General features: G+C 42.4%; 46 protein-coding genes and 1 riboswitch (1 of these 47 only partly in view). Of the genes, 25 read left to right on the forward strand and 21 right to left on the reverse strand.

Annotation, left to right across the window (positions count from 1 at the left end):
• Window positions 1-943 carry the 5' portion of a DMT family transporter gene (locus tag FLL45_RS18835; RefSeq protein ID WP_142943606.1) on the reverse strand. Its footprint begins 44 nt before the window's first position, so 943 of the gene's 987 nt are visible here — the first part of the coding sequence; its start codon is at window positions 941-943; its stop codon lies beyond the left edge, outside the window.
• A gap of 55 nt (window positions 944-998) precedes the next feature.
• Between FLL45_RS18835 and FLL45_RS18840 the strand changes: the two genes are divergently transcribed.
• A complete protein-coding gene (locus tag FLL45_RS18840) occupies window positions 999-1,565 on the forward strand; it encodes a hypothetical protein (protein ID WP_142943607.1) in 567 nt (188 codons plus the stop codon).
• 258 nt (window positions 1,566-1,823) lie between these two features.
• Here FLL45_RS18840 and FLL45_RS18845 read toward each other — a convergent pair whose 3' ends face one another.
• Complete coding sequence (locus FLL45_RS18845) at window positions 1,824-2,198, reverse strand: DUF3192 domain-containing protein (protein WP_142943608.1); 375 nt, start codon at window positions 2,196-2,198, stop codon at window positions 1,824-1,826.
• Window positions 2,199-2,611: 413 nt separating this feature from the next.
• Window positions 2,612-2,747: riboswitch (adenosylcobalamin (AdoCbl) riboswitch) on the forward strand.
• A gap of 83 nt (window positions 2,748-2,830) precedes the next feature.
• Here FLL45_RS18845 and FLL45_RS18850 point away from each other — a divergent pair.
• From FLL45_RS18850 to aroE, 3 genes are all read left to right on the forward strand, one after another.
• Complete coding sequence (locus FLL45_RS18850; protein WP_142943609.1) at window positions 2,831-5,668, forward strand: ribonucleoside-diphosphate reductase subunit alpha; 2,838 nt, start codon at window positions 2,831-2,833, stop codon at window positions 5,666-5,668.
• Between the two features lie 21 nt (window positions 5,669-5,689).
• Window positions 5,690-6,850, forward strand: coding sequence for a ribonucleotide-diphosphate reductase subunit beta (locus FLL45_RS18855; RefSeq protein WP_142943610.1), 1,161 nt, complete (start codon window positions 5,690-5,692; stop codon window positions 6,848-6,850).
• A gap of 92 nt (window positions 6,851-6,942) precedes the next feature.
• Window positions 6,943-7,746, forward strand: coding sequence for a shikimate dehydrogenase (gene aroE, locus FLL45_RS18860; RefSeq protein ID WP_142943611.1), 804 nt, complete (start codon window positions 6,943-6,945; stop codon window positions 7,744-7,746).
• Between the two features lie 105 nt (window positions 7,747-7,851).
• On the opposite strand, the gene FLL45_RS18870 is transcribed toward aroE, so the two are convergent.
• Complete coding sequence (locus FLL45_RS18870) at window positions 7,852-8,382, reverse strand: gamma carbonic anhydrase family protein (RefSeq protein WP_142943612.1); 531 nt, start codon at window positions 8,380-8,382, stop codon at window positions 7,852-7,854.
• A 184-nt stretch (window positions 8,383-8,566) separates the two neighbouring features.
• The gene (gorA, locus tag FLL45_RS18875; RefSeq protein ID WP_142943613.1) at window positions 8,567-9,916 is read right to left on the reverse strand and encodes a glutathione-disulfide reductase; all 1,350 of its coding nucleotides are present in this window, start codon (window positions 9,914-9,916) and stop codon (window positions 8,567-8,569) included.
• A 159-nt stretch (window positions 9,917-10,075) separates the two neighbouring features.
• On the opposite strand from gorA, the gene FLL45_RS18880 reads away from it, so the two are divergent.
• Window positions 10,076-12,109, forward strand: a complete 2,034-nt coding sequence (locus FLL45_RS18880) for a M3 family metallopeptidase (protein WP_142943614.1) — start codon at window positions 10,076-10,078, stop codon at window positions 12,107-12,109.
• A 20-nt stretch (window positions 12,110-12,129) separates the two neighbouring features.
• Complete coding sequence (locus tag FLL45_RS18885; RefSeq protein ID WP_142943615.1) at window positions 12,130-12,903, forward strand: class I SAM-dependent methyltransferase; 774 nt, start codon at window positions 12,130-12,132, stop codon at window positions 12,901-12,903.
• Window positions 12,904-12,934: 31 nt separating this feature from the next.
• On the opposite strand, the gene rsmD is transcribed toward FLL45_RS18885, so the two are convergent.
• Both rsmD and FLL45_RS18895 read right to left on the reverse strand, forming a co-directional pair.
• The gene (rsmD, locus tag FLL45_RS18890; RefSeq protein WP_142943616.1) at window positions 12,935-13,525 is read right to left on the reverse strand and encodes a 16S rRNA (guanine(966)-N(2))-methyltransferase RsmD; all 591 of its coding nucleotides are present in this window, start codon (window positions 13,523-13,525) and stop codon (window positions 12,935-12,937) included.
• Window positions 13,526-13,633: 108 nt separating this feature from the next.
• Complete coding sequence (locus FLL45_RS18895; protein WP_142943617.1) at window positions 13,634-14,545, reverse strand: hypothetical protein; 912 nt, start codon at window positions 14,543-14,545, stop codon at window positions 13,634-13,636.
• Between the two features lie 173 nt (window positions 14,546-14,718).
• Between FLL45_RS18895 and FLL45_RS18900 the strand changes: the two genes are divergently transcribed.
• Complete coding sequence (locus FLL45_RS18900; RefSeq protein ID WP_142943618.1) at window positions 14,719-15,276, forward strand: DNA-3-methyladenine glycosylase I; 558 nt, start codon at window positions 14,719-14,721, stop codon at window positions 15,274-15,276.
• 54 nt (window positions 15,277-15,330) lie between these two features.
• Here FLL45_RS18900 and FLL45_RS18905 read toward each other — a convergent pair whose 3' ends face one another.
• Both FLL45_RS18905 and FLL45_RS23055 read right to left on the reverse strand, forming a co-directional pair.
• On the reverse strand, window positions 15,331-16,248 hold the full coding sequence (locus FLL45_RS18905; protein ID WP_246075858.1) for an SPFH domain-containing protein: 918 nt from the start codon (window positions 16,246-16,248) through the stop codon (window positions 15,331-15,333).
• A gap of 50 nt (window positions 16,249-16,298) precedes the next feature.
• Window positions 16,299-16,697 carry a hypothetical protein gene (locus FLL45_RS23055; RefSeq protein WP_246075859.1) on the reverse strand — a complete coding sequence of 133 codons (399 nt, stop codon included), beginning with the start codon at window positions 16,695-16,697 and terminating at the stop codon, window positions 16,299-16,301.
• Between the two features lie 182 nt (window positions 16,698-16,879).
• On the opposite strand from FLL45_RS23055, the gene fdhD reads away from it, so the two are divergent.
• From fdhD to fdhF, 3 genes are all read left to right on the forward strand, one after another.
• Window positions 16,880-17,719: a formate dehydrogenase accessory sulfurtransferase FdhD gene (gene fdhD, locus FLL45_RS18910; protein WP_142943619.1), complete on the forward strand. Its 840-nt coding sequence runs from the start codon at window positions 16,880-16,882 to the stop codon at window positions 17,717-17,719.
• A gap of 102 nt (window positions 17,720-17,821) precedes the next feature.
• Window positions 17,822-19,483 carry an NADH-ubiquinone oxidoreductase-F iron-sulfur binding region domain-containing protein gene (locus FLL45_RS18915; RefSeq protein ID WP_142943620.1) on the forward strand — a complete coding sequence of 554 codons (1,662 nt, stop codon included), beginning with the start codon at window positions 17,822-17,824 and terminating at the stop codon, window positions 19,481-19,483.
• Between the two features lie 2 nt (window positions 19,484-19,485).
• Complete coding sequence (gene fdhF / locus FLL45_RS18920; RefSeq protein WP_142943621.1) at window positions 19,486-22,197, forward strand: formate dehydrogenase subunit alpha; 2,712 nt, start codon at window positions 19,486-19,488, stop codon at window positions 22,195-22,197.
• 96 nt (window positions 22,198-22,293) lie between these two features.
• On the opposite strand, the gene FLL45_RS18925 is transcribed toward fdhF, so the two are convergent.
• The gene (locus FLL45_RS18925) at window positions 22,294-23,724 is read right to left on the reverse strand and encodes an alanine/glycine:cation symporter family protein (protein ID WP_142943622.1); all 1,431 of its coding nucleotides are present in this window, start codon (window positions 23,722-23,724) and stop codon (window positions 22,294-22,296) included.
• 172 nt (window positions 23,725-23,896) lie between these two features.
• Here FLL45_RS18925 and FLL45_RS18930 point away from each other — a divergent pair, with 172 nt between their 5' ends.
• Both FLL45_RS18930 and FLL45_RS18935 read left to right on the forward strand, forming a co-directional pair.
• Window positions 23,897-24,652, forward strand: coding sequence for a hypothetical protein (locus FLL45_RS18930; RefSeq protein WP_142943623.1), 756 nt, complete (start codon window positions 23,897-23,899; stop codon window positions 24,650-24,652).
• A gap of 90 nt (window positions 24,653-24,742) precedes the next feature.
• Complete coding sequence (locus FLL45_RS18935; RefSeq protein ID WP_142943624.1) at window positions 24,743-25,237, forward strand: hypothetical protein; 495 nt, start codon at window positions 24,743-24,745, stop codon at window positions 25,235-25,237.
• A gap of 6 nt (window positions 25,238-25,243) precedes the next feature.
• Here the strand turns inward: FLL45_RS18935 and FLL45_RS18940 are convergent, their stop codons facing one another.
• The gene (locus FLL45_RS18940) at window positions 25,244-27,565 is read right to left on the reverse strand and encodes a LemA family protein (protein ID WP_185964550.1); all 2,322 of its coding nucleotides are present in this window, start codon (window positions 27,563-27,565) and stop codon (window positions 25,244-25,246) included.
• A gap of 246 nt (window positions 27,566-27,811) precedes the next feature.
• On the opposite strand from FLL45_RS18940, the gene FLL45_RS18945 reads away from it, so the two are divergent.
• A complete protein-coding gene (locus FLL45_RS18945) occupies window positions 27,812-28,384 on the forward strand; it encodes a heme-binding beta-barrel domain-containing protein (protein ID WP_142943626.1) in 573 nt (190 codons plus the stop codon).
• 11 nt (window positions 28,385-28,395) lie between these two features.
• On the opposite strand, the gene FLL45_RS18950 is transcribed toward FLL45_RS18945, so the two are convergent.
• From FLL45_RS18950 to FLL45_RS18975, 6 genes are read right to left on the reverse strand one after another with little or no spacing between them, the layout of a single operon-like run.
• Entirely contained in the window at window positions 28,396-28,809 is a 414-nt protein-coding gene (locus FLL45_RS18950; protein ID WP_142943627.1) for a BLUF domain-containing protein, read from the reverse strand.
• The gene (locus FLL45_RS18955) at window positions 28,796-29,611 is read right to left on the reverse strand and encodes a CheR family methyltransferase (protein WP_142943628.1); all 816 of its coding nucleotides are present in this window, start codon (window positions 29,609-29,611) and stop codon (window positions 28,796-28,798) included. Before FLL45_RS18955 ends, FLL45_RS18950 begins: the two co-directional genes overlap by 14 nt.
• 3 nt (window positions 29,612-29,614) lie before the next feature.
• Window positions 29,615-30,127, reverse strand: coding sequence for a chemotaxis protein CheW (locus FLL45_RS18960; protein WP_142943629.1), 513 nt, complete (start codon window positions 30,125-30,127; stop codon window positions 29,615-29,617).
• 2 nt (window positions 30,128-30,129) lie between these two features.
• Window positions 30,130-32,142, reverse strand: coding sequence for a methyl-accepting chemotaxis protein (locus tag FLL45_RS18965; RefSeq protein WP_142943630.1), 2,013 nt, complete (start codon window positions 32,140-32,142; stop codon window positions 30,130-30,132).
• Between the two features lie 12 nt (window positions 32,143-32,154).
• Window positions 32,155-34,494, reverse strand: coding sequence for a chemotaxis protein CheA (locus tag FLL45_RS18970; RefSeq protein WP_142943631.1), 2,340 nt, complete (start codon window positions 34,492-34,494; stop codon window positions 32,155-32,157).
• 12 nt (window positions 34,495-34,506) lie between these two features.
• Window positions 34,507-34,746 (reverse strand): STAS domain-containing protein, encoded by a 240-nt coding sequence (locus FLL45_RS18975; RefSeq protein ID WP_142943632.1) that lies wholly within the window; start codon window positions 34,744-34,746, stop codon window positions 34,507-34,509.
• A 280-nt stretch (window positions 34,747-35,026) separates the two neighbouring features.
• Between FLL45_RS18975 and FLL45_RS18980 the strand changes: the two genes are divergently transcribed.
• The gene (locus FLL45_RS18980; RefSeq protein WP_142943633.1) at window positions 35,027-35,275 is read left to right on the forward strand and encodes a TIGR03643 family protein; all 249 of its coding nucleotides are present in this window, start codon (window positions 35,027-35,029) and stop codon (window positions 35,273-35,275) included.
• Window positions 35,276-35,288: 13 nt separating this feature from the next.
• A complete protein-coding gene (locus FLL45_RS18985) occupies window positions 35,289-35,843 on the forward strand; it encodes a demethoxyubiquinone hydroxylase family protein (RefSeq protein ID WP_142943634.1) in 555 nt (184 codons plus the stop codon).
• Between the two features lie 49 nt (window positions 35,844-35,892).
• Here FLL45_RS18985 and FLL45_RS18990 read toward each other — a convergent pair whose 3' ends face one another.
• Together FLL45_RS18990 and FLL45_RS18995 are read right to left on the reverse strand one after the other, a co-directional pair.
• On the reverse strand, window positions 35,893-36,669 hold the full coding sequence (locus FLL45_RS18990) for a ferredoxin--NADP reductase (RefSeq protein WP_142943635.1): 777 nt from the start codon (window positions 36,667-36,669) through the stop codon (window positions 35,893-35,895).
• 149 nt (window positions 36,670-36,818) lie between these two features.
• A complete protein-coding gene (locus FLL45_RS18995; RefSeq protein ID WP_142943636.1) occupies window positions 36,819-37,853 on the reverse strand; it encodes a sensor domain-containing diguanylate cyclase in 1,035 nt (344 codons plus the stop codon).
• A 446-nt stretch (window positions 37,854-38,299) separates the two neighbouring features.
• On the opposite strand from FLL45_RS18995, the gene FLL45_RS19000 reads away from it, so the two are divergent.
• From FLL45_RS19000 to FLL45_RS19025, 6 genes are all read left to right on the forward strand, one after another.
• On the forward strand, window positions 38,300-39,556 hold the full coding sequence (locus tag FLL45_RS19000; RefSeq protein WP_142943637.1) for an efflux RND transporter periplasmic adaptor subunit: 1,257 nt from the start codon (window positions 38,300-38,302) through the stop codon (window positions 39,554-39,556).
• A gap of 23 nt (window positions 39,557-39,579) precedes the next feature.
• Window positions 39,580-40,323: an ABC transporter ATP-binding protein gene (locus tag FLL45_RS19005; protein WP_142943638.1), complete on the forward strand. Its 744-nt coding sequence runs from the start codon at window positions 39,580-39,582 to the stop codon at window positions 40,321-40,323.
• A 10-nt stretch (window positions 40,324-40,333) separates the two neighbouring features.
• Entirely contained in the window at window positions 40,334-42,766 is a 2,433-nt protein-coding gene (locus FLL45_RS19010; RefSeq protein WP_142943639.1) for an ADOP family duplicated permease, read from the forward strand.
• Between the two features lie 151 nt (window positions 42,767-42,917).
• On the forward strand, window positions 42,918-44,282 hold the full coding sequence (locus FLL45_RS19015; RefSeq protein WP_142943640.1) for a sigma-54-dependent transcriptional regulator: 1,365 nt from the start codon (window positions 42,918-42,920) through the stop codon (window positions 44,280-44,282).
• A gap of 28 nt (window positions 44,283-44,310) precedes the next feature.
• The gene (locus FLL45_RS19020; RefSeq protein ID WP_142943641.1) at window positions 44,311-45,684 is read left to right on the forward strand and encodes a sensor histidine kinase; all 1,374 of its coding nucleotides are present in this window, start codon (window positions 44,311-44,313) and stop codon (window positions 45,682-45,684) included.
• A gap of 152 nt (window positions 45,685-45,836) precedes the next feature.
• Complete coding sequence (locus FLL45_RS19025) at window positions 45,837-48,572, forward strand: EAL domain-containing protein (RefSeq protein WP_142943642.1); 2,736 nt, start codon at window positions 45,837-45,839, stop codon at window positions 48,570-48,572.
• 68 nt (window positions 48,573-48,640) lie between these two features.
• Here the strand turns inward: FLL45_RS19025 and FLL45_RS19030 are convergent, their stop codons facing one another.
• Window positions 48,641-49,708, reverse strand: a complete 1,068-nt coding sequence (locus tag FLL45_RS19030) for a saccharopine dehydrogenase family protein (RefSeq protein ID WP_142943643.1) — start codon at window positions 49,706-49,708, stop codon at window positions 48,641-48,643.
• A 254-nt stretch (window positions 49,709-49,962) separates the two neighbouring features.
• The gene (locus FLL45_RS19035) at window positions 49,963-50,697 is read right to left on the reverse strand and encodes a helix-turn-helix domain-containing protein (RefSeq protein WP_142943644.1); all 735 of its coding nucleotides are present in this window, start codon (window positions 50,695-50,697) and stop codon (window positions 49,963-49,965) included.
• Window positions 50,698-50,937: 240 nt separating this feature from the next.
• Here FLL45_RS19035 and FLL45_RS19040 point away from each other — a divergent pair, with 240 nt between their 5' ends.
• The 4 genes from FLL45_RS19040 (at window position 50,938) to FLL45_RS19055 (ending at window position 55,515) form a co-directional block, all read left to right on the forward strand.
• Entirely contained in the window at window positions 50,938-51,843 is a 906-nt protein-coding gene (locus FLL45_RS19040) for a diacylglycerol/lipid kinase family protein (protein WP_142943645.1), read from the forward strand.
• A gap of 343 nt (window positions 51,844-52,186) precedes the next feature.
• Window positions 52,187-53,725 (forward strand): Re/Si-specific NAD(P)(+) transhydrogenase subunit alpha, encoded by a 1,539-nt coding sequence (locus tag FLL45_RS19045; protein ID WP_142943646.1) that lies wholly within the window; start codon window positions 52,187-52,189, stop codon window positions 53,723-53,725.
• 78 nt (window positions 53,726-53,803) lie between these two features.
• A complete protein-coding gene (pntB, locus tag FLL45_RS19050; protein WP_425456690.1) occupies window positions 53,804-55,171 on the forward strand; it encodes a Re/Si-specific NAD(P)(+) transhydrogenase subunit beta in 1,368 nt (455 codons plus the stop codon).
• A gap of 38 nt (window positions 55,172-55,209) precedes the next feature.
• Complete coding sequence (locus FLL45_RS19055) at window positions 55,210-55,515, forward strand: hypothetical protein (protein WP_142943647.1); 306 nt, start codon at window positions 55,210-55,212, stop codon at window positions 55,513-55,515.
• On the opposite strand, the gene FLL45_RS19060 is transcribed toward FLL45_RS19055, so the two are convergent.
• On the reverse strand, window positions 55,512-57,548 hold the full coding sequence (locus tag FLL45_RS19060) for a sensor domain-containing diguanylate cyclase (RefSeq protein ID WP_142943648.1): 2,037 nt from the start codon (window positions 57,546-57,548) through the stop codon (window positions 55,512-55,514). The two genes, FLL45_RS19055 and FLL45_RS19060, sit on opposite strands and share 4 nt — an antisense overlap.
• Window positions 57,549-57,671 lie beyond the last annotated feature (123 nt).

Below are 57,671 nucleotides of genomic sequence, written 5' to 3' on the forward strand. Positions count from 1 at the left end.
TTTGATTTTTCTTGTGCTTAAAGATAACCAAGATATTCGCACCAATGATCATGCTCGCGCCAACGACTTTTTGCCATGTGATTGCCTCGCCAAGGAAGAAGTAACTCATCATCATCGCTAACGGAACATATCCATAATAAATGACTGCAGTAAAGTTAGCCGGTAATTCGGTACTGACTTTAATCCAAATAGTATGCGCAACAAGGGTACAGACCACACCGAGTGCGGCGAGACTTAACCAGTCGGTTCGGCTCAAGTCGAAGTTTGCCTGTGGCAATAAAAGGGCAAAAAATAACAAAGCAAATCCGAATTGACCAAGTCCCCGAGTGTTAGTTGTTAGATGGGAGAGTTGTCGATTAATCAGGGGTAAACAGGCGTATAGAAAGCCACTGACAACCGCAATTGCAAACCCGAGTAGTTTCTCTGAGTCAATCGAGAGTTGTGGTGATGCGACGTAGATCCCGATGAAAGCAATAAGTACCGCCATTAAATCGATTAACGATAACTTTTCTTTGAAGATAGCAGCATTCAAGAGCAATAAATGCACCCCGAAGGTCGCAACGCCAATGGCAGCCAAAGAGGCATCTGCGAGTTTGATACTCTTAAAATAAGCATACCAATGGATAGCAAAGACGAATCCTAAAAAGCCTAGCCAGCGCCACTCTTTTGGGTTCAATACCACCCTGCCTCGAGTGAAAAGAAGTATTATGGCAAGGCCGACTGACGCAATCGCTAAGCGGATTATGCCGATAGTTGCTTCATTTGCTTGCGTGTAGCGTATTAATACTGGAACAAAACTCATCAAGACTACCGCTATTACAGCGAGCGAAAGCAGGGCATTAATTGAGTGTTTTGAGCGCATAGTATCCAGCTGGTTGTTAACAAGAAAACTATTGATTAACTGAGTAACCGAAGAGTAATCAAATGGTAATTGATTTGGCAAGTAACAAGGTGCTGGTTATTATGCTTAAAAGTGATGGGCGAGTAAAAGTCTAACCATGAAGCATCTGACAAGAGTCATACTACTGACAACCGTTAATATTCTGCTGTTTTCCAGTTTACCGAGCCATAGCAAAAGCCTGTCTAGTCAGGCGTCGCAATTGAAGTTTGCACTTGGGGAATTACAGCTCAGACGAAATGATCCAGCGAGACAGAAGGCTTTTCTGGCTGCATTCCCGAAAAATGCTCGCGACTTTAACCGGTTGTTTAACAGTGCGAGTCGAGATGAATTATGGGATGGTAACCCGTATATTTTTGAACTAGAGAGTGTTGTTCAAAATAATCCTCAACAAGGTTTTGAAATTGTTTTGGGACTAGCAAGTCAATTAACGTGGGCTCCTGACGCGCCAAACTATTTGCAATTTGCTTTGATGAAAATCTCCATCGATAATCCGTTCGAATTTGCCAAACAGTACGAGGGACTTTCAGAAAAACAACGAAAGAATGTCGTTAAATTTTTAACAGAGAGTAAAAATGGGCCAGCTGTGGGGTATCGGCAATTGATTGGAATTTTGAAACGAGTCAATAAAAAAGCGGTAGCGCAAGAATTAGAAAAAGCACTTTGAATCTCATTAATCGTTAATTAATTGGCAATTGGTTTTCGAACTGACGTACGAGTTTTAGATCGGAGCGACGAAAACTCGCTAAGACGAGCCAGATCGCTGATTTAGCATTTGGGCAGACAGCCCGGCCTGCGCATCATTTATTACTTGAAGAGTTGAGAGAACTGTTAAGTCAATAAAAGATAGAGCTCGCAGGACGGACTGAATCTGGAATACCAAATCGAAAATTGGTATGTAACCGTTTTACTAACCGCAGAGGACTTAGTTATAGCTTGAGACTTCCGCTAAAACATCATGGCCCCAACCGATTAATGTATCATTCTTAAAAACCAGTGGTGTGGTTTCATCTTTTGTCGTATCGCCATCAGAGTGACGATGATGGGTGCGATAAAATAAAATTCGATATTGGTCCTCGCCTCGACTAAAAGCTTCTGAAAAATTCGGTGCACCTAGTCGGGAGACAACTCGTTGCCGTGATTCATTAAGTTCAAGGCGACTAATAAGAGAGCGGTTTTCGCGTTGCTCAGACTTCCAGTCAGAGTCATTCCAGTCGCGGTACTCGCCATCAACGATGATACAACCGGATAAAGAAACCGCGAGTAAGCTTGCAGCGGCCAGATTGAGTAATTGTTTCATGCTTCCTCCATACTCATTGATTTTATATTTAACGATGAATTCCAAAAACGAATTGTTGCTGATTTAGCAGGTATTGTGCCAATTGCTACAAGTCAGATAATTAGAGGGGTTCCCTAAAGGTTTAAGCAGAAAATTTTAAAATTCGATTTTAAAATTAGTGGTTTAAACCAAAATATTGTGAAATCTTTAATTATTTGAATCATGTTGCTACTGACTTTTTATTTCTGTGGATATCAGAAGTTGGGATTATGTAGACAATTGGTTGAACTCAAGCTGAACGCTAGGATTGAGACAATATTTTTATCCGTCTTCTCTAGTGTTCTCTGTGTTTATTGTCAAACGAAGGGATTGTAAACTTAAACAAAACACATTATATTGTGCTTCGGAAACCATTAGTTTCTATATCTGGTGGTTTTTAATACAATTTGTGGTAGGGGAAGCTGGTGAAAATCCAGCACTGTCGCGCAACGGTGATAAGCTACATTAGCTTTTAGTCCGATTACCTACATCCGTTTAATTATGCCTCGCGTAAAGGTATGGATTGAAAGTCTTCGGGACCCGCTAGGGGTTGGATTCCGTTTGTCGGCTTAACTCCGCTTCACGCGAGCATTATTCTCAGTGAAGAGGAAATTATGCTCGAAACCATTGATGCTCAAGAATCAACCCATTTAGGTGATTCAAGCGAACGCACACCTTCTAACGCAGAGACCTCTGCCAATCAAGAAAATCAATATGCGGTTATTCGTCGTAACGGCACCGTAACACCGTTTGATTTAAACAAGATAAAAGTCGCTATGACTAAAGCTTTTCTCGCCGTAGAAGGTGACTTAGCGCTAGATTCAAACCGTGTTCATCAGTCTGTTGAGACGCTTGCCAATCAAGTCTATCAAGCTCTGATCCGCCGTTTACCTGAAAGTGGCGTGATGCATATTGAAGATATTCAAGATCAGGTTGAACTTGCGTTGATGAGAGCTGGTGAACAAAAAACCGCTCGAGCCTATGTGTTGTATCGCGCTGAGCATGAAAAACAAAGACAGGCTCTGCAAGAAGATTCCCCATATAGTCGCAAAAGCCAATTAACCATTCGTCAGCCAGATGGCGCGATGCTCCCGCTTGAAAAAATCAATATTAATCAGATTATAGAATTGGCTGTTGCGGAGATTGATGATGTTTCAGGTGAGACGCTGATTGAGCTGACATTGAATAATGTTTTCGATGGAATGACTTTGCAAGATTTAAATGACGCGATGGTATTAGCTGCAAGAAGTTTGATCGATCAAGAGCCTAACTACAGTCAAGTTGCCGCAAGATTGTTGTTAGCGAACTTGCGTTTAGAAGCGCTATCATTTTTAAACCAATCGTCGAAGAATCTTACTCAATCTGAATTCGAATCTCACTATGGTGAGTATTTTATCCAGTATGTTCATAAAGCCTCTGAGCTAGAGTTACTTGATGAAGAGCTGACTCGATTTGATTTAAAAAAATTGGCAAAAGCAATTGTGCCGAACCGCGATCTGTCTTTTAACTATCTGGGATTACAAACCCTATACGATCGCTATTTCATTCATAGTGAAGAAATCCGTTTTGAATTGCCACAAGCATTTTTTATGCGGGTTGCGATGGGTTTAGCAATGAATGAAATTGAACGAGAAGAAAAAGCGATAGAGTTCTATAAAGTTTTATCTAACTTTGATTTTATGTGCTCAACCCCTACGCTTTTTAACTCTGGAACACGACGGCCACAGTTGTCATCCTGTTACCTGACCACAGTTCCTGATCATTTGTTTGGTATTTATGACGCATTTAGGGACAACGCCATGTTGTCTAAGTTTGCTGGAGGGCTTGGCAATGATTGGACCCGTGTTCGCGGTATGGGTTCGTACATACAAGGTACCAATGGTAAGTCTCAGGGCGTTGTTCCATTTTTAAAGGTAGCCAATGATACGGCGGTGGCGGTTAATCAAGGGGGTAAACGTAAAGGCGCAGTCTGCGCTTACCTTGAAACTTGGCATATTGATATCGAGGATTTTTTAGAGCTTCGTAAAAACACCGGTGATGAACGGCGTAGAACTCACGATATGAATAGTGCAAATTGGATTCCTGATCTTTTTATGCAGCGCGTGATAGAAGATCAAGACTGGACACTATTCTCACCAGAAGAAGTTGATGATTTACATGAGCTGAGTGGACAGGCATTTGCTGTTGCGTATAGTGCTTATGAAGATAAAGCTGGACGGGGTGAAATTACACTCTACCGAACCGTTAAGGCGAAAGAGCTTTGGCGGAAAATGCTGGCAATGCTTTTTGAAACCGGTCACCCATGGATTACTTTTAAAGATCCCTGCAATATTCGTTACACCAACCAACATCAAGGTGTTGTTCATAGTTCCAATTTATGTACGGAAATTACTCTTCATACGAGCGATGATGAGATTGCTGTGTGCAATTTAGGCTCTGTTAACTTGCCTGCTCATTTTAATAATGGCGAGCTTGATAAAGAAAAGTTAGAACGCACCATAACCACAGCAATGAGAATGCTCGACAATGTTATCGAATATAATTATTACAGCGTACCGCAAGCGAGAAATTCAAACTTAAAACATCGCCCAGTTGGTTTAGGAATTATGGGGTTTCATGATGCGCTTTACATAAAGAATATTCCTTACGCGAGTGAAGAAGCTGTTGGTTTTGCGGATGAATCGATGGAGCTCGTGAGCTATCTGGCCATTAGTGCGTCTAATCGATTGGCTCAAGAACGTGGACGTTACTCGACCTTCGAGGGCTCGCTTTGGAGCAAGGGTATTCTGCCAATTGATTCAGTGAATCAACTGGCACAAGAAAGAGGTAATTATTTTAACCAAGACTCCTCCCAACGACTCAATTGGGACACGTTGAGAGAGAGTATTGTCAAGCATGGTATGAGAAACAGTAATTGTTTGGCCATTGCTCCAACAGCAACAATCTCAAATATTTGTGGCGTTAGCCAATCCATTGAACCGACGTATCAAAATCTCTATGTAAAATCAAACCTATCGGGAGAGTTTAGCGTTGCAAATGCCCACTTAATCGCTCGCCTAAAATCGCTTGGTTTGTGGGATGAAGTAATGGTGAATGATCTCAAGTATTTCGATGGATCGGTTCAGCAAATTGATCGCATTCCAGACGACTTAAAAGCATTATTTGCGACAGCATTCGAAATTGATTCTCGTTGGTTAGTTGAAGCGGCTTCAAGGCGTCAGAAATGGATCGACCAAGCGCAGAGTCTCAACCTTTATATGGCAGAAGCCTCTGGTAAGAAGCTCGACCAATTATACAAGCTGGCCTGGGTCAGAGGTTTGAAAACAACTTATTACTTACGTTCACTCGGGGCAACACAAATGGAGAAAAGTACGTCGCAACAATCAAAATTGGCGACAGAGCCACCTAAGGTCTGTTCAATTCTTGAACCTGACTGTGAAGCTTGTCAATAGAATAAAAAAAGGAGAAAAGTGATGTTAGATTGGAATGATCCTATTGCGGAATTTCAAGCTGAAGAAACTACTAGAAATGAAACTGCGCAGACAAAAAAAGCAAAAGCAAGTTTGCAGAAAAGCACGATAGAAAAATCAAATGGAGAAGATTTAAATAAACCCTCTGGTCAAATGGCTGCTGAACCGGTTCGCGTCGAAGATAAACGGATCATTAATGGAGAAGGCGATATTAATCAATTAGCGCCATTTAAGTATCCATGGGCTTGGAATTTCTTTCTAAATGCGAATAAGAACCACTGGACCCCGCTTGATATTAATATGACGAAAGATGTTCAAGATTATCATCAGCGACTTACCACGGAAGAAAAGCATGTGTATGAAAATGTTTTAGCTTATTTGACGACGTCAGATATTCTAGCTATGCGCAATGTGGGGCTTGCAGTTATGGAAAAAATGACTGCACCTGAGCTACAAATCTATCAGGCAAGACAGGTTTATGAAGAAGCTTTACACACATGGACCTATCAACACTGTATTGAATCAATTGGTATTGATCAAAGTGAAATCTATAATCGTTATCGAGTGGTTCCGCAAATCCACCAAAAGATTGAATTAGCCAATCAGAAACTCAATTCAGTGTTACGCCCGGATATCGATTTAAAGAATCCTGATGAGCTGGATAACTTTATTCATGCTTATTTGTTCTTTGCTGGCGTTTTCGAAGGTTGTTGGTTTTATAACGGTTTTAGCCCAATTTTTGCTTTGCAACGGCGAGGATTAATGACTGGTACCGCTGAGCAACTCCAGTACATTATGAGGGATGAAGTTCTTCATTGTGCTTTTGGTATTCGAGTTGTACGTGAGATAGTTAAGGAAGAGAACTTGACTTTAGATACTCAGCGTTTGCGGGATATGTGGGACCAGTGTGAAGCTGCAGAAATCGGATATGCCAATTACATCTTGAGAGATCCAATTCTCGGCTATAGTGCTGAAGATCATATCGAGCAATTTCGTTTTATAGCCAATCGACGAGCGAAACAACTTAATATCGAAGAGCCGTTTCCCGGGGCTCAAAATCAGTTGTCATGGCTCGATGAGCAAGCCAATATGCGCAAAGAGAAAAACTTTTTTGAAACTAGAGTGACTGAATACCAAACTGGAGCTGCGCTTAGTTGGGATTAATCATTATTGCTATGTAACGAAAGAATCTTTGTAAGATAGAATCTGATTTGGTAGATTGGTTTCCTAATAATCGTAATCCAATCTACTGATTTATGACTGTCGAATTTCGGTTAGGGGTTATCGGAAATCCAATTTCTCATAGCCTTTCGCCACCCATCCATTACCAATTTGCTCAGCAAGTCGACATATCTATTGAGTACCAAAAGCATCTTGTTGAGGAAAACAATTTAAAATCTTTTGTGCGATCATTTTTTGAACAAGGTGGTCAAGGGCTCAATGTTACTTTGCCGTTTAAACAAGCGGTGATCGAATGTGCCGATAAGGTTACACTGGATGCTGAACTAGCCGGATCAGTTAATACCCTGTTTAAAAATGAATCCAATCAAATTGTCGGCACCACCACCGATGGCAACGGACTTTTAATTGACTTGCAACGTCTCGGTTTCGAGTATCAAAACAAGCACATTTTAGTGGTAGGGGCGGGCGGCGCGTGTCAGTCGATAATCCTTTCGTTATTAAGTGCTGGCGCCAGGGTGAGCATGTTAAATCGGACAAAAGCTAAAGTAGATCTGCTGCTTAAACGATTTGATTCACTCGGCCCGATCGATGCTTATCAAGCAACTGAACAACCAGATGCGATTATATCGACTGTCAGTGAGTTTAATCCGGTGCTTTTTGACCCCCTTTCCGATTTAGTTTCACAGACAGACTTTTGTTATGACCTTAATTATGGTCAAAGAGCAGAACAGTTCATTCATTGGTGTAAAGCCAATGGGGCGAGTAACACTGCGGATGGGTTTGGGATGCTACTCGGTCAAGCGGCGGAATCTTTTAATATTTGGACGGGACAACGACCTGATATTCAATCGGAGAGCTTGTTTGCATTGGCTAAATAGCCAGTCTTGGTGTTTGGTGTATACTTTTTATCAATCAATCAATCAATCAATCAATCAATCAATCAATCAATCAATCAATCAATCAATCAATCAATCAAGCAAACGTTAGCCCGCTAAATAACGATCTTTAAGCTTCACGTAGTTTTTAGCCGAGTAATCAAAAAACTTTAGCTCTTCCTCATTGAGGGGGCGTATCTTCCGAGCGGGAGAACCCACCCATAAAAAGCCACCTTCAAGTTCTCTGCCAGGCGGGACTAGGCTGTTTGCACCCAGGATGACATTTGAGTGAATAATTGCGCTGTCCATAACGACAGATCCCATACCGATAAGACAGCTGTCAGCTATAGAACATCCGTGGATCATCGCCTTATGGCCGACAGTGACGTCATTGCCGATAAATAAGTCATGTCCTTCTGGATCGAATGGACCAGCATGTGTCACATGTAGCACGCTACCATCTTGGATGCTGGTTCGTTCGCCAATTCGAATAGAATGCACATCGCCGCGGACTACCGCCATCGGCCAAATCGAGCTATCAGCACCAATTTCGACATCACCAACGACTAAAGCGGTTGGGTCAACAAATACTCGGTTACCGATTTTGGGGTGCGCATTTTCAAATGATCTGACGCTCATACCAAACCTATCTGCAAGATTATTATTCAATTAGCGATATTCTAGCCTAAATTGTAATCTTTCCATAACAAATTGTATTTATAGAGGATATAGCTATTCCCTAGTGCAATTTAGTTAGGGCATGGGTTTGCTTCTCTTGAATAATTAATTGATAAACAGGGGCAAGGATTGCCCCTGTTTGAGGCTAGCGCATAGTGACTAGTTCTTCTGCTGATGTGGGATGAATTGCGACAGTATTATCAAAATCCGCTTTAGTCGCGCCCATCTTGACGGCTACCGCGAAACCTTGCAGCATTTCATCCGCGCCTAGACCGATAATGTGAACGCCGACAACTTTCTCTTCTGGTCCGACGCAAACGAGCTTCATTTTAGTCGGTTGGCGGTGAGAAGTTATTGCTGTGTACATAGCGGTAAAGCTTGAAGTATAAATTTTGACGTTATCGCCATATTCGGCCCGCGCTTCAGCTTCAGTCAAGCCCACTGTCCCCACCGCCGGATGGGAGAAAACTACCGTTGCGATATTGGTATAATCTAGCTTCTCGTTTGGCTTGTTATTAAATAATCGCTCGGACAATCGCCGGCCGGCAGCCACGGCTACAGGTGTTAATTGAGCACGCCCGGTGTTGTCGCCAACCGCGTAGATATTTTCAACGCTCGTATTTTGATACTCATCAGTAACAATATAACCATGTGAATCAAGGTCTATTCCAACATTTTCCAAACCAAGGCCATAGGTGACCGGGCTTCTGCCGACTGCATAAATCACCGCATCGACATCCGGCAAGTCCAAATTATCAGTGTGTAAGGTCAAACTCTCGTCATCATTCTTATCAATTTGAGTAATTTGAGTGCGTGAGTGGAGTTTGATCCCCTCTGCTTGAAGCTGCTCTGTTAAAGTTGAGGAAATCATCTCGTCAAACTCTCGTAATGGATGATCTTTACGAACCACCAGATGAGTTTCACTCCCGAGGGCATTAAATACTCCCGCGATCTCCACAGCGATATAGCCAGCACCGACTATCACAACACGCTTAGGTTGATGCTCGAGGGCGAAGAATCCATCTGAATCGAGAATGTGTTCTTTACCCGGGATCTCAGGGATTACCGGCTGGCCGCCGGTTGCAATAAGTATGTGCTCTGCAGTAATTGCGCGATCACCCACTTTTACGGTGTTTTTATCGACTATCGTTGCCCAGCCTTGGATTACGTCGACGTTATTTTTACCGAGAACATTATCATAGGACTGGTGAATTCGGCCGATATATTCTTCTCGATGTTTGACGAGAGTTTTCCAGTCCAAGCCCTTTAATTCGGCTTGAAAACCATAGTCTGGTGCAAGTTTAAAAGCATCGGCAATTTGTCCAGCAAACCACATCACTTTTTTGGGAACACAGCCTACATTGACACAAGTCCCTCCAAGGGCTTTTGCCTCAACAATAGCGCATTTTTTTCCATACATTGCGGCTCGGTTAGCTGATGCAATACCGCCGCTTCCGCCGCCGATAGCGAGGTAGTCATAATCATACTGTGACATGAGAGATTCCAAATAATTAAAAGTTAACAATTAAAACTGAGCGTGGTGTGAACACAGGCAATTTAGCGAATAAAACCTTAGAGTTTTTACCAGAGGTACTTGAATTTGCGCTAAACTGGCCTTAGTTTGCATTTAATCCAACCCAATTACTATTCCATAATGACTATATCTAACCCATTATTATTACAGAATCCTATTGAAAAAGTTGATCAGATAGTTCCAGACAATGTTGTACCCGCAATAAAAACTATCATTAACGAAAATCTACAAGCTATCGAACAACTGGTGGAACAGCCAGACTTGGATTGGCCTTCGCTGATGTTACCGTTAGAAAAGTTGGAGAATCGTCTATCAAAAGCTTGGTCGCCAGTCTCGCACTTAAACAGCGTGTGTAATTCAGATGAGCTGCGAGCCGCTTATGATGAAGCGCTCGCCGATTTAACGGCTTACGGCACGGCACTTGGTCAACACAAAGGTTTATTCACTGCGACGGATAAGCTTTATCAAAGTAAAGAACAATTAGGGCTGAGTGATACCCAGAAGCATATCCTCAAACATGAGCTGATTGGGTTTAAATTGTCAGGGCTTCATTTAAACGAAGCCGATCAGAAAACATTCGCTTCTATTCAGTCACGTTTGGCGGAACTATCGTCAAAGTTTGAACAGAACTTGATGGACGCCACCATGAGCTGGACCAAACAGGTTTCAGAGTCCGACTTGGCCGGGTTGCCAGAAACTGAAATGGCAATGCTGAAAGCGAATGCTGCGTCTCGCGATATGGACGGTTGTTTGATTACTCTAGAAATCCCTAGCTATCTTGCCATCGTTACTTATGCAGATGATCGCGCATTGCGAGAAGAGGTTTACTCGGCCTACACGACAAGAGCCTCTGAATTAGGCCCAGACAAAGGCAAGTTTGATAACAGTGAAATTATGGCAGAGCTATTAACCTTGAAGAATCAAAAAGCGAAATTATTGGGGTTTAAGAACTACGCCGAATTATCCGTTGAGACCAAAATGGCGGAAACGCCTGAACAAGTATTAAAATTTTTACAGCAGCTCAATCAAGCAAGCCAAGCGCAAGCAAAAGCGGAATTTGCTGAGTTAAAAGCGTTTGCCAGTGAAAATGGAGTCGATGATATACAAGCTTGGGATGTTGCTTACTTTAGTGAAAAACTAAAGCAGAAAAACTATCAAATCTCGCAATCGGAGCTGCGCCCCTATTTCCCGGTTGATAAAGTGATTAGTGGGCTCTTTGATATTACAGAGCATCATTTTGAGGTGACGTTTAAGAAGAAAGCAGGAGTCAACGTTTGGCATAAGGACGTAAAAACATTTCAGATTTTGCGTAACGATCAAGTTATAGCTGAGTTTTATCTCGACCTTTATGCTCGAGGTCACAAACGCGGCGGTGCATGGATGGATGATTACCAAGGCAGAATGAGGCTTTCCGATGACCAGATGCAGATCCCGGTTGCTTATTTAACTTGTAATTTTGCGCCGCCAGTTGATGATGCGCCAGCACTTCTTACTCATGATGAGGTCGTTACTTTATTTCATGAGTTTGGCCATGGGATCCATCACATGCTCACCCAGGTCGATGAACTCTCGGCGTCAGGTATTTCTAATGTACCTTGGGATGCCGTAGAGCTCCCCAGTCAATTTATGGAAAATTTTTGCTACGAACCCGAGGTGATTAGCAAACTAAGTGAACATTACCAGACGGGCGATCCATTACCGCAAGATAAACTCGATAAACTCATTGCTGCTAAAAATTTTCAATCGGCTTTGATGATGGTAAGACAGCTAGAATTCGCTTTGTTTGATATGAAAATTCATTTGAATGAACCTTTGTCTGCAGCTGGTATTCAACAAATATTAGATCAAACTCGTGATGAGGTGGCGGTTATCAAACCGCCCAAGTTTAATCGATTCCAACATGGTTTTTCGCATATATTTGCTGGTGGCTATTCGGCCGGTTACTACAGTTATAAGTGGGCGGAAGTTTTGTCTGCTGATGCTTACTCGCTGTTTGAAGAAGAGGGAGTCATGAACCCAGATGCGGGTAGAAAATTTCGCGAAAATATCTTAGAAAAAGGTGGTTCGGCTGAACCGATGGATTTGTTTGTTGCTTTTCGTGGTAGAAAGCCAGAAGTTGAACCACTGCTTCGGCACTCTGGGATCAAACATTAAATCGTTTTAGAGGACCGCGCTTGATAAAGCAGTTTTTTATTTATAAAGGTGAAAGTTCTAGTGATTTAGATCGCGCTAAAGCGGCTCAATTATCTGAGTCGCTAAATATCGACGCGATTGATAATCTGGAATTATTGACGAGTGAACAAGCTGCGTTTGCTTTTCATGACGAGAAACTGTTACTTCATCTATATCTCGACAAATCGCTGACTGACCTCGCTTTTGATTTTCATGACGGCGAGGTTGGTTTTCGCGCGGCTAGAGTTTCGAAGTCAAATGAAGTTGTCGCGAAAGCGATTGGTTGTAAGCCGAATTATCGACCAGTAGTTTTAGATGCAACTGCTGGTATGGGGAGAGATTCATTGATCATGGCAGCTTTGGGGTGCAACGTGATAATGAATGAGAGAAACTTTGCGATCTATCAATTACTCAAGGACGCATTAAGCCACTATAAGCAATCAAAGGATTATCGAGCGTTACCTGGAAGTCTCGATTTGAACGAAGCTGATAGCATTAAGGCAGTGCTTGAGAATGAGTCATTTGAGGTTATCTATCTTGATCCCATGTTCCCAGAGAGAAAAAAATCAGCATTAGTAAAAAAAGAAATGCGATTATTCAAGCAATTAGCTGGTGAGGATAATGATGCTGACAGACTTTTTAACTGGGCGATGAGTCAACCGGTAAAAAGAGTCGTGGTAAAACGACCAAAAGGTGCGCCTATTCTGGGAAGTAGCAAACCATCCCATGAAATTAAAGCAAAGAAATTTCGTTATGATGTTTACTTAGTTGGATAAGCTTCGTGATTGACTATGGTATTGATGACTCTCACAAAAAACGGTAGAGCGAATAGGAAAAGCTGCCGGTTTTTTTACTTTTGAGTGGTTCAAAACTGTCATCCGGAATATATTCCTGGTCACTTTTTTCTTGTTCGATATAAACCAGCGCATTAGATTTTAAATGAGGTTTGAGGGAATCAATCGTTTGTTGCATTAACCCTTTTCCAAAGGGGGGATCAAGAAACACCAGATCAAACTTCTGAGAATTGTGACGCAAAAACTTATCGGCATCGAGGTTAACGACTTTAGCGGCTTGAATATTCAGCGATTGACAATTGACTTTCAAAGCCTCTGCTACTTTTCGATTCTTCTCAACCATCACCACAGATCCTGCGCCTCTTGATAGCGCTTCAAAACTTAGCGCTCCGCTCCCTGTGAATAGGTCGAGGCAGTCACTTCCCGCGATATCTCGAGCAAGCCAATTGAAGACGGTTTCTCTCACCCGATCGAGCGTTGGCCTTAAACCATCAGCACCCGAAAAACGAATTTTTCGACCACGCATCGATCCACCAATGATCCTGACTGTACCGGCACCACTTTTAGACTGTTTTGATTGTTGCTTAGGCTTGGATTGTTGCATGATAGTAAACTGCTTGGTTGCATGAGCAGGTTGTTTTTCAAACCTCAATTATCGGTTTTAATGAGTTAGCTGACTGGTAAAAGGTAATAATGAATAAGCGCAATATCATTATTGCGCTTTTAGTTCGATAATTAAGGCGTTCACTTTCGTTTGTACTTCTTCTGATAGGCCTGACTCACTGGCTTTTCTTCGCAGAATATCGGCTACTTCGGCGACCGACCAACTATTCATTCGCTCTTCTAGCTGCAAATCTACATAAGCATCCTGCAGTTTGGCTTGTCGTTGATGTTCTGCTTCTTTGGCTTTAACTTCTGCCATTTCAATTTCCTGCTTACCCTCTAATTCCATTTTCTCTTTTTCAGCGAGCAGGCGCTTTTTTTCTTCGATGATGGCAAGTCGCTTTTCTTTTATTTTGACACTTTCCATAGTCGCTTTTTTGGCTTCGGCTTGAGCTTTTTCAGTCTGCAGCCTAGCTGCTTGAATTTTATCCTGTTCTTTCTGTTGTTGAAACTTCTCTCTCTCAATCTTCTTAAATTCATTGAGTGCATCGACTAAGTTCTGGTACACGTTTTTCACCTTGGCTTGAATAGATTGCAGTTGGTAACGTTCATGAAATTCATTGGCTTCACTGATGTATTTCAGCTCATTAATCAGCGAGGTAATCTGTTTTTTATCAAATGTCTTTTTTTCTAGTAGTGACTTCTCAAATTGCTCAAGCTGGATACTTGCAGCGCGATACCAATCAGCTTGTCCCATGTCTTCTTCTGGAATAACAAAGCTGCTAAAGGTTGTTTCAACTTGGGCAAGTTTGAACTCTTCTGATTCACTGGCTTTGAGCAAATCTTCAAGTGCGTCTTTAAGATCGTCGATTTGATGATGTGACTTAAGCCAGTGGCTAGCCCCTTCCATCCCAGAGCGGGATACAGATTCGGAGAGATAATTAAGCTTTTTCTGCCATGTCTTACTGAGCTCGGCAGTTCTTTTTTTTATTTCGTCGAGGTCGAAAGATTTGCTTACCATAAATAATTCTAATGCTTAAGCGGAAGACCTAAGTATATACTAAAAAAGAAGTTTTTCTCTAGCATTTAAAAAGTTATTTACATTAGAATTTGGTCTATTTCTTGTCGATCTTGGGTATTTTTAGGTCGAATAAAATTGATTGAGATGGATCTCACAGCAACAAGGACTGAAAAATGAATCGCTGTGCTTGGGTTGGTAAAGAACAGATTTATATTGATTATCACGATCAAGAATGGGGAGTTCCTGTCTATGATAGCCAAGAGCTTTTCCAACATCTTTTATTAGATGGTGCACAAGCGGGGTTAAGCTGGATTACCGTGCTTAAAAAAAGGGATAATTACCGCAAGGCGTTTTATAACTTTGATCCGATAAAAATGGCTAAAATGACTGATGCTGAGCTAGAAAATCAGTTGCAAAACCCGGGAATTATCCGCAATCGTCTAAAAGTTTTTGGATTCAGAAAGAACGCCGTTGCCTACCTAAAAATCCAAGCACAACAATCGTTTTCCGAGTTTCTGTGGCACTTCGTTGGCGGTAAGCCAAAGGTAAACCATTGGAAAAGCTTGCAAGATGTACCCGTGAACACACCGGAATCTGATGCGATGTCAAAAGCGCTCAAGAAAGCGGGGTTTACTTTTGTCGGAACAACGATTTGTTATGCCTTTATGCAAGCTGTTGGCATGGTCAATGATCATACGGTTGATTGCTTCAGGCACAACTATCCCGACTAATGTTAATGCACAAAAAAGGGGCAACAAAGCCCCTCTAAAGTCCTTCAGTCAAGATTACTTATTTTTTTGCAAGTCTCGGTCATAGTTTAAGCGCTTAGCTGCGTCGAGTGTCAGCATTTGCATGAAAGCTTTAACTTCCGCGTCACTACCTACAGGGGCGCCGCCGGTACCACTGCCGCCAAATACGGTAGTAGGGACTTTACGTTTAGAGAAGGCATCAGCCCAGATTTTTTGTATTTCGATCTCGGCATCGAGTTTTTGCGCAAGTGCATTATCAGCCTCTAGAATAACCTTCTTTTGATAAGCTTCTGCTTCTGCCAGCGTCCGTTTAGTTTCCGCTTCAGTTTTTGCCTTTTCGAAGTTTATTTCGGCAGTTTCTTTGGCGATTGCTGCTTGGGCTTTTAATTTTTCTGCTGCTGTTATCGCCAGTTGTTTGTCAGTTTCTGCTTCCGTCGTTTTTTGAATTTGTTCGACCTTTGCTTTAGCTTGACGTTCGGCTACTTCACGTTCACCGCGGGCTATTGCAAGTAGCCTTTGCTCTTCTTCTTGGACTCGCTGTTCACGAGCAATCGCTCTATCTGCGGATGCTTTTTGTTTTAATTGCATTCGCTCAACGAATTTTTGATTTGGACGCATGTCTGTTACTAGTGCCGATACGACAGTAATACCATAGTTTATGAATCGTTGCGTCTTTCGTCTTGGCAAGCCATTTTCATCGAGAACTTTTTGCACAACAAATGCTGTTTTTGAATCTTCGCCATAAGACTCCTGTTCGGTTCCGAGAGCCGCATTCGCACTAGCTTTGGCTTGGCGAGTGGATTTGACTTGAATTTCTTCTCGTTTAACAAGGTAAATACCGTTATTCATTTGATCTTCAAATTCGCTGTTAAACTGGGTACGACCGCCGGAGTAATATTCCTCTGCACTCATCAGTGATGCATTTGCTTGGAGCGTTTCTTTAAAGGCTGGCATGAGTGCTGTTCTGAGGAGGTTTTCTGGAGAGCGGTATTCATGCGCAAGTTTTAAAATGATTCTTTATCAGAGGGGATTGCAAAACGTACTGTCGCTTGCGCATGAGCATCTACTTGATCAAGGAACATAATACTCATCGGCGGAAGGCTCGCCGAAGTGTTATCAGAGTCTTTTTCTGCTCGAATCGCGTTACCAGAAGCGCCTTGAATCGCCTGCACTGTCATGGCTCTTTTCCATGAGTTATATCGGCCAAAGGGATAAAATTTATAGCCAACTTCGGTAACCACTTCTTCGTCTCCGAGAACCGTTCGTACATGGTAAATATATCCTGGTTCCGCGTAGAAGAAAGAGTTTAACGAGACGATGCTGACAACCGCAATAATCACGGCCGCAACCGCAAGTTTAAATATTGAGCCATTTGTCGTAACTTTTGTTGATAATTCAGACATAACTATCTCCTAAATGTCTTTTTTATGTTTTATTTAAATGAGACCAACGGGTGATAGCTTTCATTGGCTCGTCAAATTTCTGGTTTAACGTATGAAATGACTATCTATTCCGACCATTTTATTGGTTATTTCAAGTATCATAGCGTGATGTGAATCTTTTATTAACCAAAAATCAATCTGTTATGGCTGAAAACTATGTTGATGTGAACCGTTACAAGGTAGGCGCTAATCAGGTCTTGCTTGAGAAAGATCCGGTTGCGGAAGAAGAGCCGCTACTTATTCAGCTGCGACAACAGGAACAGACGCAAGTTTTTAGTCTTACTATGCGAACGCCGGGCGAAGACAAAGAGCTTGCCTTTGGATTGCTCTTTTCGGAAGGAGTTATCAAAGGTAAAAACGATGTTGAGTCACTTGACTATTTGCTAGATTCGTCAAAAGAACCAAAGAATATTCTCGAAGTGAGATTGAGTGATAAGGTCACTCTAGAAACAGCACGTTTCGAGCGTCATCTTACAAGCTATTCGGGATGTGGTCTGTGTGGTAAAACCAGCCTGCAGGCGCTAGAATTAAAGCAGTCGAGAGCGTTTAAAACGCCAGATTTGAAGCTTAGCAATCAATTGGTTAAAACGCTCAAAGAACTGCTCGCAGAACAGCCCTTGTTTTCATTGACTGGCGGTGTTCATGCGGCGGGACTGATTTATATTCATGATGGCAAGTTAGCGACTGAAAGCGCTCCCTTCTTTGAAGATGTTGGGCGACATAACGCCCTTGATAAGCTTATTGGTCATGAATTGCTCAACAATGACCTAGCGCAAAGTGGTTTGTTGGTACTCTCGGGTAGAATAGGGTTTGAATTAGTCCAAAAAGCGATTATGGCAGGCTTTTCAACCATCATTGCGTTGGGCGCGCCGAGTCACTTAGCGATCCGCGCAGCCAATCAGTTTGATGTTGCGTTGATTGGGTTTGCTAAGGATAACAGCTTTAATTTGTATACTTCACATCGTGAACTGATTACAACTTAAATTGCTTTGTCATTACGCTAAGACTTTAAAGTCGACGGAAAAAGCGGTCTCCATAAAATACAATAGTAGCCGCAAAAGTATTGCAGACACAGGACCAGAACTATGTCAGAGAATTTAGCTAAGTTGTCTCAACGAAAAGGACTTGAGAACAACTTGTTTGAAAACATTATTAAAACTGAAGGCGATCCTGTTCGCTTAAAGGCATTGGCTGAAGACTATAAGATCGGCGACGCAAATGTTTATGGTGCGGCAACCGCATATGACTTCATTCAAGGAGAAAACGCCAACAAAAAAGCGTATGTCTGTAATGGTTCATCTTGTCTTTGCGCAGGTACTCAGAAAAACGTTAAGAATAAGTTGTTAGAAAAATTGGCTGAGGAGGATATTGGTCATGTGTGCTGTTTAGGGCGCTGTCATGAGAATGCGTCGTTTCAAATTAGCGGCATCAACTATTCCGGTTCAGATATTGAGCAGCTTGAAGAAATACTCAATCAAACTCATGATTCGGGTGAGCACTATCCCGTTGAGTGTCTTATGGATAAGCCGCTTTTGACCGAAACCATCGCAGACTTCCCGAGTTACTACGCACTTTTTACGAGGCTTACTCAGACAAGTTCACCGGCTGAAATTTTACAAACAATTATCGATTCTGGATTACGAGGTCGAGGCGGTGCAGGTTTTCCGACCGGCATAAAGTGGAAAGCCTGTGCGGATGAGGTGTCAAATGAAAAGTACATTGTTTGTAATGCCGACGAAGGTGATCCTGGCGCTTATACCGACCGCTATTTAATGGAACAACGGCCACATGCCGTTTTGTTCGGTATGTTAATGGCAGGATATTTAGCTGGTGCAAGTTGGGGTGTTTTATATATTCGCGATGAGTACCCTCAATCAGTCGAACAAATCCAGCAAGCGATTAATGAATTTCAATCGTTGAATTTACTTAAAGATCTTGATTTCAATTTTCAATTTAAAATTGTTCGCGGCGCTGGCGCTTATATTTGTGGTGAGGAAACCGCATTGTTACGATCACTGGAAGGTCAAAAGCCAATGGTCTCTGTCAGGCCTCCATTTCCAACTGTAAAAGGTTTATTTGGCCAACCAACCATTTTAAATAATGTCGAGTCATTTGCAGCTATCCATTGGATTTTGGAAAATTCAGCTGAAGCTTTCTCTACTTTAGGAAACGGCCGATCGACAGGCTCTAAGTTGTTATCACTAGATAGTAGTTTTAATAATCCGGGCATTTATGAGGTTGCAATGGGAGAGAAGCTATCTCATGTTATTGAACAAGCGGGTGGCTTTAGCAAACCCGTCAAAGCACTTCATATTGGCGGTCCACTCGGTGGCTTAGTGCCCGCAGAAAAATTTGCCGAGTTAACCATAGATTTCGAATCTTTTGATGAGCAGGGGTTTTTATTAGGTCATGCTAGTATCATCGGAATTCCTGAGCAACAAAATATTGCCGAGTACATCCATCATCTTTTTGATTTTACTGCCGCAGAATCTTGTGGCAAATGTTTCCCATGCCGTTTGGGTGCGACACGAGGCAAAGAAATGTTTCGAGATGCGATTTCTGGTGAACATAAGCTTGATAAAGTGCTGTTAGATGACCTATTAGAAACTATGGAGAAAGGTTCGTTATGTGCATTGGGTGGCGGTGTTCCATTGCCGGTTAAAAATGCCTTGCAGTATTTTCTTCCTGAGATAGAAAGTTTGTTTGAACCAAGTTCACTCAACAAAATTGATGTGGTGGAGGTTTAGCGATGACTAAGAATCCGATACTCGATAAGATAGCCTTTATAGATGGGCAGCCTTATCAAATTAAAGCGAATGAAACTATTTTAGAATTCGCGCAGCGAAATAATTTTTCGATACCGACTTTATGTGATGATTCACGCTTAGAGTCTTTCGGCGCATGTCGAGTTTGTTCTGTTGATGTTGCGCTAAAAGCTGATGGGCCGAGCAAAACGATGGCCTCATGTCACACGCCCATCGCTGAGGGTATGCATATTCAAACTCAGTCACCCTCGATTCAAAAATTACGCAAAAATATCATTGAGCTTGTCTTAACGGATCATCCGTTAGATTGTTTAACCTGTGAATCCAATGGTAACTGCGAATTGCAAGATGTTGCCGCCGAGGTGGGAATTCGAGAAGTTCGTTACAAAAATGCGGCTGATCATAGTCATTATGAAAAAGACACATCGCATCCTTATATGCGAAGCGATCTTTCTAAATGTATTAACTGTTATCGATGTGTTCGCGCTTGTGATGAAATTCAAGGTGAATTTGTGCTTGGTATTGAAGGGCGTGGATTTGACAGTAAGATAATTAAAGGCGCTAATTTATCCTTCGACGATTCTGCATGCGTCTCTTGTGGCGCTTGTGCGCAAACCTGTCCAACTGCAGCGATTAGTGATGTATTCCAGAGCAAATCGGTTGAAGCACAAGAAAAAGTACGAACCGTATGTTCATACTGTGGTGTAGGTTGCAATTTAGAAGTTGGCGTTAAGAACAACGAAATTCTCTCAATTACCGCGCCAGAAGATGCAGAAGTTAATCAAGGGCATACTTGTTTAAAAGGACGTTACGCCTGGCGCTTTTATAACCATCCCGATCGATTAACCTCACCCTTGATAAAAAAAGAGGGGCAGTTTGTCGAAGCAAGTTGGGATGAGGCTTATGATTTAATCGTCGAAAAGCTCGGCTCGATAAAATCGGATTTTGGGCCAGACGCCATTGCTGGAATTTCCTCATCGCGATGTCCAAACGAAGAAAACTATTTAATGCAAAAATTAATGCGTGCGGTGATAGGGACTAATAATATCGATTGTTGTGCCAGAGTGTGCCATTCACCAACCGCACATGGTATGCAACAAAGTTTTGGCACCGGAGCGGCGACAAATTCTATTGAGGACCTCGCCAAAACTGATTTTATTATGGTCATTGGTGCTAACCCTACATCAGCCCATCCCGTGACAGGCGCAAAAATTAAACAGAAGTTAATGAAAGGGACACCTGGAATCGTCATTGATCCAGTAAAAACTGAAGTCGCGGAGTACGCCACCTATCATTTGCAGCTCCGCCCGGGAACGAATGTTGCTGTATTAAATATGATGGCACATTACATCATTAAAGAAGGGTTGGTTGATCAGCAGTTTGTCGATACCAGAACTGAAGGGTGGCAGGATTATCATGATGCTTTAATGAATTTAGATATAGACCGGATGGAAGCGCTTAGTGGTGTCGATCGCGCTTTAGTTCGTGACGCAGCGATCGCCTATGGCAAAGCGGAAGCCGCAATGAGTTTTCATGGTCTGGGGGTAACGGAACATTCGCAAGGGTCGCGTTCGGTTATGAGTATTGCGGATCTTGCTATGATGACAGGGAATATCGGTCGCGAAGGCGTTGGTGTTAATCCATTGCGCGGTCAAAACAATGTCCAAGGTGCTGCAGACATGGGGTGCCAGCCACATCAAGGTGCTGGTTATATGTCGGTGGAGGATCCTAAGTGGCAAGAATATTACACTGAAAAATATGGTGTTCATTCACCCACTCATGCCGGTTTAAAAATTCCGCAAATGTTTAATTCAGCAAAAGCCGGCACCTTAAAAGCTTTATGGATCATGGGAGAAGATGTCGCCCAAACCGATCCGAATACTCATCACGTGGTGGAGAGTTTGAAAAATTTGGATTTTTTGATTGTTCAAGAGATCTTCTTTAGTGAAACCGCCAAGCTTGCTGATGTCATTCTTCCCGGAACATCATTTTTAGAAAAGTCAGGTACTTTTACTAATGGTGAACGACGAGTGCAAGCGGTGCGAGAAGTTGTTAAACCCTTACCTGGGACTAAAGTTGATGGTCAGATTATCATCGATGTTATGAACCGGATGGGCTATGCCCAACCTGATTATCAACCTGACACTATGTTAGCGGAAATTGCTGACGTTGTCCCTTTCTTCGCCGGTGCCAAATGGAATGAGTTAGGCGATAATGGTAAACAATGGCCAATCTTAGCTGATGGTTCAGAGACTAAAATCTTGCACACCGAAACGTTTAAGCGAGGACTTGGTAAGTTTCATTATTTTGACTTTGAAGAGTCAAAAGAAATTGAAAATCATGCAACCAGCTTTCCCTATATATTGACTACTTCAAGAATACTAGAGCATTACAATTGTGGCACGATGACTAGACGCACTGACAATAAACAAATTGTGAGTGAAGATATATTGTTAATCAATCCACAAGACGCGCGGCAGAAACAGATCGCACATGAGTCGATAGTTCGGTTATTTTCATCACGTGGTGAAGTTAACCTCAAGGCCCATGTTAGTGATAAGGTCAAACCTGGTGTTTTGTTCACGACATTTCATTTTCCCGAGTTAATGGTCAACAACATTACGAGCGACGAATGTGACTTAGAAACCCTTTGCCCAGAGTACAAAGTCGTTGCTGTTGATGTAGAAGCGGCATAATAATACGCTGCTTCTTGTTAACCAATATTTTATCGATACTTGTATATTGGTATTGTTTTGCTTAAGTCTTGAGACGATTAACTTGATAGTGAGCAACTAGCTTGTTGAGTTGCTCTTATCGTTATCCATGTCTCGTTCGAGAGTTGGCCAAGAATCTTGCTCGATGATAAGTTCATTAAATCGATTTGCTTCAAAAGTAGGGTGGTCGATGCCGCTCGCAAGTTGGTCATCGTAATCAGCTAAAACGCTTTTACCGATTTTAAATAGAAAAACAAGCGCGATTAAATTGCTCATTGCTAACAGCCCCACTGCAAAATCAGCCAATGCAAAAATCGTGGTTAACTCTTGAAGCGAGCCCCAAACAATTTGTACTAACACAATAATGCGAAAGAGATTAAATAGTTTTTGATTTTCATTACTAAAAAAGTTTAAACCATTCTCACCGAGATAATAGAGATAAAGGATGGTGGTAAACGCAAACAAGGTCAATGCCAAGGTGACGAAAATCCCTGACCAATCACCAATATGTTCAGCGAGCGAAATTTGGGTAAGCGCGATACCGCCAGTTTCGGTACCGTTCAAATAGCCATCAGAAAGCAAAATTATCATTGCCGTGACAGTGCATAAAATCATTGTATCAATAAAAACCGAAAAGGACTGGACAATACCTTGATTAACTGGGTGTTTGACATGAGCAATCGCGGCGACATTTGCGGCATGTCCTAAGCCAGCTTCGTTAGAAAACAACCCTCGTTGCACACCCATCAGAATCGCAGCGCCAAAACCGCCGCCGATAGCTTGCTCTAAACCGAAGGCACTCCGAGCTATTAAAATAAATACATCAGGCACTTTCTCTAAATTGCTGCCGACAACAAAGAGTCCGAGTATCAAATAGCCAACAGCCATAAAAGGAACAATCCATTCTGCGACTTCGGCAATTCGTTTGATTCCACCGAAAATAATGACTGCAGTGACTAGCGCCAAAACAACGCCACTATAAATAGGCGAAACCCCAAAACTTTGCTCAAAAGAAGACGCCATCGTGAAAGACTGGAGTGCGATTAATGCCGAACCGACGCTTAATGCGAGAAGTCCTGAGTAGAAGGTTCCCATCCATTTTTGCTTCATTCCCTTGTGCATATAGTAAGCGGGTCCCCCACGATAAGTGCCGTCGGATTCTGCTTTTTTAAAGACCTGCGCTAACGTGCATTCAAAAAAGCTAGTCGCCATGCCAATTAAGCCAATAATCCACATCCAAAAGATAGCACCTGGCCCACCGAGGGTTATTGCAACTGCGACTCCAGCGATATTACCCGCGCCAACGCGCCCAGCAACACTCACTACTAATGCCTGGAAAGAACTAACATGACCTTTTTCATGCTGTAAGCCATGTCTAAAAACCCGGAACATACGCTTGAAATACCGAAATTGTACGAAGCGTGAGGCGACGGTAAACCAAACACCAACGCCGATGAGTAATAGAATGAGTATTTTACCCCAAAGTAAACCGTTGAGAGTCGCTAGCATTATTCTTCTCTTTGTGAATCAGTGATTATTCGATCTTATATTTTAATCAGTCTACGCAACAATCACTAAGTCGGACCAATAATCAAAGTGCATGTTTAGATTCTTAGTTCGTTTTAATTGTGCTTAAACCTAACCCTTTATTAAGACGCATGGCGTTACTAGCAGCAAACCCATGCAAAACGTTAACCTGATGAAGTTCTTCTTAATATTACTGATGCTTGTTATCTCAGGCTGTGCCAGTTACACCACTCCTGGGGGACCAGCAAAACTTAGTGAATTGTCTGAAAGTTCAATTAATGAACTCATGGCCAATCGTCCCGCTGCCGCTTTTCCTGCCAATATTGCGCTCGTGAGAGTTCAATCGTCGAGTTACAGCGCTTATCGCGCTCAAGTATATGGTCAAGGACGGTATAGCGTAGTCTATGTGAGAGATTCTGAAACTGAAGCGTATCTCAATCAATTATCTGAAATGAAAGGTGTTCATGGCGTTGCAGCGATCAATCGCATGTTGGTCCCGCAAAACTTAGATTCATTATTATCTTTACGACAAGCAGCAGCGCGTTTAAAAGCGGATATTTTACTGGTTTATACTTTTGATACTCAGTTTCATGTTGGCGAGCAGAAACTAGCACCATTGAATACGATTTTATTAGGCATGCTAGCGAATAAAAAGGTATCCGTTAATACAACTGTCTCTGCAGCGTTTTATGACGTAAGAACCGAGTATTTATACGGTATTACCGAAGCTTCGGTCGATGACTCAAAGTATTCGAGCATTTGGGGAGAATCTGCTGCTGTTGATGATTTGCGTCTCAATAATGAAAAACGGGCGCTAAAAAAATTAGTCGATGGAATTGAGACGTCTTGGGAAGATATCCTTAAAGCATATCAACCGGTCGAATTTGATACCACGGCGAGTGTTGATTAATCCTACTGTTATTATAAGGATTCATTGATGCCGTTTTGTTTTTTCAAATGGATTTAAATTTTAAGGTTAATTAAATTTTTCGAGGCTCTCATGAAAATCTTTATTTTACTACTAGCTGCACTAAAGTCAGGGGCGCTACTCGCTTGTTCGTGTATGTATCAAGATCCTCGCTCTAAAGAGCAAATAAAATCTTCATTTGATCGTGCCGCGGCAGTAATTATTGCAACGGCAGTCGAGGTTGAAAACTTAAATCCAGTAAACCAAGCTATCCAATCCGAAGACTATCCCGAGGTTTATAATTTTGAAAAGCAGAGAACGACTTTTTCATTAGTACAGTCTTTTAAAGGTGATAATAATCGAGAGATTGTCACTGAAATTGATATTCGTTGCTGTTTATGTGGGGTCACCTTTCAAGAAGGGGAAACCTACTTATTATATTTATATCGCAGCGATTCGGAAGATAACAAAAACTTTTATACGAGTTCTTGCAGCCGGACCAAGTCACTCGTTTCATTAGAGAGTATTGAGTACGGTTATCTAGAAGAGCTGAGCTATGCTGCAAACGAAAAACCTCAGCAACAATAACTATATTTAGTCAAATTTTACCGTTAATCTTGAGAAATGCTTACTCTCAAAATGGAATAGATCCATTGAAACAAAACCAAATGCTTTCGCAAAAAATACGTCGGGTACACTGGCAATACGGGTGTTAAAGTAAGTTACCGCATCGTTGTAGCCTTCGCGCATCAGTGAGATCTCGTTTTCAAGATCGATAAGCCTATTCATGAGTTTAACATTGAGCTTATGAGATTTAAGTTCTGGGTAGTCTTCCGCTTTAGCAATCATCTGCGTTAGTACAACCTGTTCTTGTTTGAGTTGCGCGGATACTGAGTCAAAGTTGTCTGTTTTAGTGACGTAACTGGTTCTAAGTTCCGTCAATTTTTTGAGTAATACCTTTTCATGTGAGAGGTATTTTTTGACGATTTTCTCTAGATTGGGAATCAGCTCTACTCTTTTTTGTAAAGAAACACCGATATTAGAAAGGTTGCGCGCAGCTCTCTGTCGCAGAAAAATCAAATCGTTGTAATGCAGTATGAGTATTATTATAGACATATACACTGGCGCAATTAGTGCAGCCATTAAATAGTCTGCGGGCGAAAAACTGCCTTGCATTCCTAAGTAAAATAACGCGGCGAAAATAATCGCTGAAAATGCCGCGGTTAAACTAATCATGCCAGTTTGAGCTTTGCGTAACATTATCGCACGCTCACTAAAGTTGGTGATTAAGAAAGGCTTGTCTTCTTTGTTGCTTCGAAATACAAGTTTATCTCCTACATCGCGGTCGATTTTTGTATGCCCAAGAACATATACCTCATCATCGAGGCGAAGAACTTTCTCTGTGTATCGATATTGTCCACGTCTTTCGACTTTCTTATGCTGAGAGATGACTTCGGCATGAAGTGGCATAACCTTGATTTGTCCATGCGCGTCTTGGCATAAAAAAGGTTTAAAATCGATTCGCTTTTCTATCGTCACCCACTCTGTTTCTTTGCCTCGTTGACGCTTTTCTTCAACCTTATAGAAGTACCAATAGCAGCGTGTATTAGTTAATGGACTGCGCAATGGCGACTCTTCAGCGATTGGCTTAATGCGTCCCTTTACTTCTGACAAACCAAAAACTACCCCAGAAGTTTTTGACGTAGGAATGTTTTCGATATGGCGTTTTAGCCTAATCAATCTGAATCCAAGCCAAGTCATTAATATGCAAATTGCCAGACCTACACCAATAGATATCTGTGGCAAGATGCCATCTGTTTTGGTTTTTTGATAATCAAGTAGCCGGCTCGTGACTCTCGATTTTGATGGGGCAATTAAACTATCAAATAATAATTCATTGGGTTCGGTGTACAGGAAGGCAATCAGATTGTTAGGAAATACTTTAAGCTGCCTAAGGTACTGTTTCTCTCCATAGGCGATGTTTTCTAAAATTTCATTAGTAATATTGAGCGTTGTTTGAGACAGGTTTTCCGCTGAATTAACCAGACGAGAAGCGTCGTGTGTCGATTGAATATCGAGGCCGGTCAGTTGGTTAATTCGTAAGATTGAAGCGGACATTTGAGTTTTAATTCGAGACTGCCCTGATAGGACATCGTCATATAACATTGATATGCCTAGATGCGTCAATGGGATGAATACTGCTAGAGACAATAAAATGAGAAACGCGAGAACTCGGTGAATACTGAGCCCGCTCGTAAGAAAGAAAACCGCTAAGGCAATCAGCGATATTCCCCCAGCAATCATCAGTATGATGCTCATTCCAATAGAAGATTTCTCATAGCTCTCATCATATTTTGAAATCGTTGGAGTATATTGTCCTTTATCTAAGAAACTAAGATATTGCGTCGCGGCGGCTTTTCTTAAGTAAGCCATCACAAACACGTGATCATCAGGCTCAATTCGCCATTCAGTGTGTCTAACATCACCGTAGGTATCTTGACTAGTGATGGGGAGAGAAAAGTGAATATCAGTATCGAGTAGTGTCGAAACGTCAACGTAGATTTCGCCGGTTTTATCTTTTAAATAGAAATTACTCGCTTGTGAATTTTCAAATTTAGTATCCCAATACCGGTTGCCATCTGAATCCACTTCCTCTTCCTCATAGCGATAAAGATAGTAGATACTGGGTATCTTGTAATGACGACTACTGACATATTTGTCAGCATGACTAACGGTTGCGTTGATTTTTACCTCCCCTGGAATTGCCGCAGCAATGGAAGCGTTTGGTAGACGATCAATTTGGCGGATTTTTTGAATAGAATCGAAACCATAATTCGCTAAAGTCCATCCGCCGACGGAAAAGATAACGGCAATAAATAATAAAAGAATTTTTACTAATGGGTTATCTGTATTCATTTTTGTCATCGATTGTTTGTGTCATTGGTCATCAACTCGTCATTCTACACTGACATTTTGCCGCTAAGTTTAGGTAATCAAGTACAGCATTGTCTAGTCATTAGACCGCTGCTGATTAGTTTAGAATCATTCACGAGATTTTATTAACGACCGAGTTCTTTAATTATTCAAGTTGAAAGCTAGAATCTTCAACGCTAGATGTTACAATAATTCAATCGACCTCTTGTTATCGATTGATATTGGGCTATGGAAATAAAATTACGCAGAAATCTTGGCGATTTTGGTCCGTTTACGGGCTTAATTGGGCGCTGGTACGGTGAAACCGGTAAAGATGTATCTCCAGAGGAAGATGGCAGCACGGAACTCAACGACTACCAAGAGACCTTAACATTTGAAGCGATAGAAGATGTCGATAATGCTGAGGAACAAGAACTAGTTGTTGTCCGATACGAGCAAGTTGTTATTCGAATTCGCGATGGCAAAATGATTCATAATGAGTCGGGTTATTATTCGTGGGATGCTAAACAGTCTTTATTAATGAAGAGCTTTTCGATACCGCGAGGGGTATCAGTCGTCGCTGGTGGTAAAGTTGTTAATTCGAGTGATGATATTTTATTCTCGGTATCAGCGTCAAACCAAAGTCAAGATTGGCGCATTGCAGAATCCCCTTTTATGCAACAAAAAGCTAAAACATTAAGCTACGATTTCATCCTTCGATTAAGCGGAGATACGTTAAGTTACTCTCAGCAGATTCTACTTGATATTTACGGCAATGAATTTCAGCACAGTGATGAAAACCAACTTAAACGAGTCAGTTAACCTGTCACGAGTCAATTTTTAATCAGTTCAGCAAACGCTTTAATAATTTTTCTGTAATCGCCTTGTCTAATTTTATTGAGTTCAATTTCACTCAGAAATGAGTTGGACACTGTTTTTGGGTCGACATAACCCATTTCCCAGTCGTTATAGCTTCTTTGTTCTAGTTCCGTATAGCTCACTAATTTGATATCGTAATGCCTTGCATCATGACAGATAGACTGAAATAACGGGTTGATAGCATTTGAGCACCCCTCAATGAGCTGCATAAACTGCTGGTTGTAATAAACTAAAACTCCCGTTATTCCAAGCTCTTTATTCTTTGCATATGCGCCCTTTAATATTTCTTGCACGTCGTGTTCGTCGAGCGTTGAAATTGAGCGGCTTGTGTAAACCAATTCAACCAGATGATCTTTAGAGTGAGTCATTGGTGGGCCTCCTAGCAATAGAAGAGTTGATTAAGAAAGCAGAATCGATATGACCTCGCATTTGTTCTGTTTGGCTCACAAACAAGTGGCCGCCAGGATTGAGTTGTTGAAAAAGATTGTTGATTAAAGTTTTTTTAGTTTCTTCGTCAAAATAGATTAAAACATTTCGACAAAAAATGATATCAAAGGAATCTTTGAGTTTAGATGAGAGAATGTTATCCACGCTGAATTTGACATGTTCTCGTAAGTCCTTTTTTATCATGCATAGGCCTTCAGCGTCGTCTTTTCCCTTAAGCATGTACTTTTGTAAATAATTCTGAGGCACATTCTTGGCTCTTCTTTGCGAATAGAGCGCGCGCCTGGCTGTTTCAATCGTACCTTCCGCAATATCGGTGCCGATAATCGTCCAATTTGCTTTGCTACCAAAATACTCCATACACTCCATTGCGATAGAAAAAGTTTCTTCACCAGTTGAGCATGCGGCCGAGAGTATATCTAATTTCTTGCCTCTAAATTGAGGAAAAATTATTTGTTTGATAAAGTCAAAATGTTGCCCTTCTCTAAAAAAATAAGTTTCATGAGTCGTGAGAAGGTCGATAAAGTGTGCCCACTCTGGGTGGTTTTTTTTGAGCGATTCTAAATAGCTGAAGTAATCATCGATTTTACCGATATTTAGCTCTCTTAGACGACGATTGAGCCTTGATTGAACCAGCATTTGTCGATTATCACCGAGCTCTACGCCGGTCTTATCTTTTAACCATTTTCTCGCTTTGAGGTAACTTGCTTGAGAAATCTTGGTCATAAGTTAGGCTGACGCTTGGGCTTCTTCGTCATCTTTTAGGGACTCGAGCAACTCGATTAATTGCTGGAGGTCGAGTAACTTGTCGACATTGAGAATAAGATAATCATCACCATCAATTCGAGTCATACCTTCAATGAGTTCAGCTGCAATACTATGACCAAATTTAGGAGGAGGGGCGACTGATTCATGCTCGATCTCCAAAAAATCACTCACTTCATCGATGATAAGACCAACAGTAACGTTATCATCTTCGCTATGGCATTCGGTGACTACAATACAAGTTTTCTCAGTAATCTCGATGTCTTTATCGATCACCAATCGTTTCGCCAAATCGATCACGGGAATGTATTTACCTCTGAGGTTCAGTACGCCATGGACGACTTCGGGAATTGTCGGTACCTTAGTGACCGGTTGATAGCGAAGAATTTCAGATATCACATCGATGGCAAGTAAATAATAGTCGCCAGCCAATGAGAATTTGAGTAACTTCATCTTCGTCTTAGTCTCTTCAGACATGATTAAAACTCCTCAAAAGATGACTCATCCCATTCATCGCCATCAATATCAGGCTCGGCATTCCGTTTTGAGTTTTTACTCGATGAAGGACTCGAGTGTATTTGAGGTTTAACGATTTTTATATTGCTAATGGAACTGCTCACAGTGTCTTCGCCAGTATTAAAAAACTCGACCGCGGTGTAAAGCTCGCGAGCTCTCTCGGTCAAGTTCTCACTGGTCGCAGCAAGTTCTTCACTCATTGCGGCATTTGACTGGGTGGCAGAATCCATATGTTGAACGGCTTCTTTAATTTCATTGATACCAACCGCCTGTTCTGATGAAGCTTGTGAGATTGATTGCACAAGTTCAGCGGTTTCCTCGATTTCAGGTACCATGTTGCCAAGTAGATGACCGGATTCCTCGGCGATCTCTCGACAACGTTTGGCAAGCTCATTGATTTCACCTGCAGACTCTCTACTAGACGCTGCTAATGCCCCGACTTCATCGGCAACAACCGTAAAGCCTTTACCATGTTCACCAGCTCTTGCTGCTTCGATAGATGCGTTTAAGGCGAGAATTTTAGTTTGATAGGCGATGTCTTCAATCAGCGAAACCTTTTTAGTGATTGCACGCATCGCTTCAACAGTTTCCATTACCGCGCTACTGGTTTCGGAGGCGTTTTTCGCCGCTGAAGTCGCTATTGCTAGCGTTTTATTCGCACTTTCAGCATTACCTTGGACCGCAGCACTTAACTCTTCCAATGCTGCCGCCGATTCTTCTAGGTTTGCCGCTTGTTCAGTCACTGAAGAACTTAAACTCATAGATGCATCACTAATTTCTGGTGCAGCCTGGGCTACGTCGGATGTATTCGATTTAACGCCTCTGATAATATTCAGTAAATCTTGGCGATAAGAATCTATATATTCTGAAATGTCACCAAATTCGTCTTCAGAGTTTTTCTTAAATTCAATATCAAGATGACCTTCACTCAAAGACTTCAGTGTTTTGCTCACGTTACTAACGCTTTGTCTTACTTGTTCTACTACGGTGTAAGTAATGAAAATGGTTGCAAATAGCGCTGCCAAAGTACCTATTACGGTCCAGATTAAAATGTTCTTTAAACTTGATAAGTTTGTCGTATTATATTCTCTGGATTCGTTCCCTAAACTAATTTCTTTGTTTCTTTTTAAGTCGATTACTTTTGTCGCCGCGCCAAACCAGCCTGGGGAATCGACACCAAATCCGCTATCTTTTTCAGTAGCGATAGCGCGCATAGATTGAACTTCTCCATAAGCAGAGTTTGATTCTATATCAACGATGTCTCCCATTGAGTCTTTACCAAGGTACAATTTCATAATTGACCAATAGGTTTCGGATTCTGCATTGAGTTTAATAAAACGGCTTTTTTGTGGTCCTTTAAATTCATCCTGGGCAAAAACGCCGCTCATCAAACCCCGCTCTAAGCCTGCTTTTTCTTTGCTTAGGGTGACGTTCCACAATGCATTGGCGCCATTAGCTGTGATTCGAGACGGCGCGTGAGAAACTGCGTAGGCATTAATGGTTAGGATTTTTTCGATAATAGCCGTATAGGCTGCAAGAGAAGTACTGACATTGTATTGAAATGCATCAACATTTGATCGAACGTTATTCACTTCTGACAAGCCTGTAATCACGTTTTCAATGAGCGTTCGCGTTTCCTCACGAAGTGCATCTTTTTCACTTTCGAAATCAGCTTTGAAAGCGGTAATCATATCGTTGACTTTAATCCGCTGCGCTGGAAGCTCTTGCTGAAATTTTTGTCCATTAGAGCCAATAAAGCTTGCGGTCATGCCTCGTTCTTTTTGCATGTCATGAATGATACTGAGTCCAGAAATACCAATCTCTGACACCGCGCTAAACTCAGAATAATCTTGATAAGCATCGTAGCTTTCAATCACTCGTTCAACCGCTAACCAAAGTAGAATCAACACCGGTAAAGCAATCAGGTAAATTAACTTTCTTTTTACTGGTTGATTGGCTATGAATTGTCTCAGCATTTTTGCTTTCCTCTATAACTCGGAATTACTTTCACTTTTAAAATTGGCAGACCGCATCAATAACTGATGAATGTCGAGAACAAATCCTAAATCACCGGAAGACAGCTTAATAATGCCCGAGAAGTGATTGGATTGTTTTAAAATGGGATCAAGTGGCTTAACCACAGTTTCGATTTCGCCTTGCAGTTGATCGGCAAGCAAAGCTATCGGCCCGTGCTGGCTAAATACGATAAGAGCCTCGTGTTCTTGGGTTCGGCTATTCAAATGAAGTTGTTTATCAATCCTGATTAAGGGAATATACTCGCCTCTCAGTAGCAAACAGTCTTGATCTTGAACCAGCGCATTGGAGAACTCATCTTTGCGGATACACTCAAGCACTTGATCCATTTGTACGATAAGGGTCGCGTCGCCCATCCTAAAGCTAAAGCCATTAAGAATTGCAGTCGTGAGTGGCAAGCGAATATCGAGAGTGGTACCTTGACCTTCTTTGGAGTCGATAATGACTTCACCGCCGATTTGATTGATATTTTTACGGACAACGTCCATACCAACTCCGCGGCCCGATAAATCAGTAACTTTTTCTGCCGTGGAAAGACCGGCATGGAATATTAGTTGAAAAATGGCGCGATCGGAGAGCTCATCAGTCGCTCTAACAAGGCCGCGACTCAATGCTTTTTCAAGAATTTTTTCTTTGTTTAAACCTTTGCCGTCATCGCGAACTTTTAAAGAGACGCCAGAACCTAGATACTGTGCAGAAATTGTAATTTTGCCTTTCTCGGGTTTACCCGCGGCGATTCTATCTTGAGGCGCTTCTATTCCATGGTCACAACTATTGCGAATAATATGAGTGAGCGGGTCTACGATTTTTTCAACCGTTACTCGATCAAGTTCGGTGTGTCCGCCGATAATATCCATTTCGATTTGCTTGCCAGTGGTTCGTGCCGCTTCTCTAACTACGCGATGAAAACGACTGAGGGTATTGCCGAGCGGAACCAGTCTCAAGGCAAGCGCAGTATCTCTCAAATCATTAAGGCCTTTAGTGAGCTCTTTGACAGCTTGTGCCATTTCTTCCCACGAGTTGTGTTCTAAAGCGGCATTGAGCTGGACTTTTTGAGAAATTAGCTCACCAACATCATCAACCAGTTGATCGAGCTTCAGTGAATTAACTTTAATGAGTTGACCAACCTCAGCTGGTTTTTTCTTCGCTGTTGTGGCGGATTGATTTGCTGGGGACTCAGTTACCGCATTTGGGATTGGTTGATTAGACGTTGGCTCGGAAAGCGCTGGGTTCTCATTTAATACGGCAGCATCACTGGCGATAATTTTGCCTTCGACACCGGCAGAGAAGCTTAGTAACTCTTCAACATCGTCTTCAGTAAACTTGGGTGATGCAGACACGGTGACGGCTAAATTTAACTGCAGTGGATTGAGTTTGCTAAATTCGGGTCCGAAATACTCCAACTCGATCGCACGAATCGTTTTCGATTCTTCAATTTCTTTTAAAAGCGGTTCCATTCTGAAACCAAAATTTAAGGCTTCTTTTTCGATCTCCATCAAGAGATCATTGGATTGGCCAGGTGCTTTTCCGTCATTTTCCGCACTGGATATAATCTTACCTTCGACGCCTGCAGAGAAACTCAGTAGCTCTTCAACGTCTTCTTCGGTAAACCCTGGTGACGCAGATACCGAGACTGACAAGTCCATTTCTAAAGGGTTGAAGTGCTCAAATTTTGGGCCTGAATAGTCGAGATGAATACTATTGATTGTTTTAGTATCTTCAATTTCTTTAAGCAGCGGTTCCATTCTAAACCCAAAATGGAGAGCTTCTTTTTCGATTTCCATTAACAAAGTATTAGCGTCATCGCTGACTGAGGTATTACTGACAGAGGTATCACTGCTTTGCGCGGTGTCAAAATCATTCGTCTGTGAACTAGCCGCCGTTTCGGTTTCGCTCGAGGTCGGGATAGCGCCACCATCGAGATAAGCTTGTAAAATATCAATGATCGGAGCGGCAGCAGCAATCGGCTCTACCGCACCAGTGTTTAACTGTTGCAAATACTGTTCGGTGAAATCTTTGGCATCGAAGAATGTGTCCAGAAGTTCATCGGTGATTTCTACAGTTCCTTTGCGAGCCAAGTCTAAAACCGATTCGGCGATATGCACCAGATCCACCAAAGGCTGTGCGTCAAACATGCCCGCGCCGCCTTTGATCGAGTGGATTGCTCGGAAACTCGTATTAATTAATTCATCATCGCGACTACCGTTTGACATCTCAACAAGAGAATCTTCAAATATTTGAAGGTTGTCTTCTGATTCAGAGATGAAAGCTGGTAGAAAGTCCGATAAATCCATTGAGAATGCTCGCTAGGCTAAGTATTTTTCTAAGCGATAAAGTTTTAAATATTCTGTTAATCCGTCTGATGGTTCGGCAAACGTAAATGACTTGCCCGTTTTTTCGAGCGCAAGCAGTAACTGCACGAATGAAATATCAAACTTTTCCACATCCTTGGCATTCATCACTAAAATCTCTTCTTCCATTAATTTGCTGATATTCGCGTGTATCGTTTCGATAGACTCGACGGTGCAATTTTTTGGCAGCTTCATACGGATCCCTGGGTTGTGCAAACCTATCAATCAAGCGTCGGGCGCTCTGGTTAGGTCGAATAGAGTAACTACTCGTTATTCAGTGTAGTACGGAAGTAGAGAATACGCAGAGTAAACTTTTACAAAATTTAGACACAGAACAGTTGCCCTAAGCCTATTTGGCCCGTACGCAGAAACATTAACCATTCCGTTAGATTCTTGTTTTACAAAGTTTCGATCCCTCAGCCGAATCGAAACTGGCTTTAAGTTAACTGCGTAATGACTAATCACAGGAGTTGTTATGAAATCAGAAGCGCAAATTTCGCGAATTATTGAAATGGCTTGGGAAGATCGCACCCCATTCGAAGCAATCGAGAAAAACTATGGACTCAATGAAGCGCAGGTTATCAAACTGATGCGTCGGGAGTTGCGCTTGAGTAGTTTTAAGCTTTGGCGCAAACGGGTCTCAGGTCGCAAGACTAAGCATGTTAACCTTCGGTCGCCTGCTGTGAGTCGGGGTTATTGCGCCACGCAGTACAAGCAGCGATAGGCAATGATCGAAAATGCGTAAATCTACTGCTTCAACTGCCACTCATTGGCAACAAATTCCCTCGGTGATTCAGAATGAACTCAGGAGCAGTCATGCGGGAGAACTCGGCGCTGTATGGATTTATCGTGGGATATTGCTGGCGAGTCAATTTAATCAGGTGCGCGCATTTGCTCGTCAGCATTTAGCGACAGAGAAAACCCATCTTGCGCTGTTTGAAGAGTCGATTCATCTTTATCGGGGAAGTTTATTGTTGCCGGTATGGATAGTCGCGGGTTTTCTTACTGGTTTTATACCGGCACTATTTGGCAGAAAGGCGGTTTTCAAAACCATAGAGACCGTCGAATCATTTGTCGAGAAACATTATCAACATCAGATTCAGTTGTTGAGCCAGTTTCCTCATCTGCGTGCTCTGCAGGGAATGTTGGAGTTTTGTCAGCAGGATGAGATTGCCCACAAGCAAGAAGCGAGTGAATTAGCCCAGGAGTCGTCAGGGCTGATATTAAGTACTTGGTGTTGGTTGGTGAGTCACGGCTCCAAGATTGCTGTGAGCATTGCTAAACGAGTCTAGTCGTAAAGTTTCTCTTAGAGCGATGATTGGGATTACTGAGGCTCGGCGATTAGCTTTCTGCGAAGGCCCTCTCGATTACATAGTCACCTTGTTCGCCTAAACGAGGGCTGATGTTAAATCCTCTTTGATTCAAGATAGTTTGCATGTCTTCAAGCAGCCCAGGACTACCACAAAGCATAAATCGATCAGTGTCTGGATTAAGCTCATCTAATTGAATATCTCGAACAAATTTGCCGGATTCAATCAGGTCGGTTACACGTCCTGTGTTTTTGAATTCTTCTCGCGTTACGCAAGGGTAGTAAATGAGCTTTTGCTTAACATTTTCACCAATGTAAGGATTGTCTGGAAGTTCATTCTCAATGAGTTCTCGATACGCTAATTCAGAAACATTTCGCACACCGTGAAAGAGAATGATATTGTCAAATTTGTCATAAATCTCGAGGTCAAAAATGATGCTCATAAACGGTGCTAAGCCAGTACCCGTGGCGATCAGGTATAAGTTTTTTCCAGGTTTGAGGTCATCAGCAACCAAGGTACCTGTGGGCTTACGACTGACGTAGATTTCATCACCAGGCTGGATATGTTGTAGACGAGAAGTTAGCTCCCCATTAGGAACTTTAATGCTTAAAAATTCCAAGTGTTCTTCATAATTTGAACTAGCGATACTGTAGGCGCGTAAAATCGGGCGTTTTTCGCCAGGCAAACCGAGTAAGACGAACTCGCCGTTTCTGAATCGTAAACTGGTGTCGCGGGTGGTTCTGAAACTGAATAACTTGTCATTCCAGTGATGAACACTAAGAACGCTTTCAAGGCCAATCTTTGCCATAAACTTCTAAATATCAATAAAGGTGAATCACTTAATGCGAAGGATTCTCATTTAAGTTAGCGCTGAAGTCAAGTGAAACTGCTGCGCTATAAGGCCTATCTTTGGGCTTAATAGCGCGGGTCTATGAAGGTCTGCTTAGCCGGAATTGATTAGTTACCCAAGGACACCAGATCCTCTCGGCTTTTTGGTTGGTAGTTATCAATCTGATCATAAAAACAAAAGGGTAACGAATTTTCTTTGGCGACGTACATGGCTTGATCGGCAAGTTCTAAGATTTCGGCATCGTCATCAGATTGGCTTATCCGGGCTTGATTAAAATTCGCTTTGTCCTTTAAATCATCAGGGTAGACACTGATGCCAATTGAAGCAGATAGATTAATTTCAAGATTCTCCGCTATCTGAATAGGTGGAGATAATCGCTTGAGAATTCTATTAGCAATGGATTCAAGCATGTAGCGAGCACTTACTCTCGGCATAAGAACAACGAACTCATCACCGCCGATCCTTGCTGCCGTATCTTCGGTTCGAACGGCACGTGCAATTCTTTCGGCGACTTCAACTAACAAGTTATCGCCGGCTCGGTGGCCATATTGATCGTTAATGGCTTTGAATTTATTCAAGTCGATAAATAGCAGGGCGACTTTTGAGTCGTGTCGTTTGCTCATTTCTAAAGACTGCTTCAAGTTGGCAGAAAAGTAATGTCGATTGGGTAGTTGAGTTAAAGCGTCGTAATTGGCCAGTTCGCTCAATGCTTGCTGTTGCTGTTTGAGCTCAGTCATGTCGGTCATAGCACTCACGTAGTGGGTGATGTTGTTGGCCTTGTCTTGGATCGCAGTAATCGTCTCCCAAACATAGAACAAGCCACCTTGGCGGTGCCGATAGCAAATCTCGCCTTGCCAAAAACCATCTTGATGGAGAACTTTCCAAATTCGATTGTAGAAAGATTCATCGTGTTCACCAGAGCGAAGTAAAAAAGGCTTACGACCAACGATTTCAGCCTCTTTGAATCCCGAAATACGACAAAAGGCAGGGTTGACTTGTAAGATTGTGTTGTCGGCATCGGTAACGACTATCCCGTTGCCGGCATGCTGGATAGCGATGCTAGAGAGATCGTTAGTCGGCTCATTTGTCGGGTGATCAATATCCATCACATAATTTTGTCTGCTTGCAGCACTGGTATTCATGACAACTCCCTTTGGTCTAGGTGTATTCAATTCGATTATTTTTGCTTAAAGACTGACTACTTGTTCACTATTGTTCGAAGTCTAAGTTTAGCGAGCAAATTTGCTGAAACCGCTGGTTGGGTCACAAAATAAGCAGAACAAATATCGGCCTAATTAATTTGGGAACTGGTTCCCATTAAGTTGAGATTTTTTATTCTATTGAGCTGCGGTTGGCTGAATGTCTGCGATTAGCGTTCCCGGTTTTATCGAAGAAATATCGAATGCATTTTTCCTAAAATGAATCCCAATAATGGGATTTTATTCGCAATGAATTTTCCCATAAATGGGAAGGTACGAGCGCTTTTTAATACTGAATAATGAAATTTTTAGTTAATTCAATAAGTTAAAAATCTGGCATGAGCTCTGCACTAGTAATAGTGAATTAATTTTTTCATGGAGCTATTCAATTGGATATCGCAAGAACTCCTCCAAAGACATCTAACATCAAACGCTATTTACTGATTGGCCTGGCGGTTTTATCGAGTGTTATTGCAATGCGTTATTTGTGGGTATTCGGTCAGGCTGATTTCGTTGCTAATTCTGATGCGATGGTATTTAGCGAAGTGAAGCGCGGAGACTTTAAAGTTTCCGTGAGAGGCAATGGGGTATTGGTCCCAGCAAATATTCAATGGTTATCGACCAACGTTGAAGCACGAGTCGAGCGGCTGGTTGTGAAGCCGGGCAAGATGGTTACCCAGGGAGAGCTTATTGTTGAATTAAGCAATCCGCAATTACTACAACAACTAGAAGAAACCATGTGGGAGCTTGAAGCGCTGGAAGCTGATGCACAAGCGCAACAAGTTGCCCAAGAATCGGCTTTGCTCGACCAAAAGTCAGCAATGTTAAACGCGCAGTTAGATTTTGAAAGTAGTCAACTTAAACAAAAAGCACAGGCGAAATTGTATCAGCAAAAGTCTGGCGCGGTTTCGCGGATCGATTATGAAAATACACTGATGGAAACAAAACAGCTAAAGCAGCGGTGGCAAATTCAGCAAGAACGCTACGCGAAGATGCAAGAAAACTTAGACGCCCAAAACAATGCTCGCCAAGCGCGATTAAATAAAATGAAAAAAACTTTAGAGCGGATCCAACATCAAGTTGATGGTCTCAATGTTCGCGCGACAATGAATAGTGTCGTCCAAGAAATTCCGCTTGAGCCAGGACAACAGGTTCCGGTGGGTAGTAACATCGCAAAACTGGCTCAATTGGATTCACTAATTGCGGAGCTTCAAGTTCCTGAATTGCAAATTCGCGATGTTGCCATTGGACAAAAAGTATTAATCGATACGCGTAATAGCCATATTGAAGGTTTTGTTTCGCGAGTTGATCCAGCAGTTATCAATGGCAATGTTCAAGTGGATGTGGAGTTTTCAATTAGTCTACCAGCGGAAGCACGACCTGATTTAACTGTTGACGGTGAAATTAGAGTCGCCGAGATAGCGAATACACTTCATGTTAGTCGCCCACTGTTTGCCCAAAGTGAGAGCCAAACGGGTGTTTACCGGCTTACTGATGATGGCCAGTTTGCTGAACGCGTCATCGTTAAATTAGGTAAAGGCTCGGTTAACCAAATCCAGATTATCGACGGTCTAACCGCGGGTGATCGCATTATTATTTCCGACTCGACTAGTTGGGAAACCTATCAAAGAATTCGTATTAACTAATTTTATACTTGAAGGACTTAATCATGAGTAATGAACTAATTGTGTTAAACCAAATACAGAAAATATTTTATACCGAAGAAGTAGAGACTCATGCGTTGAGTAACATCAGCTTAACAATAAAAGAAGGCGAGTATGTATCAATTTCTGGACCTTCCGGTTGTGGAAAATCAACACTTTTATCGCTCTTAGGGCTGCTGGATACTTCAACCGGTGGCGAATACAAGTTGGCGGGGCATGATGTCTCTAATATCTCTAAGGAAGAGAGGGCAAGGATTCGCAATAAGGAAATTGGTTTTATTTTTCAGTCTTTCAATTTGATTAGTGATTTGGATGTTGAAGAGAACGTCGAGTTGCCGCTTACTTACCGCAAAGATCTTTCTAAATCACAAAGACAGGAGATGGTAAAAGATGCATTACAAAAAGTTGATATGTCACATCGCGGTAAGCATTTTCCTTCTCAACTATCAGGTGGTCAGCAACAAAGAGTTGCCGTAGCAAGAGCAATTGCCGGTAATCCTTCAATCATTTTAGCGGATGAACCTACCGGCAACCTCGACTCAAAAAACGCACAAGCGGTTATGGCACTATTAGATAAATTACATTCGGAAGGCGCGACGATTTGTATGGTCACTCATGATCCTCGCTCGGCAGAGAGAGCAGAACGAAATATTGATGTGCTAGATGGACAAGTGATTGCCGATAAAAAAGTTTTACCGAATCACTCAGAAAGTACATCAATAACTGCTGAAGAAGCGGTTGCGGTTTAGGAGAAAAGTGATGCTCAATTTTCAAGATTTTAAATATGCCATACGCTTACTCTCCAAGCGGCCTGGGTTTACGGCTTTAACCATTTCAGTCATGGCTGTGGGGTTAGGGTTGAGTATTTATTTATTCTCTTTCTTAAATACGATGGCGTTTAAACCCCTTCCTTTTAAAGATGCGGAAAACCTTATCATTATGGATTCTAAAGTAAACGGCATGCTGTATAACGGCGGCTCTTTAGATTTACATGATTATCATGAAATTCGTACCAACTTAAAGGGAATTGCTGAGTTTAGTGCTGTCGATGAAACAAGTGCCAATGTTTCTGGTCGAGATGGTGCGCGCCGCTACAATGCTGCGCTTATGGAAACTAACATGTTTCAAATCACTCGTACTCAGCCATTGATGGGACGAAGTTTCACCGAAACTGAAAATCAAGTCGGTGCGGAAAACGTTGCGGTTATTGGGTATGACATGTGGCGTAATCATTTTGGTGGCGATCCTGAAGTACTCAGCCAAAGTGTTAGAGTGAACGGTGTCACCACGAAAATAATCGGCGTGATGCCAGAGGGATACTTTTTTCCGAGAAACGCAGAAATTTGGATGCCTGCACGGCAGGATGCGACTCAAATGCAGCGCGGAGAAGGCGGCAGTTATACTGGACTGGCCCACCTTGCTCCAGGAACAACCCTTGCAGACATCAACCGTCAACTCGAAGTGATTATGAAGCGGCTGGAGGAGCGTTATCCGAAAACGAACAATGGGCAAAGCGCCTATGCAACAACTTTTCCAATGTCGACAATGGGCAATGGTGGAAATGCTTTTTTAGCGGCGATGTATATCGTTGCAATTTTGTTGTTAATCTTAGCTTCGATTAATGTTGGAAATTTACTGCTCTCACGAGCAATAGAGCGCAGCAAGGAAACCGCCATCAGAGTAGCGCTTGGCGCGCCGCGTTCGCGACTTATTGGTCAGATGTTATGGGAGAGTATTATCATCTGCAGTGTTGGCGGTATTATCGGTTTGTTAGTCGCTGCCTGGGGGCTAGAAGTCACTGAATCGATTACAGCGACTTTTACTGATGACAAACCGTTTTTCTGGTGGAAGTTTGGTGTTGATAGCTTCACGATTAAAATTTTCTTTGTATTTGTGATAGGTACTATTTTAGTAACTGGTTTGCTTCCCGCTTGGAAAAATTCTGGCGCTGATTTCAACAGTGTATTACGTGACGGAACTCGCGGGGCGTTAGGTAAAAAGTCTGGTCGATTGAATAGACTTTTGGTCATGAGTGAAGTGTTTCTATCGTTAACCGTGTTAATTGCGGCGTCAGTGATGGTCGTTGGAACCTATATCGCGACCAACGCAGATTATGGTGCTGATACCGATGATGTTCTAACTGCGAGAGTTCGTTTAACACAAGCTCAGTATGATACGCCGGAAAAACGCGCTCAATTTGTGGAAGTTCTAGAGTCCCGTTTGCAAAATACGGTGGGAATTTCCAAGGTATCGATAAGTTCTGACTTACCGGGGGAGTATGCATGGCGACCGACAGTCGCTATTGAGGGCAAAGAATATGTTGATGAAAAATCTTTCCCCAGAGCGACGTATATTGCGACCTCGCACAATGCATTAAAAAATCTAGGTGTCGAATTACGTCAGGGAAGATATTTTGATTCCAGTGATAAAGGGTTGGACAAATCGACAGTGGTTGTCACTGAATCATTTGTCGAGCGACACTTTGATAGTGAATCACCGATCGGCAAACGAATTAGAATTGTTGAGGTAGATGGTGAGACACCGCGCTGGTTAACTATTGTCGGAGTGGTCGAGCACACCATTCAGGGGCAATCCTTTTCGCCTGTTCGCAGAGATCCCTCAGTATTTAGGCCGATTTCTCAAGCACCTCGATTGAACTTAATTGTCGCGATGAAACTGACCGCAGAACAAACGGTCGCGATCAGAAGTTTGCGTAAGACCTTAGAGTCGATAGATAGTGATTTACCGGCTTATTTAATTAAACCTTATCAAACCATGATCGACCGTAATACTGCCGGGATTGGCTTTGCCAGTAAAATATTCTTGATGTTTGCTATCGTCGCGGTAATTCTTGCTTCGAGTGGAATTTATGGGGTGATGTCTAATACCGTCGTCCAACGTACTCAGGAGATCGGTGTTAAACGAGCGCTGGGAGCCAGCGATGAAAAAGTGACTCGAGAATTTTTATGGAAGGGAGCAAAACAATTTATCTGGGGCGGTATACCTGGATTGCTCGCAGGCGGCGGTTTAGGTTTTATGTTGGGGCAATTAATGGCGACGGGAGTCGTTGCGTTGGGAAGCATTTCAATCGTTATTGTTGTGATCATCGGTAGCGTTGTTTTATTTGCGACCTATTTACCGACTAAGAAAGCGCTCCAATTAGAGCCAAGCGAAGCGCTTCGATATGAATAAGCCTCAAGTAACAATGTTTTATAAGAAGCTATATGGATTGCCTGAAAAGCGATCAAGCAGTTGTATTTATTAGTTTTGCTCTCTAAACTAAATCAAGCCGCGGTTGATGATCGCGGCCTATTTTTCGCCGCCTTTTCAGAACCAGAAACAGATGAATCACACTATCCTTATCGTCGACGATGATGTCGGAATTCTTTCAGCATTGCAGATGTTGCTGAAAACTCAAGGTTTCAAAGTTGTTAGTGCGGAGTCCCCAAAGGAGGCACTCGCAGCATTTAGTCGGCAAAGTTTTGATTTAATCGTTATGGATCTCAACTACTCGATGGACACGACTTCTGGGGATGAAGGGATACAACTGATTGAAAAGATCCGTCAATCTGACGATCTGGTGCCGATTGTTGTCATGACGGGTTGGGGAACTATCGAATTAGCTGTCAACACAATGCAAAAAGGCGCTAATGATTTTATTCAAAAGCCTTGGAAAAATGAGCGGCTGCTGGCGATTATCAACAATCAGCTTAAGCTTGCCACTAGCCAGAAACAGTCGCAAAAATTGTCCGCTCACAATCAAATCTTGCAAGCCGAAATTGATACTGCGGAAGATCTTATTGCGCAGTCATCAGCGATGCAACGAGTGATGCAAATTGTTAATCAAGTAGCTCAAAGCGATATCAATGTTTTGTTAACGGGTGAAAATGGTACCGGAAAGAGTTTACTTGCGCGTTATATTCACAGGATCTCTAAGCGAAAGGAAGCTCCACAAGTTTCGGTAAATATGGGCGCGGTTGCCGAGTCGTTATTTGAAAGTGAAATGTTCGGTCATGTTAAAGGCGCATTCACCGATGCAAAATCAACTCGTATTGGTCGGTTCGAACTTGCCGACAGCGGCACATTATTTTTGGATGAAATAGCGAATACGCCGGTTTCCCAACAAGGCAAACTATTAAGGGTATTAGAAGAGCGACAGTTTGAAAAAGTGGGGGCCAGTAGAACGCAAACAGTTGATGTAAGAATTATTAGTGCGACTAATGCCAATTTAAATGAGGCGGTTGAGCTAGGGCTTTTTAGAAAAGATTTGTTGTATCGATTAAACACGATTGAAATTGAAATTCCGCCGCTCCGTGAAAGGAAAGCAGATATTTTGCCTTTGGCTCAGAGGTTTCTTGCACAAGTTGCCGCAAAGTATGGCCAGTCACCAGCAACTATCGATGAAGCTGCAACACAAGCATTGCTTGATTATAATTGGCCCGGTAATGTGAGGGAGTTATCCCACGTACTAGAAAGAGCACATATATTATCAATCGATGACTTGATAGGCGTTAAAGCACTGGGATTAGTTGAATTACCAGCTGGGTCGAGTGAGCCTGACGACGAGGAAGTTGATTTGCGTCCGCTTGAGATGCTTGAGTCAGAAATTATTCGGACACGATTGGAGTACTTTGAGGGGAATGCAGTCGAAGCAGCAAAATCTTTGGGATTGAGCCGCAGCGCTTTTTATCGTAGATTGGAAAAATAATTTAACGAAAGCTACGTCTCCGACCCGCATGCGCAAAAAGCAATCCTTTGAAGCACAACTCACGCGACTCTCATTAATTGCTTCTATACCCACATTACTATTGCTATTGTGGGTTATGCTTTATGCGAACATTTCGATCTATTTAACACTTCTTGTCGGTTTTATCGGCAGTATTCTAGTAATTTATTGCAATTATCGTATTCACGAAAAATCTGCGTACCAGTTTCGTAGTCTGAGCAACCTACTTGAAGCAATGGTTCAAGGCGACTATAGCTTGAGGGCAAGAAGTAGTGTTACAAGTATTGGAAACGCAAGCGGTGGAAATGACACAGGTAACCGTATCAATAGCGCTCTCGATGACCTGGTTGAATCAATTAACCGTTTAGCGAAACGTTTAAGTGATCAGAAGTTAGCCTCAATCGAGAGTCAGCTCCTCTTGCAGACGGTTATCGATCATATTGATGTCGCGATTATTGCATTAGATAGCGATAATACTATTCGCTTAATAAATCCTGCGGCTCGAAAGCTTTTACAAATCGAACAAAGAGATTCGACGACGACGCTTGTTCAACAACTTCAGTCAGTTCAAAGTTTTTCCAGTGGACACAATCAAGTACTCGAATTGAGTTTTGGACAGCAGCAAGGAAAATTTAATGTTCATGTGGAAACCTACCGTGAAGGCGGTGAAGAACAAAAACTGTTATTTATCACGGATGTGAGTAGTCTTTTACGTCGTGAAGAGCGTAAAGCTTGGCAAAATCTGGTAAGGGTTATTAGTCACGAAATTAACAATTCGCTCACGCCGATCGCTTCCATCAGTCAAACCCTTTTGAGCGTTGTCGCTGCTGAGACGAGCCAGCAAAAAGGTCGTGCAGACTTATTGGATGGGTTAAAGCTGATTTCGCAAAGGGCGAATAATTTAAGTTCGTTCGTCAATAGCTATCGCCAAATTACCCGTTTGCCCGAACCAACTTTGACGCAAGTGGATTTTAAACAGTTGCTGCAAAAGGTTGTTGGGCTGTTTGATGATTCAAATATCACAATGCTCAGTGATGTTGAGGTCAGTTTTAAATGTGATAGTGTCCAGCTAGAGCAAGTTTTGATAAACCTGCTTAAGAATGCGACCGAGGCCATGGCTGAACAGTCACCGCTGGGAACAATTGCCGTTGATTGGCAGATTGACGCTGGGAACTTTCGCTTTCGCATTATGGATGAGGGCTGTGGTATCAAAAATCCCGAGAACCTATTTGTACCCTTTTATACAACCAAGAAGTCAGGTACGGGTATTGGTTTGGTGCTTTGTCGGCAGATAATCGAGGCGCATGGTGGGAGTTTGAATCTTAACAACCGTGAAGATGGTCTGGGGAGTCAAGCGGTGATTGAAATCCCCATTAGGCACTGATATATTGCCCCCAATTCTGTTAGTCAGTAGTCATTATCAAGGCAAGGAGGTCGAGATAATTTCAAATTGCGGCTATTCTAATACTCAATATTGAATTTATTGGTTTATCTGGCTCATGAAGATTTAGCTAGACTTTGAGCGCATAAAGCAGCATGCATGAAATAAACTCGGACTCACCATCCGCCAAATACACACAAAGCGAGTTTGAAAAGGTATTAAAAAACCTTTTGCATTCGACCGCAGGGCGTCTTGAGGAAGACTTTTTGCAAGGTATTGCCAAGGAACTCTCGGCGAGCCTGGGCTTAGATGCCGTTTTGATTACCGAGGCAAACCCTGAAGGCTCAGCGCTGGTGTCGACTGTGGTTGTATACTCTGGTGATGAAGTCCACGAAAACTTTGATATCCATGCACCACAAACCTTAATCGAGCGAGTTCTCGAAAATCAGATAGTCGTTGTTAAAAAAGATCTACCGATAGCATTCCCCGAGGATAATGTCTTAATCGAATCAGGCGCGCAAGCTTGTATCGCTTTACCATTAAAAGACTCCAATGAACGCGTGATTGGCGCGCTTATCGCCTTGAGCTTGAAGTCATTTGAGAATACTGACCTGACTTCCAGTGTCTTGCAGCTGTTTGCATTTCGCATTGCCTCAGAGCTGGAAAGGCAGCGTATTAATGCCATTCTGCGCAATGAAGTTGTTATCAATCAAACTCAGCTAGACTCTGTTCCTGCTTTAATGTTTATGGTCGACATGAAAGGTAAGTTTTTGCGTTGGAACCAGTATTTTGTCAGCAAATTCGGTTATTCCCTTGAACAAATGGAGCGAGAGAGTTTGTTTATGGTTGTCCACAAAACAGACCATAAGCGCATAGAGCTCGAACTGAAAGCTATCCTCGAAGAGGGGTTTGGATCGGTCTTTCTCAATGGCGTCACCATCGAAGGCGAGTTAGTTCCAATGTTGGCGACCGCAGAGTCTACCGTTTACAAGGGTGAAAAAGTTATTGTTGGTGTTGCTTTAGATATGACCGAGCAACAAAGTGTTGAACGTAACCTTTTACGCTCTCAGGGGCGGCTTGCTCGCAAGAATTCACAATTGAGTTTAATCAACGCTTTAGTTGAAAAGCTTCATGCGAGTCATAGCGTCAAACATATCGCCGAAGAAGTCGTTGCGCTGTTGCACACTATTCAAATCAGCTCATCAATTGGCTTCTCTGTACTCGATGAATCAGGACAGAACTTGGTCGTCACCGCTAGCTCTAATATCAGTGACAATTTTATCAAAGCCCGCGGCACATTTCCGCTCAAAGAATCTGGTTCGCCAACAAGTCTTGCGGTTGCATCTCAGCGGCTGGAACTGTTTCCTGATGTTTGTAATGACTCGAGAATAGACCAAGCTATCAGGGATATTTTTGCGAAAGAAGGCATTTGGGGCTTGGTTGTATTGCCGCTTATTTATAAACAAGAGATTCTTGGTAGTATTTCGATCGGCTACAAGCCTGATGCCCACTTGCCTCCAGATGAACTTGAGTTTTATCAAACGATTTGCAGTAGCATCGCGTTGGCACTTTCAAACGCGAAACAGTACCAACGACTTGAAAGTCTGGCGACGAAGGATAACCTGACACAACTTCCCAATCGTAACGCCTTTAATCAAGATTGTCCTGCAGCGTTGGAACGGATCAAGTTAAGCGACCGTCATGTTGGGGTTGTGTTAGTGGATTTAGATCGGTTCAAAGAAATCAATGATACGCTCGATCATCAAATTGGCGACAAATTATTAAAGTTGATTGGCCCGAGACTGTCAGCTGTTATAAAAGATCCAGACTCACAAATTTATCGGCTAGGTGGAGATGAGTTTTTGTTGCTGATTGGGAATAAAGCTGATGCCCAGCAAGTCGTTAATATTGCTCAAAAGGTTGAGCAACTGATAGCTCAACCCTTTGTTGTCGATGGCCTCAACCTGGAGATTTCATCAAGTATCGGTGTGGCAACTACCCATGGTGCAGCTCAGTCATCGAGCGAGATGCTACGGTGTGCTGAATTAGCGATGTATCGTGCTAAAAGCGACGGCGGGGGCACTGTTCTTTATTCACCTGAGTTAGATGCCAATACCAATCAACGGTTTGTAATCATGGCTGAAATGGCTGAGGCTATCCGCAACGATGATCTAGTATTGCACTTTCAACCCAAGTTTGACTTACGTACTAACCAGATTATCGGTAGCGAAGCATTAGTTCGCTGGCAGCATAAACGCTATGGCTTGCTGCCACCGGCGAAATTTATTCCACAAGTTGAATTAACGCAACTGATTAATCCGTTAACTTTTTGGGTGATGAAAACAGCGATGATTCAGCTTCAATCTTGGAAAAAACAAGGGATTAGCGTCACTATGGCGATCAACTTGTCCACCCGAAATCTAACTGACGAAGGATTTATTGAACAAGTTGATCGATTGATGGAACAGTATCATATTGAGCCGAATGAGCTTGAATTTGAAGTGACGGAAACCGCGTTAATGAATAACCTAGAACAAGCTAAACAACAACTAAGCAAGTTTAGTGAACGAGGCATTCAATGTGCTTTGGATGATTATGGCACGGGCTATTCTTCGCTGACCTATATTAAAAAGTTACCGCTTGATACCTTAAAAATCGATCGCTCCTTTATCTCACAAATGCTTGAGGATAAGGATGATCATATTATTGCAAAGTCGACAATTAATTTGGCTCATAGCCTTGGATTACAAGTGATTGCCGAGGGTGTCGAAGATGAAAAAACGCTTCAAGCTCTGGCTGATCAAGGATGTGATTTTATTCAAGGCTATCACATCAGCGAGCCGATAGATGGCGAGAGTTTCTCTAAGCTTTACTGGCAACGTCAGGGTTAGTATATTATCGGTTGGATACAAGGACTAAGTTCTCAGCATTGAGAACTTAGTCCTAGCTAGTGATTATCTTATTCTGGTTTGAAATGAATTTCGCCAGTGCCGGGTAGCCGCTCAACCAGCTTGTTGTCTACTAATTTAGATGGCGTAAAAGCACCGCCTTCAATCTCATTGGCTAATAGATGTTCGGCGACTGCTACAGCACCTAAGTAGGTCAGCTCATAGCCATTTGCCGTCTCAAAATGTCCCGTGACCCAAGCGCCTTTATCGTTGCGTACCTCACCCCAAACATAGGTCTTTAATTTTTCCCGCTGCTGTTCGTTTGGTCCGCGCGATTTACCTGCCTGCTTTTTCAAAAAGTTTTGTACCAGTTTGGTGCCAAGTAACCATTTAAACGCATTTAATCGTTTAATTTTTTTGGCGCCTTTGGGAGAGATTGGAATATAAACCTCGATATTTGGAATACCGGTTGAGTAATAGGCGGTAGAAACATCGCCCCAAGGAATTGTCATGGCATTTTTTTCGCCGTTACCAAAATCAATCGTTTTAGTCTTAAATGCGAGCGGCACTTGAATAATTTTTCCGTTCTCACGAATTTTTCCGCCTTGGGCTAAGCCTTCGACAGAGGTTTTCGCGGTGCCCGGACTCATACTACTTCCCGAGTCAAAGCCAAGTTTCAAATGTGTTGCGTCGGGTAATTTGTCTTTTAATTGGCTAGCAAGACAATCTGTTGGAATTACGTCAAAACCCACCCCAGGACAAATAACAACGCCTGCTTCTTTGGCTTGCGCGTCATAAGACTGCCCCAATTCAAACACCACTATCTCTCCGGTTATATCGGTGTAGTGAGTTTTGCTCTTGATACAAGCTTCCATCATCGGTTTAGCTGTCGCAGAAAAAGGGCCTGCACAGTGAATCACAACGGCGATATCATTCAGGTTGTTGGCTACTTGCTCGACTGAGTCCAAATCAAACACTCTAGCAGGTAGTCCCTTTTCTTCTGCAATTTGTTTGACCTGTTCCTTATTACGGCCGGCAACGATGGGTTTGAGTCCTTTTTCGAGTGCATGGTCAACGATTAGTCTGCCAGTATAACCGTTGGCGCCATATATCATGATGAGTTTATCTTGTGAATGCATAAGCTTTATTCTTCTGTTGTGGTTTTTTTATCTCGATAGCCAGGTAGTTGTGTGTCTTCCCAATAAGACCTAATGAGCGAACAACTAAGCTCTGGTCAGGCCTGTTGGCATTAAGAATAACATAATCCGTTAAATTTAATATCCCTTAACTTAGCCAAATCTTGCGTGTATCACCGCTGAACAAGTTTTTGCGGTAATTCAACAGGGAAGCGGGATACCGCGGGTTACTGCTGGGTCGCCAACTGTAGGGGTTATTATCGGCGACGAAACTGTGAAAATAAACTAAACTCCCAAGGGCGCATAGCACCCACAATGCCACAGCCAATTCGCTCACTAAAAGGCAAACTCGCATCTTGCTGGGCAAGTTCGTTAAACTCTGCGATAAGCTTTTCGATTTTTGTATGCATTTGTAATATAGTGGCACGCGAAACCAGTGCGCCACCAAATTGCATGCAATCGTCTGCTTTCGCAAACTTGGACTGAAAAAATTCGGCTCTAATTTGTTCGTTAAATAGTTTTTCAATCGCACCATGCTTGCGCCAGCGAAAGTTCCGCGACGTGAGTAGTTTGACTCGATTGCCGGGGAGTAGATCGATGAATTTGATACGGTCAAGGTGAGCTAACAGCTGAATGCCTTCATGTTCACTAATGTCGTAATGGGCCTTGATCGCATCGAAATCCATCTCATTAAGTAGCATGTATGCGACAAATAATAGTTTGGGTTGTTTGACAAATTCGGCTTCCTGCTCCTCGGTAAGTTCGCTGATTTCATCCTGCTTTTTTTCTGCGATTTTGCTTAGGTCGGTTATTTCCATATTCATCATCGCGCAGATTTGATCGAGTCGCTGTAAGGAAATATTTTCTTCTGAAAAAATTCGTTTAACACTCGCTTCGCTTAAATCTAGCCGTTTAGCGACCTGAGCATAAGTAATGCCCTTTTGTTTCAAGCAGCCCTTGAGAGCTTGAAGGATCAAGGTAGTTTGTGCCATAAACTTTGTCTTCCCAGAATGTGTGAAAGTCAGTGCTAATGTATAGAAGCAGGCATCAGCTTTGTTTTGAAGATTATAAGCGCAAAAGTTACCAAAAGAGAATGCTTTGAGTGAGCTCTCTCAAATGAGAGAAAAACGACAATCGGAAATCACCACCTTGGCAACAGTCACGCTGCGCTTTGACATTATCGAGATATCTGCCTACAGTGGAGGGCTAATTATAAGCAGTACCCCGAATCAATGAATTTATTAGTCATTTATAATCCTCATGCCGCTAGCGGAAAAGCGCGAAAATTACTTCCTCATATCCTGTCATATATCAAACAAGCCGGCCTAAATGCTACCTTGTTAACCACCGAATACTCGGGTCATGCGGTGGAGTTGGTGAGCCACAAAAATCTGAATGAATTTGATGCTGTGGTTGCGTCTGGTGGCGATGGAACACTGTTTGAAGTACTGAACGGTTATCAAAAAAATCCAGCCAAAGACAAACCACCTTTGGGTTTAATTCCCAATGGTACTGGCAATGCCTTTATGAAAGAGTTGCGGCTGCATCGGGCCGATTGGCGGAAAGCGATCGATATCATCGCGCGTAATCAAACGAGAAGTATTGATATCGGCCGCTTTGAAACAGAGGGAAATAGCTATCATTTTATTAATATCGTTGGTATGGGGTTTGTTTCCGATGTTGCTGAGTCCGCTGTTTCGTTCAAATGGATGGGTAATGCCGCTTATACAGTCGCGACGTTGAGAAATTTAGTTAAACTCCAATCTCAGAAAATGATCATTGAAGTCGATGGTAAAAAATTTGAGCGGCAAGGCGTTTTCGTCGAAGTCGCTAATTCAACCTACACCGGGACGACTTTTTTAATGGCGCCGAAAGCAAAACTCGATGATGGGCTGCTTGATGTGATTATTCTCAACGATATAACCAAGTTCAGAATGCTCAAGCTTTTCAGAAGTATTTATGATGGATCTCATATCCATTACGACGAAGTCGAGTACCTTCAAGCAAAGTCAATTAAGATTATTGAAGAAAAACCGGGACAACTCATCCCAGATGGTGAGGTATTAGGCAAAACGCCGGTTGCGTTTGAGTGTTTACCCAACGCGATAGAGTTTCTCTGGGATCCCGATTTACTCTAAAAATACGCAATGTTTTAAACAGGATGATTATCAGTGGGATACTGATAAATAGTGAACTGTTAAATCAATCTAAGACCAAAACCCTATTTGCAATTTTAAGGTAGAGATCGTAAATTGAGCGAGAAATTGATCCAGGTAGTAGGGCCATCGGTTGCTGTTTTATCGGGATAGACAAGAATAAAAAGCATCATAATTACAAAGGCCTTCGGGTAAATCTGCTGTGCGAAATATGATTCGACAACTCGGTTGTCGAAAATGATACTCGTCGAAAAGTAGATTTGCAGAAATCACTGGGCCTATCATAAGCAAGCAGTTTTTAGGTCCTTATTCGTAGGGCACAACCATGCAAATTGGGATTATCAAAGAAACCACAGTCAATGAAGCGCGAGTGGCGGCTTCACCTTCGAGTGTAAAACAACTCGTTAAGCTAAATTTCGAGGTACTTGTCGAGTCAGGTGCGGGCAGTTTGGCGAGCTTTTCTGATGCGATGTATGAAGAAGCGGGTGCTGAAATTAGTAACGCTCAAGCGGTAATGCAAGCGGATTTAATTTTTAAAGTTAACCCACCAACTGAGCCTGAGCTTGATTCTATAAAGTCCGGCGCGACCCTAATCAGCTTTTTCTACCCCGCACAAAACGAAGCGCTATTGAAAAAAGTCGCTGAGAAAAATATCAACTTACTTGCCATGGATATGGTTCCGCGAATATCGCGAGCGCAGTCCATGGATGCGTTGAGCTCAATGGCGAATATCGCAGGGTATCGGGCAGTAGTTGAGGCGTCCCATCAATTTGGCAGCTTCTTCACTGGACAGATCACCGCTGCCGGAAAGGTACCCCCTGCGAAAGTTATGATAATCGGCGCTGGTGTTGCCGGGCTTGCTGCTCTTGGGACTGCAGGGAGTTTAGGGGCAATTGTTAGAGCCTTCGACACGCGTCCCGAGGTAAAAGAGCAAATTGAGAGTATGGGCGCTGAGTTCCTTGAGCTTGATTTTGAAGAAGAGGAAGAAGCGGGTAGTGGCGATGGTTACGCCAAGGTGATGAGTAAAGCATTCATAGAAGCCGAGATGGCTTTGTTTGCTGAACAGGCAAAAGAAGTCGATATTATTATCACCACAGCGATGATTCCAGGAAAGCCTGCGCCAAAGTTGATCACAGCGGAAATGGTGCGCTCGATGAAACGCGGCAGCGTTATCGTTGATCTGGCCGCTCTTGGAGGCGGCAACTGTGAATTAACTGAGAAGGATAAATCGGTTGAAGTTGACGGTGTAACCATTATCGGATACAGCGATATGCCTTCTCGGTTACCGACTCAAGCGAGCCAACTTTTTTCAAATAATATTTTAAATTTAGTTAAATTACTGTGCCCCGAGAAAAATGGTGAAATCGCCCTAAATTTCGATGATGAAATTATTCGAAACGTGACGGTGACCAAAGCCGGTGAGGTAACCTGGCCACCCCCCCCAGTAAAAGTGAGTGCCGCACCGCCGCCAAAAGTTGCAGAACCGCCCAAGGTCGAAAAGGTTGAAAAAAAGTCATCGGGTATGGGCAAACATATCATGTTGCTTTTAGGTGGCTTGTTCTTCGGTTGGTTGTCGATGGTTGCGCCGGCAGATTTCATGCAACACTTCACTATTTTTGTTCTCGCCTGCATTATCGGTTATTACGTTGTTTGGAATGTTTCTCACTCCTTGCATACGCCTCTGATGAGCGTGACCAATGCCATCAGTGGAATTATTGTTGTTGGGGCTTTATTACAAATATCGAGTAGTAACCAAGTCGTTATGTGGATCTCGATATTTGCTGTCTTAATCGCCTTTATCAATGTTGTTGGCGGGTTCGTTGTGACCAAGCGGATGTTAAAAATGTTTAGGAAGGAGGACTAGGCGATGAGTGAAGTAACAGTAAAAGCTGCAGATCTAGTTCAAAAAACAGCGGAGTCTAGCAGTATGTTTGAAGGCGATATGGCACTGATCAACGGCGCTTATTTTGTCGCTGCGGTACTATTTATATTCAGTCTTGCGGGTTTGAGCAAACAAGAGTCTGCTGAGCATGGCAACTGGTATGGCATTATCGGTATGACGATTGCGCTGGTCGCAACGATTTTAAATCCATCAGTGACTAATCTTGAATACATCATTGTGGCGATGGTGATAGGTGGCGCCATTGGCGCTCGGTTCGCGTTGAAAGTAGAAATGACTCAAATGCCTGAACTTGTGGCAATGCTTCATAGTTTTGTCGGCTTAGCTGCGGTTGCGGTTGGATTTAACAGCTTTCTTGATCACGCAGCGATGTCCGGAATGATGCTCAATATTCATTTAGTCGAGGTGTTTCTCGGTGTGTTCATTGGTGCCGTGACATTTACTGGCTCTGTTGTTGCTTTTGGCAAACTTCGCGGAATCATCAGTAGCTCACCATTAATGTTACCGCACAGACATAAAATGAATTTGCTTGCGGGGATCGTCAGCTTTTCCCTAATGGTATATTTCGTCCAGCAAGAAGGACATATGATTGCTTTGATGATCATGACCGTAATCGCCTTAGTCTTTGGCTGGCATTTAGTTGCTTCAATTGGCGGTGCTGACATGCCTGTGGTCGTCTCAATGCTTAATTCCTATTCGGGGTGGGCCGCTGCCGCCGCTGGATTTATGTTAGGGAATGATCTGTTAATTGTTACGGGTGCATTGGTGGGCTCTTCAGGCGCCATCTTAAGTTATATCATGTGCCGAGCAATGAATCGTTCTTTTATCAGCGTGATCGCCGGTGGTTTTGGCACCGAAGTGACCATTAGTACTGACCAAGAATACGGAGAATATATCGAAACCAATGCTGAGGATGTTGCTGATATGCTAACTAATGCCAAGTCGGTAATCATCACTCCCGGTTATGGAATGGCGGTAGCCCATGCTCAGTACCCGGTTTATGAAATTACCAAGACACTTCGCGATCGTGGAGTTGAGGTTCGCTTTGGCATCCACCCTGTCGCGGGACGTCTACCGGGTCATATGAATGTATTGCTCGCAGAAGCGAAAGTGCCCTATGATATCGTGTTGGAAATGGATGAAATAAACGATGATTTTCCAGAGACCGATGTTGTTTTAGTCATCGGTGCCAACGACACAGTAAACCCGTCTGCGGCTGAAGATCCTAATAGTCCGATTGCGGGAATGCCGGTGTTGGAAGTATGGAACGCCAAACAAGTGATTGTCTTTAAGCGCTCAATGAATCCCGGATATGCAGGTGTGCAAAACCCGCTATTCTTTAAAGAGAATACCAATATGCTTTTTGGCGATGCGCGCGAGAGTGTTGAAAATATCGCTAAGGCTCTCTAAGGGGGGCACTTGTTTCAATCAACAGGAGTATTGACTCAGTGAAAGTGGGTTTTGTCATCGTCATCGCCGCTGTTTTCGGGTTTACCGCATTGGTTTACTTCGATTCGGCGACCCAACAAAACGTCTATGATTTTTGCCAGCTTAATTCTTCTGGGAACACTGTAGTAGAATTGAAAACACGAGCTGATGAACAGGGCTTTACTTTTGTCGAAGTGGATCCTAGGACTATCGAATTAACCGCTGATGGTAGCTTCAGCTTACTCAATGAGCATGTATGTGAAGTTAAGGTCAATGATGGGAGGGTGGTTTCTCAAGCATTGGTCGCTCGCAGTAAAATATTTTAGTCAAAGATTTGAAAGGTTAGCCTATTTCGACCTTCCGTTTTGCTTTTGTAGAGCAATTGGTCTGCTCTTGTATAGAGTTCTTTTGCGGTAATATCGGGTGGCGGAATAATAAATAAGGCACCGATGCTAATACTGATGCCAAGTTTTTTATCATTGACATCAAGTTTTATCGACATTGCAGCAGCACGACATGATTCAAGTTTCGACTGACAGGCAGTTGGACTATCGGCATGAAATAAAATAGCGAACTCCTCTCCGCCAACTCTAGCTACAATATCGGTGTTTCTTTGCATATTCTGCTTTAAACTTTTTCCAAGGAACTGAATGAATTTGTCACCGACGGGGTGTCCATAAGAATCATTAATATTTTTAAAATGATCAATATCAACCAGGGCAAGACACATTGGCGTTTGAAATCGAATCGACTTTTTGAGATCGTTGACGAGTTCTTCGTCGAATGCGCGCCGATTTAACAACTTTGTCAAACTGTCTTCTCTCGATAGTTTTTCCAATTTAATATTAGCATCTGATAGTTCGCGAGTTCGCTTTTCAACTTCGAGTTGCAACTCGTTTTGGAAGTCGAGATAAACGCGTTTTGCTTGGCGTAGTCTTTGTTTAATTGAGAATATTTCTGCTGTAAATGAGTCTTCTTTATCCGATCTTTTATCCAAGCTATCAAGCGTGAGATTATTAACAATATTTTCGAGTGGACCGGTAAGGTTTTTTGACAGTAATCGTGAAATAATAAAAGTTAAAAGAAAAATAATTGAAAAGAGAATGACCAGATATCGATAATAAGCCTCAACAATATTATTGATTTGAGCGGTGTCACGGAGTATGAAAGTCGTCCAGCCATTGACAGTCGGCTTCGACTCGAAGAAAAAATCTCGCCTATTTGTCGCTTGATTGATTTGCAGTAATTGTGCGATTTCTGAATAGTTGGTGTCGGGAATTATATATTCCAATTGGTCCATGACATTCAGCTGTGCGGCTTTGGAAGCATAAAGAATATTGTTATTTTTATCGAGAAGAATAAAGAAATCTTGAGAGTTCTCTCCAAGGTTGTTCTCAATTTGTTGAAAACTTTTTAAATTTAATGAGCCTTCAATAACGCCTTTAAATTGATTGTCTTCATAAACTGGCGCACTAATCGCGACAATAATATCATTGCCAAATCCCCGTCCTTTAAAAGCTTGAGAAATATAACTGCGTCCCGTCGCCTTAGCTTCAATGAAATAGTCACGATCAATGACTGAACGTTGGTTCTCAGGCGCATCCTTAAGTACCTCATAAAAATTATTAGGCGCTCCCGCAATAATGCCGCCGTTTTCATCGGCAATGAGCATTGTCAAGAAGCCTGGATAAGTTTTTTGAGTTGTATTAAGAAAAGTTAAAGTGTCGGTTGATAATAGACGATATAAACCCAAACTATCCGCACTTTGCTGGATCTTTGCTTGATGCGACTCAATGTAGTTCCTGATGAAAGCGCTGGCTTGATAGGCTTTGTTACTTAAACTATTTTGCAGTTGTCTACCGCTATCTCTTACTGAAAGCTCAACCAATACAAGCCCAATCATAATACCGGTGATGGCCGTAATGGTACTAAATTGCTCGAAGATTTTAATAGACATCGCCGGTAACTCACCATTCCAAGTTACCGCGCTCTCAGATTTGACTAAAAAAGGTGCCACGACTGACGCAATAGCCGCGTACAGTACGCCGTTGATAGCTTGTTTCATGATCAGCAACTGATTATTGTAGGCAAATTCTGGATCATTAAAATAAAGAATCACGAAAGTGAGCGGAGCGCCAATTAACAACCAATAAATGATATCGGCGAATAATAGAAATAACCCACGGGATAAAAGTAATCCAATAACGATCACTTCCATCCCTAATAGAAGAAAAAAGTAAGGATTATCAAATATAATCAGTAGCGAGAGCGAAGAGATGGTAGATGCAATTAAACCGGGCAAATAGCCAAAACGCAGTAAACATAGGAGTACTAATGAACTACCTAGGTGAAATGACATATTGCCATACACAGATATTTTAAAAAACACATTGACGAGGGCTGCGCCTAAACCAAATGCACAGCCGATGATAATCAGTTGAAAAAGTTGCTTGTTAATAATTGAAAACTGCCTAAATATCGA

Origin of the sequence: Aliikangiella marina (assembly GCF_007004765.1) — a bacterium.
Taxonomy (GTDB): domain Bacteria; phylum Pseudomonadota; class Gammaproteobacteria; order Enterobacterales; family Kangiellaceae; genus Aliikangiella; species Aliikangiella marina.

What these genes read in the sequence shown, in the direction of transcription:
- FLL45_RS19045 (WP_142943646.1), top strand. Translation starts at nt 52,187, where the DNA reads ATGCAAATTGGGATTATCAAAGAAACCACAGTCAATGAAGCGCGAGTG.
- FLL45_RS18895 (WP_142943617.1), bottom strand. Translation starts at nt 14,545, where the DNA reads ATGGTAAGCAAATCTTTCGACCTCGACGAAATAAAAAAAAGAACTGCC.
- FLL45_RS19040 (WP_142943645.1), top strand. Translation starts at nt 50,938, where the DNA reads ATGAATTTATTAGTCATTTATAATCCTCATGCCGCTAGCGGAAAAGCG.
- FLL45_RS19035 (WP_142943644.1), bottom strand. Translation starts at nt 50,697, where the DNA reads ATGGCACAAACTACCTTGATCCTTCAAGCTCTCAAGGGCTGCTTGAAA.
- FLL45_RS18955 (WP_142943628.1), bottom strand. Translation starts at nt 29,611, where the DNA reads ATGACCAAGATTTCTCAAGCAAGTTACCTCAAAGCGAGAAAATGGTTA.
- FLL45_RS18970 (WP_142943631.1), bottom strand. Translation starts at nt 34,494, where the DNA reads ATGGATTTATCGGACTTTCTACCAGCTTTCATCTCTGAATCAGAAGAC.
- FLL45_RS18950 (WP_142943627.1), bottom strand. Translation starts at nt 28,809, where the DNA reads ATGACTCACTCTAAAGATCATCTGGTTGAATTGGTTTACACAAGCCGC.
- FLL45_RS19030 (WP_142943643.1), bottom strand. Translation starts at nt 49,708, where the DNA reads ATGCATTCACAAGATAAACTCATCATGATATATGGCGCCAACGGTTAT.
- aroE (WP_142943611.1), top strand. Translation starts at nt 6,943, where the DNA reads ATGACTGTCGAATTTCGGTTAGGGGTTATCGGAAATCCAATTTCTCAT.
- FLL45_RS18995 (WP_142943636.1), bottom strand. Translation starts at nt 37,853, where the DNA reads ATGAATACCAGTGCTGCAAGCAGACAAAATTATGTGATGGATATTGAT.
- FLL45_RS18975 (WP_142943632.1), bottom strand. Translation starts at nt 34,746, where the DNA reads ATGAAGCTGCCAAAAAATTGCACCGTCGAGTCTATCGAAACGATACAC.
- FLL45_RS19025 (WP_142943642.1), top strand. Translation starts at nt 45,837, where the DNA reads ATGCATGAAATAAACTCGGACTCACCATCCGCCAAATACACACAAAGC.
- FLL45_RS18980 (WP_142943633.1), top strand. Translation starts at nt 35,027, where the DNA reads ATGAAATCAGAAGCGCAAATTTCGCGAATTATTGAAATGGCTTGGGAA.
- FLL45_RS18905 (WP_246075858.1), bottom strand. Translation starts at nt 16,248, where the DNA reads ATGCCAGCCTTTAAAGAAACGCTCCAAGCAAATGCATCACTGATGAGT.
- FLL45_RS18940 (WP_185964550.1), bottom strand. Translation starts at nt 27,565, where the DNA reads ATGAATACAGATAACCCATTAGTAAAAATTCTTTTATTATTTATTGCC.
- rsmD (WP_142943616.1), bottom strand. Translation starts at nt 13,525, where the DNA reads ATGCAACAATCCAAGCCTAAGCAACAATCAAAACAGTCTAAAAGTGGT.
- FLL45_RS23055 (WP_246075859.1), bottom strand. Translation starts at nt 16,697, where the DNA reads ATGTCTGAATTATCAACAAAAGTTACGACAAATGGCTCAATATTTAAA.
- gorA (WP_142943613.1), bottom strand. Translation starts at nt 9,916, where the DNA reads ATGTCACAGTATGATTATGACTACCTCGCTATCGGCGGCGGAAGCGGC.
- FLL45_RS18840 (WP_142943607.1), top strand. Translation starts at nt 999, where the DNA reads ATGAAGCATCTGACAAGAGTCATACTACTGACAACCGTTAATATTCTG.
- FLL45_RS18900 (WP_142943618.1), top strand. Translation starts at nt 14,719, where the DNA reads ATGAATCGCTGTGCTTGGGTTGGTAAAGAACAGATTTATATTGATTAT.
- FLL45_RS18870 (WP_142943612.1), bottom strand. Translation starts at nt 8,382, where the DNA reads ATGAGCGTCAGATCATTTGAAAATGCGCACCCCAAAATCGGTAACCGA.
- FLL45_RS18925 (WP_142943622.1), bottom strand. Translation starts at nt 23,724, where the DNA reads ATGCTAGCGACTCTCAACGGTTTACTTTGGGGTAAAATACTCATTCTA.
- FLL45_RS18880 (WP_142943614.1), top strand. Translation starts at nt 10,076, where the DNA reads ATGACTATATCTAACCCATTATTATTACAGAATCCTATTGAAAAAGTT.
- FLL45_RS18915 (WP_142943620.1), top strand. Translation starts at nt 17,822, where the DNA reads ATGTCAGAGAATTTAGCTAAGTTGTCTCAACGAAAAGGACTTGAGAAC.
- FLL45_RS18965 (WP_142943630.1), bottom strand. Translation starts at nt 32,142, where the DNA reads ATGCTGAGACAATTCATAGCCAATCAACCAGTAAAAAGAAAGTTAATT.
- FLL45_RS18985 (WP_142943634.1), top strand. Translation starts at nt 35,289, where the DNA reads ATGCGTAAATCTACTGCTTCAACTGCCACTCATTGGCAACAAATTCCC.
- FLL45_RS18945 (WP_142943626.1), top strand. Translation starts at nt 27,812, where the DNA reads ATGGAAATAAAATTACGCAGAAATCTTGGCGATTTTGGTCCGTTTACG.
- FLL45_RS19020 (WP_142943641.1), top strand. Translation starts at nt 44,311, where the DNA reads ATGCGCAAAAAGCAATCCTTTGAAGCACAACTCACGCGACTCTCATTA.
- FLL45_RS18935 (WP_142943624.1), top strand. Translation starts at nt 24,743, where the DNA reads ATGAAAATCTTTATTTTACTACTAGCTGCACTAAAGTCAGGGGCGCTA.
- FLL45_RS19060 (WP_142943648.1), bottom strand. Translation starts at nt 57,548, where the DNA reads ATGTCATTTCACCTAGGTAGTTCATTAGTACTCCTATGTTTACTGCGT.
- FLL45_RS18855 (WP_142943610.1), top strand. Translation starts at nt 5,690, where the DNA reads ATGTTAGATTGGAATGATCCTATTGCGGAATTTCAAGCTGAAGAAACT.
- FLL45_RS18960 (WP_142943629.1), bottom strand. Translation starts at nt 30,127, where the DNA reads ATGTCTGAAGAGACTAAGACGAAGATGAAGTTACTCAAATTCTCATTG.
- pntB (WP_425456690.1), top strand. Translation starts at nt 53,804, where the DNA reads ATGGCACTGATCAACGGCGCTTATTTTGTCGCTGCGGTACTATTTATA.
- fdhF (WP_142943621.1), top strand. Translation starts at nt 19,486, where the DNA reads ATGACTAAGAATCCGATACTCGATAAGATAGCCTTTATAGATGGGCAG.
- FLL45_RS19010 (WP_142943639.1), top strand. Translation starts at nt 40,334, where the DNA reads ATGCTCAATTTTCAAGATTTTAAATATGCCATACGCTTACTCTCCAAG.
- FLL45_RS18930 (WP_142943623.1), top strand. Translation starts at nt 23,897, where the DNA reads ATGCAAAACGTTAACCTGATGAAGTTCTTCTTAATATTACTGATGCTT.
- FLL45_RS18845 (WP_142943608.1), bottom strand. Translation starts at nt 2,198, where the DNA reads ATGAAACAATTACTCAATCTGGCCGCTGCAAGCTTACTCGCGGTTTCT.
- FLL45_RS19005 (WP_142943638.1), top strand. Translation starts at nt 39,580, where the DNA reads ATGAGTAATGAACTAATTGTGTTAAACCAAATACAGAAAATATTTTAT.
- FLL45_RS19015 (WP_142943640.1), top strand. Translation starts at nt 42,918, where the DNA reads ATGAATCACACTATCCTTATCGTCGACGATGATGTCGGAATTCTTTCA.
- fdhD (WP_142943619.1), top strand. Translation starts at nt 16,880, where the DNA reads ATGGCTGAAAACTATGTTGATGTGAACCGTTACAAGGTAGGCGCTAAT.
- FLL45_RS18850 (WP_142943609.1), top strand. Translation starts at nt 2,831, where the DNA reads ATGCTCGAAACCATTGATGCTCAAGAATCAACCCATTTAGGTGATTCA.
- FLL45_RS18990 (WP_142943635.1), bottom strand. Translation starts at nt 36,669, where the DNA reads ATGGCAAAGATTGGCCTTGAAAGCGTTCTTAGTGTTCATCACTGGAAT.